Annotated in this window: 48 protein-coding genes; 18 read left to right on the top strand and 30 right to left on the bottom strand. The window is 60.6% G+C overall.

The window, feature by feature from the left end:
• Nucleotides 1-48 precede the first annotated feature (48 nt).
• On the top strand, nt 49-966 hold the full coding sequence (gene yegS, locus AC1RL4_RS26775) for a lipid kinase YegS (protein WP_019582510.1): 918 nt from the start codon (nt 49-51) through the stop codon (nt 964-966).
• Here yegS and AC1RL4_RS26770 read toward each other — a convergent pair.
• The 3 genes from AC1RL4_RS26770 to AC1RL4_RS26760 all read right to left on the bottom strand — a co-directional run bounded on the left by AC1RL4_RS26770 (nt 950) and on the right by AC1RL4_RS26760 (nt 3,462).
• Nucleotides 950-1,609 (bottom strand): response regulator, encoded by a 660-nt coding sequence (locus tag AC1RL4_RS26770; RefSeq protein WP_019582509.1) that lies wholly within the window; start codon nt 1,607-1,609, stop codon nt 950-952. The two genes, yegS and AC1RL4_RS26770, sit on opposite strands and share 17 nt — an antisense overlap.
• The gene (locus tag AC1RL4_RS26765; RefSeq protein ID WP_204124621.1) at nt 1,606-2,499 is read right to left on the bottom strand and encodes a sensor histidine kinase; all 894 of its coding nucleotides are present in this window, start codon (nt 2,497-2,499) and stop codon (nt 1,606-1,608) included. The genes AC1RL4_RS26770 and AC1RL4_RS26765 overlap by 4 nt, the downstream gene beginning before the upstream one ends.
• A gap of 492 nt (nt 2,500-2,991) precedes the next feature.
• The gene (locus AC1RL4_RS26760; RefSeq protein WP_019582507.1) at nt 2,992-3,462 is read right to left on the bottom strand and encodes a hypothetical protein; all 471 of its coding nucleotides are present in this window, start codon (nt 3,460-3,462) and stop codon (nt 2,992-2,994) included.
• 462 nt (nt 3,463-3,924) lie between these two features.
• On the opposite strand from AC1RL4_RS26760, the gene AC1RL4_RS26755 reads away from it, so the two are divergent.
• Both AC1RL4_RS26755 and AC1RL4_RS26750 read left to right on the top strand, forming a co-directional pair.
• Nucleotides 3,925-4,860 carry a chemotaxis protein CheV gene (locus tag AC1RL4_RS26755; RefSeq protein WP_018929995.1) on the top strand — a complete coding sequence of 312 codons (936 nt, stop codon included), beginning with the start codon at nt 3,925-3,927 and terminating at the stop codon, nt 4,858-4,860.
• Nucleotides 4,861-5,000: 140 nt separating this feature from the next.
• Nucleotides 5,001-5,804 (top strand): MOSC domain-containing protein, encoded by an 804-nt coding sequence (locus tag AC1RL4_RS26750; protein ID WP_019582506.1) that lies wholly within the window; start codon nt 5,001-5,003, stop codon nt 5,802-5,804.
• 70 nt (nt 5,805-5,874) lie between these two features.
• On the opposite strand, the gene ppnP is transcribed toward AC1RL4_RS26750, so the two are convergent.
• The 8 genes from ppnP to AC1RL4_RS26710 all read right to left on the bottom strand — a co-directional run bounded on the left by ppnP (nt 5,875) and on the right by AC1RL4_RS26710 (nt 15,200).
• A complete protein-coding gene (gene ppnP / locus AC1RL4_RS26745) occupies nt 5,875-6,159 on the bottom strand; it encodes a pyrimidine/purine nucleoside phosphorylase (protein ID WP_018929993.1) in 285 nt (94 codons plus the stop codon).
• Nucleotides 6,160-6,233: 74 nt separating this feature from the next.
• The gene (locus tag AC1RL4_RS26740) at nt 6,234-6,782 is read right to left on the bottom strand and encodes a 3'-5' exonuclease (RefSeq protein WP_019582505.1); all 549 of its coding nucleotides are present in this window, start codon (nt 6,780-6,782) and stop codon (nt 6,234-6,236) included.
• Nucleotides 6,783-6,853: 71 nt separating this feature from the next.
• Nucleotides 6,854-8,815, bottom strand: coding sequence for an acetyl/propionyl/methylcrotonyl-CoA carboxylase subunit alpha (locus tag AC1RL4_RS26735; RefSeq protein WP_028939026.1), 1,962 nt, complete (start codon nt 8,813-8,815; stop codon nt 6,854-6,856).
• A gap of 54 nt (nt 8,816-8,869) precedes the next feature.
• Entirely contained in the window at nt 8,870-9,667 is a 798-nt protein-coding gene (locus AC1RL4_RS26730; protein ID WP_230174387.1) for an enoyl-CoA hydratase/isomerase family protein, read from the bottom strand.
• Nucleotides 9,664-10,821: a citronellyl-CoA dehydrogenase gene (gene atuD, locus AC1RL4_RS26725; protein WP_007940059.1), complete on the bottom strand. Its 1,158-nt coding sequence runs from the start codon at nt 10,819-10,821 to the stop codon at nt 9,664-9,666. The genes AC1RL4_RS26730 and atuD overlap by 4 nt, the downstream gene beginning before the upstream one ends.
• A 57-nt stretch (nt 10,822-10,878) precedes the next feature.
• Entirely contained in the window at nt 10,879-12,495 is a 1,617-nt protein-coding gene (gene atuC, locus AC1RL4_RS26720) for a geranyl-CoA carboxylase subunit beta (protein WP_019582502.1), read from the bottom strand.
• Between the two features lie 2 nt (nt 12,496-12,497).
• Nucleotides 12,498-13,397 carry an SDR family oxidoreductase gene (locus tag AC1RL4_RS26715; RefSeq protein WP_019582501.1) on the bottom strand — a complete coding sequence of 300 codons (900 nt, stop codon included), beginning with the start codon at nt 13,395-13,397 and terminating at the stop codon, nt 12,498-12,500.
• A gap of 12 nt (nt 13,398-13,409) precedes the next feature.
• Nucleotides 13,410-15,200, bottom strand: coding sequence for an acyclic terpene utilization AtuA family protein (locus tag AC1RL4_RS26710; protein ID WP_019582500.1), 1,791 nt, complete (start codon nt 15,198-15,200; stop codon nt 13,410-13,412).
• Between the two features lie 190 nt (nt 15,201-15,390).
• Between AC1RL4_RS26710 and AC1RL4_RS26705 the strand changes: the two genes are divergently transcribed.
• From AC1RL4_RS26705 to AC1RL4_RS26690, 4 genes are all read left to right on the top strand, one after another.
• A complete protein-coding gene (locus tag AC1RL4_RS26705) occupies nt 15,391-16,014 on the top strand; it encodes a TetR/AcrR family transcriptional regulator (protein WP_019582499.1) in 624 nt (207 codons plus the stop codon).
• A gap of 94 nt (nt 16,015-16,108) precedes the next feature.
• Nucleotides 16,109-16,903: a substrate-binding periplasmic protein gene (locus AC1RL4_RS26700; RefSeq protein WP_026331946.1), complete on the top strand. Its 795-nt coding sequence runs from the start codon at nt 16,109-16,111 to the stop codon at nt 16,901-16,903.
• Nucleotides 16,904-17,074: 171 nt separating this feature from the next.
• Nucleotides 17,075-17,914 (top strand): hypothetical protein, encoded by an 840-nt coding sequence (locus AC1RL4_RS26695; protein ID WP_028939030.1) that lies wholly within the window; start codon nt 17,075-17,077, stop codon nt 17,912-17,914.
• Nucleotides 17,915-18,063: 149 nt separating this feature from the next.
• Nucleotides 18,064-19,077: a GNAT family N-acetyltransferase gene (locus AC1RL4_RS26690; protein WP_019582496.1), complete on the top strand. Its 1,014-nt coding sequence runs from the start codon at nt 18,064-18,066 to the stop codon at nt 19,075-19,077.
• A gap of 93 nt (nt 19,078-19,170) precedes the next feature.
• Here AC1RL4_RS26690 and AC1RL4_RS26685 read toward each other — a convergent pair whose 3' ends face one another.
• Entirely contained in the window at nt 19,171-19,719 is a 549-nt protein-coding gene (locus tag AC1RL4_RS26685) for an RNA polymerase factor sigma-70 (protein WP_019582495.1), read from the bottom strand.
• Nucleotides 19,720-20,099: 380 nt separating this feature from the next.
• Here AC1RL4_RS26685 and AC1RL4_RS26680 point away from each other — a divergent pair, with 380 nt between their 5' ends.
• Both AC1RL4_RS26680 and AC1RL4_RS26675 read left to right on the top strand, forming a co-directional pair.
• Nucleotides 20,100-33,083 (top strand): non-ribosomal peptide synthetase, encoded by a 12,984-nt coding sequence (locus tag AC1RL4_RS26680; protein WP_493120516.1) that lies wholly within the window; start codon nt 20,100-20,102, stop codon nt 33,081-33,083.
• Nucleotides 33,084-33,164: 81 nt separating this feature from the next.
• On the top strand, nt 33,165-33,989 hold the full coding sequence (locus AC1RL4_RS26675; RefSeq protein ID WP_028939033.1) for an alpha/beta fold hydrolase: 825 nt from the start codon (nt 33,165-33,167) through the stop codon (nt 33,987-33,989).
• Nucleotides 33,990-34,040: 51 nt separating this feature from the next.
• Here the strand turns inward: AC1RL4_RS26675 and dsbG are convergent, their stop codons facing one another.
• The 4 genes from dsbG to AC1RL4_RS26655 all read right to left on the bottom strand — a co-directional run bounded on the left by dsbG (nt 34,041) and on the right by AC1RL4_RS26655 (nt 38,163).
• Nucleotides 34,041-34,808, bottom strand: coding sequence for a thiol:disulfide interchange protein DsbG (gene dsbG / locus AC1RL4_RS26670; RefSeq protein ID WP_018929978.1), 768 nt, complete (start codon nt 34,806-34,808; stop codon nt 34,041-34,043).
• A complete protein-coding gene (locus AC1RL4_RS26665) occupies nt 34,784-35,650 on the bottom strand; it encodes a TlpA disulfide reductase family protein (protein WP_019582492.1) in 867 nt (288 codons plus the stop codon). The genes dsbG and AC1RL4_RS26665 overlap by 25 nt, the downstream gene beginning before the upstream one ends.
• Nucleotides 35,650-37,383, bottom strand: coding sequence for a protein-disulfide reductase DsbD (dsbD, locus tag AC1RL4_RS26660; RefSeq protein ID WP_028939034.1), 1,734 nt, complete (start codon nt 37,381-37,383; stop codon nt 35,650-35,652). The genes AC1RL4_RS26665 and dsbD overlap by 1 nt, the downstream gene beginning before the upstream one ends.
• Before the next feature lie 84 nt (nt 37,384-37,467).
• The gene (locus AC1RL4_RS26655; RefSeq protein WP_019582490.1) at nt 37,468-38,163 is read right to left on the bottom strand and encodes a hypothetical protein; all 696 of its coding nucleotides are present in this window, start codon (nt 38,161-38,163) and stop codon (nt 37,468-37,470) included.
• Between the two features lie 325 nt (nt 38,164-38,488).
• On the opposite strand from AC1RL4_RS26655, the gene AC1RL4_RS26650 reads away from it, so the two are divergent.
• From AC1RL4_RS26650 to AC1RL4_RS26630, 5 genes are all read left to right on the top strand, one after another.
• Complete coding sequence (locus AC1RL4_RS26650) at nt 38,489-39,169, top strand: response regulator (RefSeq protein WP_019582489.1); 681 nt, start codon at nt 38,489-38,491, stop codon at nt 39,167-39,169.
• A complete protein-coding gene (locus AC1RL4_RS26645) occupies nt 39,166-40,491 on the top strand; it encodes an ATP-binding protein (protein WP_019582488.1) in 1,326 nt (441 codons plus the stop codon). Before AC1RL4_RS26650 ends, AC1RL4_RS26645 begins: the two co-directional genes overlap by 4 nt.
• 125 nt (nt 40,492-40,616) lie before the next feature.
• Entirely contained in the window at nt 40,617-41,102 is a 486-nt protein-coding gene (locus AC1RL4_RS26640) for a GNAT family N-acetyltransferase (protein WP_230174382.1), read from the top strand.
• A 134-nt stretch (nt 41,103-41,236) separates the two neighbouring features.
• A complete protein-coding gene (locus AC1RL4_RS26635) occupies nt 41,237-42,649 on the top strand; it encodes an aspartate aminotransferase family protein (RefSeq protein ID WP_230174380.1) in 1,413 nt (470 codons plus the stop codon).
• A gap of 81 nt (nt 42,650-42,730) precedes the next feature.
• Nucleotides 42,731-42,958: an MbtH family protein gene (locus AC1RL4_RS26630; RefSeq protein ID WP_007934245.1), complete on the top strand. Its 228-nt coding sequence runs from the start codon at nt 42,731-42,733 to the stop codon at nt 42,956-42,958.
• 103 nt (nt 42,959-43,061) lie between these two features.
• Here the strand turns inward: AC1RL4_RS26630 and AC1RL4_RS26625 are convergent, their stop codons facing one another.
• From AC1RL4_RS26625 to AC1RL4_RS26585, 9 genes are all read right to left on the bottom strand, one after another.
• Complete coding sequence (locus tag AC1RL4_RS26625) at nt 43,062-43,964, bottom strand: metal ABC transporter substrate-binding protein (RefSeq protein WP_230174371.1); 903 nt, start codon at nt 43,962-43,964, stop codon at nt 43,062-43,064.
• Nucleotides 43,965-44,864: a metal ABC transporter permease gene (locus tag AC1RL4_RS26620; RefSeq protein WP_007906536.1), complete on the bottom strand. Its 900-nt coding sequence runs from the start codon at nt 44,862-44,864 to the stop codon at nt 43,965-43,967.
• The gene (locus AC1RL4_RS26615) at nt 44,864-45,607 is read right to left on the bottom strand and encodes a metal ABC transporter ATP-binding protein (RefSeq protein ID WP_230174370.1); all 744 of its coding nucleotides are present in this window, start codon (nt 45,605-45,607) and stop codon (nt 44,864-44,866) included. Before AC1RL4_RS26615 ends, AC1RL4_RS26620 begins: the two co-directional genes overlap by 1 nt.
• A complete protein-coding gene (locus AC1RL4_RS26610; protein WP_019582483.1) occupies nt 45,604-46,530 on the bottom strand; it encodes a metal ABC transporter substrate-binding protein in 927 nt (308 codons plus the stop codon). Before AC1RL4_RS26610 ends, AC1RL4_RS26615 begins: the two co-directional genes overlap by 4 nt.
• Before the next feature lie 35 nt (nt 46,531-46,565).
• Nucleotides 46,566-47,138, bottom strand: coding sequence for a DUF6162 family protein (locus tag AC1RL4_RS26605; protein ID WP_028939037.1), 573 nt, complete (start codon nt 47,136-47,138; stop codon nt 46,566-46,568).
• Nucleotides 47,139-47,140: 2 nt separating this feature from the next.
• Nucleotides 47,141-47,461 (bottom strand): hypothetical protein, encoded by a 321-nt coding sequence (locus AC1RL4_RS26600; RefSeq protein ID WP_019650596.1) that lies wholly within the window; start codon nt 47,459-47,461, stop codon nt 47,141-47,143.
• Entirely contained in the window at nt 47,458-48,000 is a 543-nt protein-coding gene (locus AC1RL4_RS26595; RefSeq protein ID WP_018929964.1) for a PA2404 family protein, read from the bottom strand. The genes AC1RL4_RS26600 and AC1RL4_RS26595 overlap by 4 nt, the downstream gene beginning before the upstream one ends.
• Entirely contained in the window at nt 47,997-49,208 is a 1,212-nt protein-coding gene (locus tag AC1RL4_RS26590; RefSeq protein ID WP_230174368.1) for a PepSY-associated TM helix domain-containing protein, read from the bottom strand. The genes AC1RL4_RS26595 and AC1RL4_RS26590 overlap by 4 nt, the downstream gene beginning before the upstream one ends.
• A gap of 263 nt (nt 49,209-49,471) precedes the next feature.
• Nucleotides 49,472-49,930 carry a VOC family protein gene (locus AC1RL4_RS26585; RefSeq protein ID WP_019582478.1) on the bottom strand — a complete coding sequence of 153 codons (459 nt, stop codon included), beginning with the start codon at nt 49,928-49,930 and terminating at the stop codon, nt 49,472-49,474.
• 311 nt (nt 49,931-50,241) lie between these two features.
• Here AC1RL4_RS26585 and AC1RL4_RS26580 point away from each other — a divergent pair, with 311 nt between their 5' ends.
• The 4 genes from AC1RL4_RS26580 to AC1RL4_RS26565 all read left to right on the top strand — a co-directional run bounded on the left by AC1RL4_RS26580 (nt 50,242) and on the right by AC1RL4_RS26565 (nt 54,463).
• A complete protein-coding gene (locus AC1RL4_RS26580; protein ID WP_028939039.1) occupies nt 50,242-50,511 on the top strand; it encodes a hypothetical protein in 270 nt (89 codons plus the stop codon).
• A gap of 103 nt (nt 50,512-50,614) precedes the next feature.
• Nucleotides 50,615-51,226, top strand: coding sequence for a LysE family translocator (locus tag AC1RL4_RS26575; protein ID WP_493120506.1), 612 nt, complete (start codon nt 50,615-50,617; stop codon nt 51,224-51,226).
• A 205-nt stretch (nt 51,227-51,431) separates the two neighbouring features.
• Entirely contained in the window at nt 51,432-52,598 is a 1,167-nt protein-coding gene (locus tag AC1RL4_RS26570) for a cysteine desulfurase family protein (protein ID WP_028939040.1), read from the top strand.
• A 56-nt stretch (nt 52,599-52,654) separates the two neighbouring features.
• Nucleotides 52,655-54,463, top strand: a complete 1,809-nt coding sequence (locus tag AC1RL4_RS26565) for an aminopeptidase P family protein (RefSeq protein WP_230174364.1) — start codon at nt 52,655-52,657, stop codon at nt 54,461-54,463.
• Nucleotides 54,464-54,509: 46 nt separating this feature from the next.
• Here the strand turns inward: AC1RL4_RS26565 and AC1RL4_RS26560 are convergent, their stop codons facing one another.
• The 5 genes from AC1RL4_RS26560 to AC1RL4_RS26540 all read right to left on the bottom strand — a co-directional run.
• Nucleotides 54,510-55,106 carry a 2-hydroxychromene-2-carboxylate isomerase gene (locus AC1RL4_RS26560; protein WP_230174362.1) on the bottom strand — a complete coding sequence of 199 codons (597 nt, stop codon included), beginning with the start codon at nt 55,104-55,106 and terminating at the stop codon, nt 54,510-54,512.
• Between the two features lie 36 nt (nt 55,107-55,142).
• A complete protein-coding gene (locus tag AC1RL4_RS26555) occupies nt 55,143-55,883 on the bottom strand; it encodes an SDR family oxidoreductase (RefSeq protein ID WP_019582472.1) in 741 nt (246 codons plus the stop codon).
• 99 nt (nt 55,884-55,982) lie between these two features.
• Complete coding sequence (locus tag AC1RL4_RS26550; RefSeq protein WP_018929955.1) at nt 55,983-56,264, bottom strand: hypothetical protein; 282 nt, start codon at nt 56,262-56,264, stop codon at nt 55,983-55,985.
• Between the two features lie 170 nt (nt 56,265-56,434).
• Complete coding sequence (gene rhtA / locus AC1RL4_RS26545) at nt 56,435-57,322, bottom strand: threonine/homoserine exporter RhtA (RefSeq protein WP_096480810.1); 888 nt, start codon at nt 57,320-57,322, stop codon at nt 56,435-56,437.
• Nucleotides 57,319-57,671 (bottom strand): hypothetical protein (locus AC1RL4_RS26540; protein WP_493120502.1); only part of this gene is annotated, 353 nt, incomplete at its 5' end. The genes AC1RL4_RS26540 and rhtA, both read right to left, overlap by 4 nt.

Below are 57,671 nucleotides of genomic sequence, written 5' to 3'. Positions count from 1 at the left end.
TGCGAGGTCAACATCTCCCATACGGATTCGGAAAGTGGGGTGATCACAATGAGCGAGCGCAAGGCGCTGTTGATTCTGCACGGCAAGCAGGCACTCAATGAGCAGGTCCGTTCAGCTGTCGAAGGCAAGCGCCAACAAGGCTGGGAACTGGCTGTTCGATTGACCTGGGAGGCCGGTGATGCGCAGCGGCTGGTGGGGGAAGCATTGGCGGCGGGCTATACGCAGCTGATTGCCGGCGGCGGCGATGGCACCTTGCGTGATATCGCCGAAGCCATGGCGGCGCATTCGACGCAGGCCAGCCTGGTGCTTTTGCCCTTGGGCACCGCCAACGATTTTGCACGCGCCGCGGGTGCGCCCCTGGAGCCCGCTCAAGCGCTGGAGCTTTTGGAGGCCGCCCCGCATGCCATTGATCTGGGGGAGGTCGGCGGGCAGGTTTTTCTGAACATGGCCACGGGCGGCTTTGGCAGTCAGGTCACGGCCAATACTTCCGAGGATCTGAAAAAAATTCTTGGCGGCGCGGCTTATCTCTTCACCGGTTTATCGCGCTTCAGTGAGTTGCATGCGGCCTATGGCGAGTTGCAGGGGCCGGATTTTCACTGGGCCGGTGAGTTGTTGGCATTAGGCATCGGCAATGGCCGACAGGCTGGTGGTGGTCATATGTTGTGCCCGCAGGCGCTGGCTGACGATGGTCTGCTGGATATCAGCATTTTGCCCGCGCCCCAGGAAGTGGTCGGTACCTTGAAAGACCTGCTGACCGATGGTTTCGGAATCGACAGCATGTTTGTGCGAGCCCGCTTGCCGTGGGTCGAGATCAAAGTATCGGAGGGCCTTTATATCAACCTTGATGGTGAGCCTCTGGAGGGCGATAGCCTGCGTTTTTCGGCACGGCCGGCGGCATTGCGGGTGCATTTGCCCGAGGGCTCGCCGCTGCTGAGCGGCTCGAATCCGGCTAATCGTCCAGACTGATGATTTGCTCGCGTACGGCGAACAACACCAGGCCGGCCACATCGTAGATCTGCAAGCGTTTCATGATCTGCGAGCGGTGGGTTTCGACAGTCTTGATGCTCAGGCCCAAGCCATTGGCAATTTCCCGGGTGGATTTTCCGCGAACAATCAATCGCAGGATTTCCAGCTGGCGTGCCGTCAGGTTGTGCGAGTCCTGGGTTGGCGCCTGATTTTTCTGGGTTCGGGTCAGCGCCTGGTTGATGACGGTGTGGGCAATGGCCGGGCTCAGGTAGCGTTCGTTATTGCGCAAGGCATCCAGGGCATGTTCGAGCTCGGTGGCCGTGGTGTCTTTGAGCAGGTAGCCATGAGCCCCGGATTCGAGTGCTTGCATGATGAGCGCCGGGTCGGTGTGCATCGACAGGATGAGCACTTTGCACTGCGGACGTACTCGTTTGAGTCGCTGCAAGGCTTCAAGGCCACCGGTTTTCCTCATGGAGATATCCAGCAGGATGATGTCCGGCGACAGTTGCTCGACCATCTCGAGTAACTGCGAGCCGTCACTGGCCTCCCCAATGACCGCATAGCCAGGAATATCCAGCACCAGAGCGCGCACGCCAGCCCTGATAAGCGAGTGGTCGTCCACCAGAAGTAAGTTACAAGTCAACGCATAACCTTATTCGTGCTGGCCCGTTCCAGCGCACGGGGCGCCCAGGGGAAGAGTGCTTCGATTTGAGTGCCTTTGCCTGGCTCGCTGGTCACGGTCAGCGTGCCGCCCAACTGATCGATCCGTTCCGACATTCCAGCCATTCCGCGTTGCCCCTCGCGAGCAGGGTCTGCCGCTGGCTCGAACCCCAGGCCGTCGTCACTGATTAACAACGTCAGGCCTTGGGGCAGACGTTGCAGGCGGACCAACAGATTCCTGGCTTCGGCATGGCGCAGCATATTGGTAACCGCTTCTTGAGTGATGCGAAAGGCCGCCACCGCCATTTCTTCCGGTATGCCAGTCAAACGTTGATGGCATTCCAGGCTCCAGTTCACAGACGTATTGGCCAGGGTTCTGAGTAAATGCGCACGCAGACTGGCTTCCAGCCCGAGACTGGTCAACTGTCGTGGGTTCAGGATGGCTGATACATCACGAACTTTGGTCAGGGTTTCGTCCAGCGTATCGCAGAGGACCGAACATTGACCCTGCAGTTCTTCAGGCAATCGACGTTTGAGCCATTCACTCTGAAGTTTTGCGGCGGTCAGCAATTGGCCAATATCATCATGCAGTTCCCGACTGAGCCGGTGACGTTCATTTTCCTGAACTTCCAGCAGACGGTCGGCCAATTCTTGAGGCTGAAACTTTATCGATTTGAGCGAGAGGCGATGCCCCACCCAGACGCAGGCCAGCGCCGCAGTATTGAGCACCAGCAGACTCACCGGCAGAGGCATCGACAAGCTGTAGACCAACAGGCTGCCAAGCGCCGAGCAGGTGCACACGAAAAGCGTGAACCGGCGCGCGCTTTTTCGGGAGGGTGGCCACAGGGCGATTGACTTGAGGCTGGCGTACATAGCGGATGGAGCCAATGGATGTTCGCTGCGGGCAGACCGGTCATAAGGGCTGACGGGTCTCTGTTTGAAAATAGGTTGTATGAGTCGCCTTTAATGACGGCAGTGCAATGCTCGAAATAAAGCCTTCAATGTTATGAGCTTGTTCGCGCCAAGGGTCACTCTGTCATTAATTGACGTCAACGAATGGGCGGCATAATACCACTTAAGATACCGTTGGTCGCGTTCGGCATATAGGTAGGCATCTTCAGGAAATAACGTTTTTGGACGATAGTTCCATAATGGAAAAACTTTTTGATTTTTATCTTCGAAAGATATCGAGTGTGCCAGGCGTTTAGATTTTATTGGCAGGCACTATCTGAAGTCGGGGCCGGGGTATCTATTTGTTTCGAGCTGCCATCGACGGGTATGAAATATTCAAATGCGGTATGCGCACACTCAAGTTACAGGGCGACATCATTACAATAAAAAATGTGCAACACAGGGTTGATGAATTTAAGCCTGTCGTTCAGAGAACGAAACGAGCCTGAACTGCTTGGAGTGGCTGGGCGGCTGAAACTGACTTTGTCCCACTTGAAATGCAAACGCTTCGATCAGGGACGTCTGTTCACTGTCATCGAGGCCGAGTTGGCCGGTGGTCTGGTCGATGAGTTCGAGTTGCCAGGCCATTAACGTGAAGCAATCCTTGAGTGCATCCAGGGCCTGATCGTGCAGGTCCATGTGATTCTGGGCGTGGCTCAGCAATCCATGAATGTGCAGCGAGAATTCCGAAACCGTTGCCAGTGCCAGGGCATCGGCCTTGCTCGCCAGCTTGAGAAGGGTGCTGAGCATGCAATCGATGGCGTCCTTGTCATTGCTGATCAACTGCAAATGACTCAGGCACTCCTCGGACTTGGCCAGGAGTGTTTCAGCCTCGACGAGAAACTCCGGAATTCGCTGGGCCCACTCTTTAGGGTTGTTCGCCATGCTTATCTCCACAACGTCATGTCAGATGAGGGAATGTCGTGTGTGTCGACGAGAACCTTACGTGTCCCGGCGCTGCCATGCCTTGGTGAGATCGCGCTCTGGCAGGCTTGGGCACTGACTGGGGAACTCGAAAGAGTGGATGGCCACTGACCTGCGATCGCACACAAAAGCCTGACTCCGTTCATGCAATGAGAATGGCGTCACATTAATGGCTATTGGATATTGCGAATATCAGGTTGGGCCTGATTGTGCCTAGGGGAATCCCTTACACAGGGGAACCTAACGTGCAAACCGAGGTCGCGCCGCAAGGGATGAAGCAGATGAATTCACGGGGTCAGTAAAGCATGATGTTAATGTGACATCAATGCTTGGGCATGGCATTTTGTCCGGGGGTCAAGATTCGGCAAAAACTGCCGATAACTCTCTTTAGTGAATTCATCAGAACAAGCCCAGGAGTCATTAATGGCCGGCATTCTCGACACGGTAGACCAACGCACGCAACTGGTGGGTGAGAATCGCCTGGAAATTCTCATGTTCCGGCTGGCCGGACGGCAATTGTTCGCGATCAACGTCTTCAAGGTCCAGGAAGTGCTGCAGCTGCCGAAACTGACCCTGATGCCGCAGCGCCACCCCTTTGTTTGTGGCGTGGTCAACCTGCGTGGCCAGACGCTGCCGGTGATCGACCTGTCCCAGGCCATCGGCATGCGTCCGCTGGTGCCAAGCCCCACCAGTACGATCATCGTCACCGAGTACAACCGCTCGGTGCAGGCATTTCTGGTCGGTGGCGTGGACCGCATCGTCAATATGAACTGGGAAGCCATTCTGCCGCCGCCGACCAGCGCCGGTCGCCAGCATTACCTGACCGCCATCAGCAAGGTCGACGATCAACTGGTGGAAATCATCGACGTCGAAAAAGTCCTGGCCGAAATCGTGCCGTACAACGCCAAGGTCTCTCGCGACAAACTCGACGATCCGGTTCTGGAGCGCGCCCGTGGCCGTGAAGTGCTGCTGGTGGATGACTCGAACGTGGCTCTGTCGCAATTGCGCGACACCTTGGGTCAGTTGGGCGTGAAAATGCACATCGCCAGTGATGGCTTGAAGGCGCTGAACATGCTCAAGGCCTGGGCTGATACCGGTGTGAACATGACCGACAAACTGTTGATGATCTTTACCGATGCGGAAATGCCGGAGATGGACGGCTATCGCCTGACCACCGAGATCCGCAACGACCCCCGTTTGCGCGGCCTTTATGTGGTCCTGCACACCTCGTTGTCGGGTAGCTTCAATGACTCGATGGTCAAGAAGGTCGGCTGCGACAACTTCCTCTCCAAATTCCAGCCCGACAAACTCGTCGACGTGGTGCGTCAGCGCCTGATGCTCGACGAAGTGCCGGCCTGATAACGATCTGGAAAAGCGCGGCGGCAGGGTTTGGGGCTGCTGCGCAGCCCAACGGGGGCAAGCCCCCTCGCCACAGGGGCTTTGATTCGGCGATCAAGCTCGTATAGGGTGGCGTTTTTGCCCACCAGGGAGCTGTGGCCATGCATCTGAGCGCGCTTTATCGTTTTCCGTTGAAATCCGGCAAGGGCGAGACCTTGAATCAGGTCAGCCTGGACAAACTGGGGCTGGACGGCGATCGACGCTGGATGCTGGTGGACGAGGCCAGCGGGCGTTTTCTGACCCAGCGCGCGGAGGCGAAAATGAGTCAGCTGTCGGCGTTGTGGAACGCAAGCGGTGGCTTGACCCTCAGTGCCCAAGGCCATTCACCGATCGATATCGCCTTGCCCGCCAGCGATGCAGAGCTGCGTGGCGTGACCATCTGGCGCGACACCTTGCGCGTGCCCGATGCCGGTATTGCTGCGGCTGCCTGGGTCAGTGAGTTCATCGGCAAGCCGACGCGTCTGGTGCATGTGCCGCTCGATCGTGCGCGGACCACCCAGGCCGGCTACGGCAAGGACGACGATCAGGTGGCTTTTGCCGACGGTTTTCCGTTGTTGCTGATTGGCCAGGCGTCGCTGGAAGACTTGTCGCAACGGGTCGGGCGACCGCTGGAGATGCTGCGCTTTCGGCCCAATCTGGTGATCGAGGGCAGCGAGGCGTTCGCCGAAGATGGCTGGAAGCGCATCCGCATTGGCGATGTCGAGTTCCGCGTGGTCAAGTCCTGCTCACGTTGCATTCTGACCACCATCGACCCGCAGACCGGCGAACGTAGTGACGACCGCGAACCTCTGGCGACCTTGCAGCAATATCGGGCTCAAGAGGACGGCGCGATGTTCGGGCAGAACCTGGTCAATGACGGTAACGGTCGGCTCGAAGTCGGCATGCCGGTGACGATCCTCGAATAGCAGCCCTGATAAAAAATGCCCGTGTTCTTGGACACGGGCATTTTTTTTTTCGCTGTGAAACCCTAGGGGTTTAGCCGCGGTATTCGCACAGGTAAGCGGTGTCGACGGCCACTTTCAGCTGGAACTTGCTGTTGGCGGGCACGTTGAACTGGCTGCCGGCGGCGAAGGTTTGCCAGTCGCTGCTGTCAGGCAGTTTGACGGTCAGGGCGCCGGACACCACGTGCATGATTTCACGCTGGCTGGTGCCGAATTCGTATTCGCCCGGTGCCATGACGCCGATGGTCGCCGGACCTTCAGCGGTGCCAAAGGCGATCGACTTGACGGTGCCGTCGAAGTACTCGTTGACTTTAAACATGGGCGATTCCTCGAAAAGGGCTAAAAAGGGCCGGCCAGTATGCACAAGGTGTCGATAGGCGTCACCTCCTGCACTCAAGGATTGGTGGGGAAAATCAGTGGTAACAGGCGCGCGGTATTGCGCGCATCCTCCAGCGCCCGATGCTGCTGACCGTTGAACTGCAGGCCCGCCAGTTGCAGGGCGCCGTTAAGCCCCAGCGGGCGCTCCAGTCGACAGGCCTTGGCGAAACGTTGCTTGAGATTCATGTGCGGCACCCGGTTCAGGGCGCTGTCGAGTTGCAGCCGCTGCCATTCCTGAAGCAGCTGTTTGCGGTCGTAGTCACCCCAACTGGCCCAGCCTTCCAGATTCGAGAGATGTTGGTCGAGCCAGTGTTCGAACGAAACCCAGACGTCGCTCAGAGGCTGGGCAGCATCGACATTGGCCTGGGTGATGTGGGTCAATTCGCGGCAAAACGGGGTCAACAGGGGCCGACGCAACGGGCGCACGAAGCACTGGAAGTGATCCAGTTCCCGGCCTTTGCGGTCCACGAGGGTGGCGCCGATTTCGATGATTTCCATTTCTGTTACTGGCCAGCCGCCCTCATCGGTGGTGGCTTCCAGATCAATGACCAGCCAGTGAGGCATTGCAGGTTTCCTGGTATCCGCATCCTGATAGGGCTTGAGCGTAGCCAAACCCGGCGGATCCGCCTAGCGGCTTATTCGACCTCCAACAAAATCTGACGATTTTTTACCTGGTCACCGACCCTGACCTGCAAGCGCTTGAGCACGCCGTCGATACCCGATTTGAGTGGATGCTCCATTTTCATCGCTTCAAGCACCACCAGCAGCTGCCCTTTGCTGACCGGGCTGCCCTCACTGACCAATACGTCGACGATCGCCCCGTCCATCGGTGCCTTGAGCGTGCCGGAGCTGACACTGGCCTGGCCGCTGACCAGCGCCCGGGTCCGATCGACCAGCCGCAGGCTGCCGGGGCGCGTGAACAACCAGAGTTGCCCGGCTTCGAGGCGGTAGGCATGGCGTTGGCGGATGCCGTCGATTTGCAGGGTGGCCCAGCGTCCGTCGCACTGGATGACCTTCAGTTCGAGGGTCCGGGCACCGATCTGAACACGGTAGGGTTCGCCAGGTTCAGCGTGCAGTTCGACCGGCCATTCCTGATCCTCCAGGCCGATCCGATAGTGCAGAGGCACGCTGGCATTGTTGCGCCAACCGGCCAGCGGGGCGGGGTGAGCCTGCGCAGATGCTTGATAATAAAGCACCGCGGCGATGGCCAACTCGTCGGCGCTCGGCGCATGAGGGTGCAGGCAGGGATGGTCGGCGAAGTTCGTGGGGATGAACCCGGTGCTGAATTCGCCACTGATGAACTGTGGGTGTTCCAGCAGATTGGCGAGTAAGCGCTGATTGCTCTGCACGCCCAGCAGCACACTGTCCTGTACCGCCCGCAGCAACTTGCGCCGGGCTTCTTCACGGGTGGCACCGTGGGCGATGAGCTTGCCCAGCAGCGGGTCATAGAAGGGGCTGACAGACTGGCCTTCGATCAGGCTATGGTCGATCCGTACGCTGCCCTGGATCGCTGGCTCCCAAGCCTCGACTCGCCCGGTTTGCGGCAGAAATCCCTGGGCCGGATCTTCGGCATAGAGGCGCACTTCCATGGCATGCCCGTTGAGCCGCACCTGTTCCTGTCGTAGCGGCAGCGGTTGCCCTTCGGCAATGTGCAACTGCCAGGCCACCAGATCGAGGCCGGTGATCAGTTCAGTCACCGGGTGTTCCACTTGCAACCGGGTGTTCATCTCCAGAAAGTAAAACCGGCCGTGAGCATCCAGCAGGAATTCCACGGTACCCGCCCCCACGTAATTCACCGTGCGACCCGCCTTGAGTGCCGCCTCGCCCATGGCCTGGCGCAACTCGGTGGTCATCGCCGGGCAGGGCGCTTCTTCGATGATTTTCTGGTGGCGACGCTGGATCGAACAGTCGCGTTCGCCGAGATAAATCAGGTTGCCGTGCTGGTCGCCGAACACCTGAACTTCAACGTGACGCGGATCGATCAAGGCTTGTTCGAGGATCAATTCGTCGCTACCAAACCCGTGCAGCGCTTCGGAGCGTGCGCTGCGGAGCTGTTCCAGCAATTCGGCGGCGCTATGCACCAGGCGCATGCCGCGACCGCCACCACCGGCACTGGCCTTGATCATCAGCGGGTAGCCGATGCGTTCGGCTTCGCGGCGCAGGGTAGCGTCGTCCTGTTCGCTGCCCTGATAGCCTTTGATGCAAGGCACGCCGGCTTTGATCATGGCGAGTTTCGACAGCCGTTTACTGCCCATCAGCTCGATGGCTTCGGGGCTGGGGCCGATGAAGATGATGCCGGCCTGTTGGCAGGCGAGGGCGAAACCCGGGTTTTCCGAGAGGAAGCCGTAACCGGGATGGATTGCATCGGCACCGGTGCGCCGGGCAGCATCGATGATGGCCGGGATGTTCAGATAAGACTGCTGCACCGGTGCCGGGCCGATGTTCACGGCTTCGTCGGCCATCTGCACATGCAGCGCATTGGCGTCGGCGTCGCTGAATACGGCGACGGTGCGGTAGCCCAGGTTTTGCGCGGTGCGTTGGACGCGGCAGGCGATTTCACCGCGGTTGGCGATCAGGATTTTTTTGAGGGCGGGCATCGGTTATTCCCTTGGTTTTTTGCGGTGAATGTAAGGGCTTGCTCGCGAAGCTCTTTAAACGGCCCACCCCGGTTTACGCTTCTGCACAAAAGCCAGCGTCCCCTCGATCCCTTCAGCCCCGGTCACTGCTTCGCTGAACCACTCAGCTGCCTGATCCAGCAGGTCATCCGAGGGTTGTCCGGCACTCGCCAGCAACAGCTTTTTGGTTGCTGCATTCGCCCCCGGTGCGCAACACAACACATGGGCCAGCACCTCATCGAGGCGTTCGGCCAAGGCTTGTGGGTCATGTTCGACAAAATGCACCAGCCCCATGCGCCGCGCCTGGGTGCCATCGAAGCGTGCGGCGGTCAGGGCCAGTCGGCGGGCCTGGGTCAGGCCGATGCGTTGCACCACGTAAGGCGCGATCTGCGCCGGCAACAGGCCGAGGCTGGTTTCCGGCAAGCCGAACTGCGCTTGATGATCGGCCATCGCGATGTCGCTGACGCAGGCCAGGCCGAAGCCGCCGCCAAGCACCGCACCTTGCAGCACCGTAATCACCACTTGCGGCGCGTGTTGCACCTCTTGCAGTAGCGCACCGAACGCACGGTTCAGATCGCGGTAGGCGGACTGGCCTTGAGCGCGGGCGTTGGCCACGTCCTTGATGTCGGCACCGGCACAAAAATGCCCGCCGGCACCGCCGATCACCAGCGCACGAATCTGCCGATCATCGCGAACCGCCGCCAGCACCGCACGCAGTTCGGCGACCATCTGCAAGCTCATGGCATTACGGCTTTCGGGACGATTGAGGGTGATGTGCAGCACGCAGTCATGCAGGTCGAGCAGCAGGGTTTGACAGGTGGGGAGGGTGCTCATTTGTTTTTCCCCGGCAGGATGCCCATGAGTTTGCAGATGATCCCCAGCATGATTTCGTCGGCACCGCCGCCAATCGATACCAGCCGCACATCGCGGTAAGCCCGGGCCACTGGGTTGTCCCACATGAAGCCCATGCCGCCCCAGTATTGCAGGCAACTGTCGCTGACTTCCCGGCCCAGTCGCCCGGCCTTGAGTTTGGCCATCGATGCCAGACGGGTGACATCCTGGCCTTTGATGTATTGCTCGGTGGCCTGATAGACCAGCGCCCGCAGGCATTCGATTTCGGTTTGCAGTTCGGCCAGGCGAAAGTGGATGACCTGGTTGTCGATCAGCGCGTTGCCGAAGGTTTTACGCTCCTTGCAGTACTCGATGGTGCTGTCGACGCAGTACTCCAGGCCTTTGATCATGTTCGCCGCGCCGAACAGCCGTTCTTCCTGGAACTGCAGCATCTGCATCATGAACCCTGCGCCTTCGTGGCCGATGCGGTTGCGCTGCGGCACGCGCACGTTGTCGAAAAACACCTGGGCGGTTTCCGAGCTGCGCATGCCGAGCTTGTCCAGGTGCGAGCTGAGGCTGATGCCGGGGCTGTTCATCGGCACCATGATCAGCGACTTGTTGATGTGCGGTTTGTCGTCCGAGGTGTTGGCCAGCAGGCAAATGAAGTCGGCGCTCGGTGAGTTGGTGATCCACATCTTGCTGCCATTGATCACGTAGTCGTCGCCGTCCTTGCGGGCGGTGGTTTTCAGCCCGGCGACGTCGGAGCCCGCGCCGACTTCGGAAACACCGATGCAGCCGACCTGCTCGCCGGTGATCGCCGGTCGCAGGAACTCTTCGCGCAGTTCATCGGAGCCGAAACGCGCCAGGGCCGGGGTGCACATGTCGGTCTGCACGCCGATGGACATCGGAATGCCGCCGCAATGAATGGTGCCGAACTCTTCGGCCGCCACAATCGAATAGCTGTAGTCGAGGCCCATGCCGCCGAATTTTTCCGGTTTGGAAATCCCCAGCAAACCGAGCTCGCCGGCCTTGCGAAAGATCTCATGGATCGGAAAGCGCCCGGCCTTTTCCCATTCCTCGACATGAGGATTGATCTCGTGATCGACGAATTGGCGGACGGTGCGGCGCAGTGCTTCGTGTTCCTGGGTGAAGATCATTTTTATTGTTCTCCTGTCGAACCCGATCGTTCCCACGCAGAGCGTGGGAACGATCAATCAAAACCTCGCGACACCGAAGCTGTTGGGTTGCAGCGTCCGAACCTCGGCCTCATGGCAGATGTCCAGCAAGTATCCAAGCAACGTGCGGGTATCCCGTGGATCGATCAGCCCGTCATCCCACAGGTTGGCGCTGCCATACAGCGCGGTGGACTGGCTGTCGAGTTTCTGCGCGGTGACGTGTTCCAGCATGTCGAGCATTTTCGGGTCGGGCACCAATCCGTCCTTGAGTTGTTTGGCTTCGGTGACGATCCGCAGCACTTTGCCGGCCTGGGCACCGCCCATCACCGCGGTACGGCTGTTGGGCCAGGCGAAGATGAAGCGCGGATCGAGACCGCGGCCGCACATCGCGTAATTGCCGGCACCGTAGGAACCGCCGACGACGATTGTCAGTTTAGGCACCCGGGCATTGGCCACCGCTTGAATCATTTTCGCGCCGTGCTTGATCACGCCTTGCTGTTCCGACTCGGTGCCGACCATGAAGCCGGTGGTGTTATGGAAAAACAGCAGCGGCGTCTGGCTCTGGTCGCAGAGTTGAATGAACTGCGCGGCCTTGCTCGCGCCTTTGGGGGTGATCGGGCCGTTGTTGCCGATGAAACCGCAGGCTCGACCCTGGATCTGCAAATGCCCGCACACCGTCTGCTGATCGAACTCGCTTTTGAATTCGAGGAAGTTCGAAGCGTCGGCAACCCGCGCGATGATTTCACGCACGTCGTAAGGTTTTTTCGGGTCATCCGGGATCAGCCCCAGCAGTTCGTCGATGGGGTAGCGCGGCTCTTCCCACCGACGTTCCGGTAACCACGGCAACTGATCGTTCCACGGCAACAGACTGACAATCTCGCGCACCTGGCGCACGCCATCGGCATCGTTCTCGGCCAGGTATTCGGCGGTGCCGGCGGTTTGCGCATGCATCTCGGCACCGCCCAGTTCTTCGTCGGTGGCGACTTCACCGGTGGCGGCCTTGAGCAGTGGGGGGCCGGCGAGAAACAGCTTGGCCTTGCCGCGCACCACCACCACGTAATCCGACAACCCCGGCTGATAAGCGCCGCCTGCCGTGGCCGAGCCGTGGACCACGGTGATCTGCGGCAAGCCCATCGCCGACATCCGCGCCTGATTGGCAAAGCTGCGCGCGCCTTCGACGAAAATCTCCGCCGCATAATTGAGGTTGGCGCCACCGCTCTCGGCGAGGGTGATCACCGGCAGTTTGTTTTCCATGGCGATCTGTTGCAGGCGCAGGGACTTTTTCAGGCCGCTGGGGGAAATGGTCCCGCCCTTGATTGCGCTGTTGTTCGCCACCACCAGCACCCGCACGCCGGACACGTAACCGATCCCGGCGATCAAACCGCCGCCGGCCGCGCTGCCGTCCTTGTCGTCATGCAGCTTGTAGCCGGCCAGGCTCGCCAGTTCGAGGAACGGCGCGCCGGGATCAAGCAGCAGGTTCAGCCGCTCCCGGGGCAGCAGTTGCCCGCGCTTGTCGAACCTCGGTTTGGCTTCAGCGGCTTTATTCAACAGGTTCTGTTCGAGCTGGCGGACCTGCTCGATGCCGGCCAGCATGGCCGCACGGTTGCGGGCGAATGGTTCGCTGAACGGGTCTATCTGGGACTGGATGACCGGCATGGTTATTCCTTGTCCTTCGGTTCGTCTGGTTTGGAGGGGGCCGGCCTGAGTACTTCAGGTAAATAGGCGCGGTGAAAGCCGTTGTACGAGTGACTGTTCTGCGCCTTGTGCATTGGCCAGGCCCGCCCGCCGAGGCTGGCGGCACCGTCGATGCGCAACGTGCTGCCGCTGACAAACGCCGCGGCCGGGCTGAGCAGGAACACAATCGCCGCGCTGATTTCCGATTCGGTGCCGATGCGCTTGAGCGGCACGTGTTCGCACAGCGTCGGAATCACCGCCCGGAACGCGCCTTCGTAGGTGTCCATGCCGCTGGACGCGACCCAGCCCGGCGCGACGGCGTTGACCCGCACGCCGGCGTAGCCCCATTCGAACGCGGCGGTCTTGGTAAAGTTGTCCATGCCCGAGCGCGCTGCGCCCGAATGGCCCATGCCGGGCATGCCGCCCCACATGTCGGCGAGCATATTGACGATGGCGCCGCCGTGCTTGCTCATGGACTGATTGAACACCTCGCGAGCCATCAGAAAACCGCCCACCAGGTTGGTGCGCAGGATGGTTTCGAAACCTTTCTGATTGATCGACGCCAGTGGCGACGGGTACTGCCCGCCAGCATTGTTGACCAATCCATGAATCGGCCCGTGTTCGCGGATCAGCTCGCTGACCAGCTGCGTGACAGCGTCTTCGTTGCGGATATCGCAGACCTGCCAACTGGCTTTTCCGCCGTCTTCGGTGATTTCGGCGCTGACCTTTTTCAATTTCTCGGCATTGCGCCCCACCAGCAGCACTTGCGCGCCGAGGGCCGCGAGCTCATGGGCGGTGCAACGACCGATGCCGCTGCCGCCACCGGTGACGATGATGGTTTGGCCGGCGAACAGGTCGGGTTTGAAAATCGAGTCGTAAGCCATGGCGACAGTCCTCTAGTTGAACTGATCGGCGATGCGCTGGGGCACCGGAATCTGGATTTCCAACAGTTGTTGGGCGAACGCCTTGCCTTGCGGATCGATCCGCAGGCTGGCCACGCCACCGCCGCCGAGTGCGTTTTCCAGAAGAAAATTAAAGCTCTGAGTGCCGGGTAAATACCAGCGTTCGACGCGTCCGTGGATCGGGTCGAGGACATGGCTCATCCAGTCGACCATCACCTCGGGTGTCAATGCTTCGGCGATCCACGGCAGGTAGTCGGGGTGGCGGGCCATGACGCCGATGTTGCTGTGGTTACCCTTGTCGCCGGAGCGCGCCACGGCAAGTTTGATCAAGGCCACGCTAGCGTCGGCACGCTCTGTGGTTTTGGGTGGGTCGAACGGCAGCGGCAAGTCAGCCGGATCGAGCGCATCGAGGGCGGGCAGGGCACACGGATGGCGCTCACCGGCAAGGTCGATTTCCAAGGCGCAGGCGGTTTTGTCGATCAGGAACGAAAACAGCCGGATCAACGGATACACCGTCGGCCGCCCGCCGACGATTCCCGTCAGCCCAGGCGCCATACCGGTGGCAGCCTGAGCTATTTCCCGGGAGAACAGAATCAAGGCCTGTTTGCTCGGATGGCGCACGGCGAGTTTGATCACCACTTCGCGGCTGTCCTGGCGCTGGCCGTGGGGGCCGTAAGTGGCCTCGCTGCCCAGCAGTTCGATGTTCACTTCGCTGTAGGGCGCCCAGCCGCGCTGGCTAAACATTTGCGAGGTCTTGTTGATGATCGCCTGGCTGACCCGTCGGGCCTTGGCCACGGCATCGATCCCGGCGATCAGGCAACTGGCGGTGCAGCGGAAACCGTCCGGGTACGTTGCGCTGACCTTGTACTGAGCGGTCGGCGGCAAGCCTTTTGCGCCATGCACCTGAACCGCGTTTTTGCCTTGTTGCACGAGTTTGACCTGGCTGAAATCGCACACTACATCGGGCAGCAAATAGGCCTGTGGGTCGCCGATCTCATAGAGCATCTGCTCGCCAACCGTCAGGGGTGTGACCAGGCCGCCGGAGCCGTCGGGTTTGCTGACGATGAACTGGCTGTCGGCACCGACTTCGACGATCGGAAAACCGATGTGTTCGTAATCGGGCACGTCATGCCAATCGGTGAAATTGCCACCGGTGCACTGGGCGCCGCATTCGATCAGATGCCCGGCCAATGCGGCTTGGGCGAGTTTGTCGTAGTCGTGCCACGACCAGCCGAACTCATGCACCAGCGCGGCGCTGACCACGGCGCTGTCGACCACGCGCCCGGTGATCACAATGTCGGCGCCCAGGCGCAGGGCTTCGACGATGCCCGGTGCGCCGAGGTAGGCGTTGGTCGATACGCACATCGGCGGCAGGGGCGCGCCACTGAACATCTCATGGATGCCCAGACTGCTCAGGCGTTTGAACTGCGGTTGCAGGTCGTCACCCGACAGCACGGCGATTTTCAGCGCCACCCCGGCCTTGTCGCAGGCCGCTTGCAGGGCAGCAGCGCAGGCCTGTGGATTAACCCCGCCGGCGTTGCTGATCACCCGGATCTGTTGTTTCGCGAGCTGCTCGAGGAGGGGGCTGAGGACTTCGATGAAGTCGCTGGCGTAGCCGGTGGCGGGATCTTTCATCCGCGCCCCGGCCATGATCGACATTGTTATTTCGGCCAGATAATCGAACACCAGATAGTCCAGTCGCCCGCCCTCCACCAACTGTGCGGCGGCGGTCGAGGTGTCGCCCCAGAATGCACTGGCACAACCGATGCGAATTGTTTTAGGCACAGTCAACTCCATAGCCATCTGCGACAGAAGCGCTTCGAGACTACCAAGCAAGCGCTTGGTTTGTAAACGCCTTGATTATCTTCTTCCCGAGCGCTTGCTTGGTCGCCCCTGCCAGCTTAAATTGCCCGCGCAACCCTGCTGTTTTAATGGGCAGCGGCGCATTTGATTGATCGACTGTAGGAGAGAACGGGTGGACGAGCAAAAAGCCCTGAGGGTGATGCGCGAGTTGGTCGACAGCGGCCAATTGACCGACCCCGACAGCGCCCGCGGCAAACTGCTGCAAGTGGCCGCTCACCTGTTTCGCAACAAAGGTTATGAACGCACCACCGTGCGTGACCTGGCCAGTGCGGTGGGCATTCAGTCAGGCAGCATTTTTCATCACTTCAAAAGCAAGGACGAGATCCTGCGGGCAGTGATGGAGGAGACCATTCGCTACAACACCGCGTTGATGCGTGCAGCGCTGGCCGAGGCCGGCAATGTGCGCGAGCGGGTGCTGGCGCTGATTCGCTGTGAATTGCAGTCGATCATGGGCGGCAGTGGCGAGGCCATGGCGGTGCTGGTATATGAGTGGCGTTCGCTGTCTGAGGAAGGCCAGGCGCAGGTTCTGGCGCTGCGCGATATTTATGAAGCCATCTGGCTGCAGGTGCTGGGAGAAGCCAAGGACGCCGGTTTTATCCGGGGCGACGTGTTCATCACCCGCCGCTTCCTGACGGGCGCGCTCTCCTGGACCACCACCTGGTTTCGCGCCGGTGGCAGTATGAACCTCGATCAATTGGCCGATGAAGCGCTGATTCTGGTGCTTGAAGAACGGTAAGAGCCGTCTATCTCGGCAAGAAACTGGCTAAGTTGACGAAACCGCCTAGTTTGTATGCATTGGTGAGTATTTTTTTGGGGAGTGTGCTGTTTTGATGTCTTCATCAATTCGAATGGCGTCGCGGCTTTTGCTGGCGGCGCTTGCGGTGTGCTGGGTGTTGCCATCTCAGGCCGCACAACAGGTGCGGGTCGGGGCCGCCCATTTTCCACCCTATACCGTGCGCCCGGAGTCCGGTGCCGACACCGGTCTGCTGCCGCAACTGGTGGAAGCGCTGAATCAGCTGCAAACCGATTATCAGTTTGTGCTGGTGCCCACCTCGATTCCCAGGCGTTTCAATGACTTCAAGGAAGGCCGGGTCGATATGGCCATTTTCGAGAACCCGGAGTGGGGCTGGAAGGACATTCCGCATACCGACGTCGACATGGGCCTGGAAGACGCAGAAATCTTTGTCGCGCAGAAGCAACCCGGTCGCGATGAGAACTACTTCAAGGATCTGGCGAGCAAGCGCCTGGCGCTGTACAGCGGCTATCACTACGAGTTTGCCAATTTCAACGCCGATCCCAAGTACCTGGCCGACACCTACAACGCCACGCTGACCTATTCCCACGACAGCAACCTGCTGATGGTGCTGCGCGGGCGAGCGGACATAGCCCTGGTGACACGCTCTTATCTGAGCGATTACCTGCTGCGCAACGAAAAAGTCGGTGAGCAGTTGCTGGTGTCGCAACGCATCGATCAGGTCTATCACCATTACGCGCTGATTCGTCCAGAGGCGCCGATTACGGGTGAAGCATTCGGCAAGTTGCTGCAAGGCCTGCGAAACAACGGCCAGATGCTGAAGATTTTCGATCCCTACAAAATTGCCCTGGTGCCGGTGGGCAAGCACTGACAGATAGAGTTTCCAGGGGCAGGGGGGGCGGACGACCATTCATCTGGTATTTATGTTCTGCTGTTCGAATGGTCGAATTGACAGTAGACGCTTCGCCTAACGTGGTCTTAGCTCCTTTCCTGTGTCCGACCCCATGGAGGGGTTGGCGCTCATTCAGAAAGGATTTCTGTCATGACAACCCCCTCGTTGGTTTCTCTCTCCTGTGTGCCCGCTCCTGTGGTGCCACAAGCCGTCAACGATGTACTCATTCTGAAAAAACCTGATGATTCGGCCGGTGTCACGGTCGAGGTGGCGCGTTGGCCATTCATGGTGGTTAATCAAAAGACAACGCTGCATGTCTGCGGTCAACAAGCCGACGGCTCGCCAGTGATGCTGCGAGTGGCGGACGCCGAGCCCGTTACGCAACAAGAGTTCCAGGAGGGCTGGCGTCGCAATATTGCCTGGGCGTCTTTGCAGAATCTGAAAGACGGGAGCCATCTCGCGTTTGTTTTTCAGGCAGCGCTGGATGGAGGCAGTTGTGCTGGCCCGGTGCTGTTCCCGACATTGTGTCTTGAGGTCCAGGCGCCTTTTGACGATACAACGACCTTCTCGGCAACAGACGGTACCAATAACTGGAATGGTTGGATGAGGGGCGACGCTGCGACTGATCCACGGGATCTCACCATCACCAAAGATGGAGATATCTACGTATTATTCGACAACACCTACACCAACAACTCTGCCGGGACAGTGTTGAAAAAGACCTTTCAGGGGCTGGAGATGGGTCGATCCTATGAGTTCGGGCTGACCGTGCGCAGGTGGAACAACAGCTATTCGGTTCCGGTGCTGTCACTCAACAGCGGAGCGCAAGTCATTGCCCCCGCGACGGAAATTTCATCAATGGCCTGGGCGCCGCTCAAAGGTACGTTTACCGCGAGTGCATCACAGATGGAGTTGCAGATCGTTAACCATGTCGCCACCGGAAACGGCAACGACTATGCCTTCCGCGAAATCTGGGTCAGGTCGATCTAGCACCTGCGTAACGTCAATCGCCTGGAACTGATCCAGGCTGTGCATGCCACCGCGAACGCTGATTAAGGTTCGCGGTGCTTTTCGTTAAATTTCCCTGCCTGGCTCACGTCACCTCAGTTAACTGTCGACGATTACCGTGAGCCCGATCCATGTCCAATCTGAATGACCTGACCGCCCTGGCCTTGCCGTCAGGCAACCGTCTTGTAGCCGATGAAACCACAAGTCGCCTGAGCCTCAGCCTGGAAGGGCAGCCGCTGATCGAACTGCGGCTGACCCGCGAGCCCGAGTTGCATTTGCGGCTGGAGGAGCGCTTTGGCCGTCCTGACGGTCAAGCATTCTGGGCGGCCTGTTATTGGCTGTTTGCCCGTGATGCGCAGTGTCAGCGTCTGACCTGGCACCTCGATCAAGTGCCCACCGAAGCCTTGCTCAGCGGATTGCTGATCGCGACCGACGTCAACGGTCAATATCGCTGTGAACGCACACTGTTCTGGCAATTGCCTCAGCCTTGGCTGGGTGAGTCGTTGACCGGTAGCTATCCACAGCAGATGGTCATCAGTGACGGCAAGCGCCACCCCCAGCGTGCGGTGAAACCCCGTGGTGAGGTTTATCGACGCTTTGATGCGCGGCTCGGTGCATGGGTTTCCCTGCGTACACTAGAAATCGAGCAGGATCTGGTGCGTTTCAACCGCTGGCAGAACAGCCCGCGGGTCGCGAGTTTCTGGCAGGAGGAGGGCAGCCTCGAGAAGCATCGGGAATACCTGAGCAAGCTCGAAGCCGACCCGCACACCTTGACCCTGATCGGTTGCTTCGATGATCAGCCGTTTGCCTACTTTGAAGCCTACTGGGCCAAGGAAGATCGCATTGCGCCGTTCTATGATGTCGCCGATTACGACCGTGGCATTCATATGCTGGTGGGTGAGGAAAATCACCGTGGCCCGCACAAAGTGGCGAGTTGGTTATCGGCGCTGGTGCACTACCTGTTTCTCGATGATCCGCGCACTCAAAGGGTGGTCGCCGAACCTCGCGCCGACAACGCGAAGATGATCGGGCATCTGCATAATCAGTGTTTTCACTGCGAGAAAGAGTTCGACTTCCCGCACAAGCGCGCGGCGCTGATGATGCTGGGGCGTGAGCGGTTTTTTGATCGGTGTTCGTTGGCTTGAGTCAGTCTTCGCGGGCAAGTCGGATCGCCGCACCGCTCGCTCCTACAGTGACAGGCAATATTCCCTGTGGAGCGAGGCTTGCCCGCGAAGCTTTTAGCGACGTGCGAAGGTGTCCGCACGATTGGCCGACACTTTGCGGCAATGCACCAGCGCATCACGAATCATGAAGTTCACCAGGGTCGGCGAGACGCCCAGTTCCTTGGCGATGTCTTTTTGCGGCACGCCGTGCAGGCGGTACATCTCGAAGGCGTAACGGGTGCGGCTGGGCAGCTCCGTCAGTGCATCGGCAATGTTTTCCAGGGTCGAGAAATTCATATGCGAGGTTTCCGGCGAAGCGCCCTGGATCACCACGTTCAGGCCTTCTTCTTCCGGGCCCGAATACTTCTGCTCCAGCGCCTGCTTGCGGTAGTGATCGATCGCCAGGTTGCGCACGATCTGGAACAGGTAACTGAGCTGTGCCTTGATGGACGAGGTGATCTGCGGTGCCGATTGCAACCGGAAGAACGCATCCTGCACCACGTCTTCGGCGCGGGATCGGCAGCCGGTAATACGGGCGGCAATCTTGACCAGAATCATTCGGTTGTCGACGAAGGCCTGAAGTAGCGGTGAATCGCACCTGCTTGTGGATACTTGTTCCGTCATTGGAAATCACCTTGCTGCAAATAGGGTTGTGGGACGACAAGGGGGTCGGAGCCGTCCTACATATCGAGCGACAAATTATGTTGAATGATAATGATTGTCAATTGAGAAAGAGAATTAATGCTTCATGAAGGTGCGCAGTGAGAACGGCAACACGCTGACTCACCCACCGGCCACAAGCCTGCCGGCGCTCAAGCCCGGCGACTAATTATTCCAAGACCTCATCCGTTCTCATTGGTGAATGGCTGCGGGCGCAAACCCCGGCCAAAACAGCATTCCCAAGCCTTGCGCGGTCGGCGAAGACCGCGTCCTGCATGCCCGTGAACGGGCGTGAAATATGAAAACCGATTCCACTTGCAAGCCGAATTCAGGCAGGAAACCTCATGACCGACGCGTTCGAACTCCCCAGCACACTGGTCCAAGCCCTCCAGCGCCGCGCGGCCCTGACGCCGGACCGGGTGGCCTTGCGTTTTCTCGCCGAAACCCAGGATCAGGCTGTGGTGCTCAGTTATCGTGAGCTGGACCAACGGGCGCGAACCATTGCCGGCGCTTTGCAGGCCCAGGCGTCGTTCGGTGATCGCGCGGTGCTGTTGTTTCCCAGCGGCCCGGATTACGTCGCGGCGTTCTTTGGTTGCCTGTACGCCGGGGTGATCGCGGTGCCGGCCTATCCGCCGGAATCGACCCGTCGTCATCATCAAGAGCGCCTGCTGTCGATCATCAGCGATGCCGAGCCGCGCCTGCTGTTGACCAGCGCCGACCTGCGCGACGCCTTGCTGCAAATCAACGGGGCGCCGCCGCTGCTATGTGTCGACACCCTCGACAGCGCCCTGGCTGAACACTGGGTTGCGCCGGACCTGCAAGGCGAGCACATCGCTTTCCTGCAATACACCTCTGGCTCCACCGCGTTGCCTAAAGGTGTGCAAGTCAGCCACGGCAACCTGGTGGCCAACGAACGATTGATTCGTCACGGCTTTGGCATCGACCTCAATCCTGATGACGTGATTGTCAGCTGGCTGCCGCTGTACCACGACATGGGCCTGATCGGTGGTCTGCTGCAGCCGATTTTCAGTGGTGTGCCGTGCGTGTTGATGTCGCCGGCGTACTTCCTCGGTCGCCCGTTGCGCTGGCTGGAAGCGATCAGCGAATACGGCGGCACCATCAGCGGCGGGCCGGACTTCGCCTATCGACTGTGCAGCGAGCGCGTCAGCGAATCGGCTCTGGAGCGCCTTGATTTGAGCGGCTGGCGCGTGGCGTATTCCGGTTCTGAACCGATTCGCCTCGACACCCTGGAACGCTTCGCCGAGAAGTTCTCGGCCTGTGGTTTTACGTCGGACAGCTTCATGGCTTCTTACGGCCTCGCGGAGGCGACACTGTTCGTTGCCGGCACTCCGCGCGGTCAGGGTATTCCGACATTGCGGGTGGACGATCAGGCGTTGGCGCAAAACCGCGCCGAACCGGGCGACGGCAGTCCGGTCATGAGTTGCGGCATCAGCCAGCCGGATCATGCGGTGCTGATTGTCGATTCGGTATCGCTCGAAGAACTCGCCGACAACACGGTCGGTGAAGTCTGGGCCGCCGGGCCGAGCATCGCCCATGGCTACTGGCGCAACCCTGAAGCCACGGCCAAGACCTTCGTCCAGCACGCAGGCCGCACCTGGCTGCGCACCGGCGACCTGGGCTTTTTACGTGGCGGTGAACTGTTCATCACCGGGCGCCTGAAAGACATGCTGATCGTTCGTGGCCATAACCTCTATCCGCAGGACATCGAGCAGACCGTCGAGCGTGAAGTGGAGATGGTGCGCAAAGGTCGCGTGGCTGCGTTCGCGGTCAACCTCGAGGGACAGGAAGGTATCGGCATCGCCGCAGAAATCAGCCGCAGCGTGCAGAAAATCCTGCCGCCCGAGGCGCTGATCAAAGCCATCCGCCAGGCAGTGGCCGAGGCGTATCAGGAAGCGCCGAGCGTAGTGGTATTGCTTAATCCGGGGGCGCTGCCCAAGACTTCCAGCGGCAAGTTGCAACGTTCGGCCTGCCGCAATCACCTGGCCGATGGCAGCCTCGACAGCTATGCGGTTTTCCCGTCGGCAGCGAACGAAAGTGAAGGCAGCAGCGAGTCGAGTTCAGAACTGCAAACCCTGATCGGCCAGATCTGGTGCGAGCAATTGCAGGTCAAGCAGGTCAACGCCGACGATCACTTCTTCCTGCTCGGCGGTAACTCCATCGCCGCCACCCAAGTGGTTGCTCGCCTGCGTGAAACGTTGGGTCTGGAGCTGAGTCTGCGTCTGTTATTCGAAGCGCCGACCCTCGGCGCGTTCGCCGCCGCCGTCGCCCGGCAACAACAGGATGGCGGCCTCGCCCAAGGCGCGATCACTCAGCTGTCGCGCAACGACGCCATGCCGCAATCCCTGGCGCAAAACCGTTTGTGGATCACCTGGCAACTCGACCCGCAGAGCAGCGCCTACAACATTCCCGGCGCCTTGCGCCTGCGCGGCGAACTGAACGAAGACGCCTTGCGCGCCAGTTTCCAGCAACTGATCGAGCGTCACGAATCCCTGCGCACGCGGTTTTTCGAGCGCGACGGTGTGGCCCTGCAACAGGTCGATACTGGCGCTGCATTCAATCTTCAAGTGATCGACATCAGCGACGTGCCTGCCGCCGGGCGTGAAGCCCGCGCGCAACAAATCCGCGAGGACGAAGCCCGCACCCGGTTCGACCTGGAGAACGGCCCGCTGCTGTGGGTGACCCTGGTGCGCCTCGACGATGAGGATCATCAACTGCTGGTGACGATGCATCACATCATCGCGGATGGCTGGTCGCTGAACATTCTGATCGATGAATTCTCGCGCCTGTATGCGGCGGCCTCTCAAGGCCAGACCACCAGCCTCCCGGCCTTGTCGACCCAATACGCTGACTATGGCAGTTGGCAGCGCCAGTGGCTGGCGCAAGGGGAGGGCGAACGGCAACTCGCTTACTGGAAAGAGCAGTTGGGTGATGAGCATCCGACCCTGAGCCTGGCCACCGACCACCCACGTTCGGCACAACACACCCATAGCGCCGCCCGCCACACCCTGCGGTTGGACGCGAGCCTGAGCAACGCGATTCGCCAGACCGCCCAGGCCCATGAATCGACACCGTTCATGCTGTTGCTCGCAGCGTTCCAGAGCCTGCTGCATCGCTACAGCGGCCAGCGCGACATCCGCATCGGCGTGCCGAATGCCAACCGTCCACGCTTGGAAACCCAGGGGTTGATCGGCTTCTTTATCAACACTCAGGTGCTGCGCGCCGAGGTGGATTCGCGTCTGCCGTTCATTGAGTTGCTGGCGCAAACCCGGCAAGCCGCATTGGGCGCGCAAGCGCATCAGGACCTGCCGTTCGAACAGCTGCTCGAAGCCTTCCCCCAGGCTCGCGAACAAGGTTTGTTCCAGGTCATGTTCAACCACCAGCAACGGGATCTCAGTGCACTGCGCCGCTTGCCGGGGCTACTCGCCGAAGAGCTGCCGTGGCACAGCCGCGAAGCCAAATTCGACCTGCAACTGCACAGCGAAGAAGACCGCAACGGGCGCTTGAGTCTGTCGTTCGACTACGCCACTGAACTGTTCGACGCGGCGACCATCGAGCGTCTGGCCGAGCATTTCAGCAACCTGCTGCTCGCCGTCTGTGAGCGTCCGCAACAAGCGATCGGCGATCTGCAACTGCTGACCGCCGCCGAACAGGCTCAGCAAAATGACTGGAGCGTTGCTCCGTGCAAACCGGCGCAGCAGTGGTTGCCGGAACTGCTCAGCGAACAAGCACGCCAGATCCCGGAGCGCACCGCGTTGCTGTGGGACGGCGGCAGCCTGGACTTCGCTGAACTGCATACTCAGGCCAACCGCTTGGCGCATTACCTGCGCGACAAAGGCGTCGGCCCGGATGTGTGCGTGGCCATCGCCGCCGAACGTTCACCGCAGTTGTTGATCGGCTTGCTGGCGATCATCAAGGCCGGCGGCGCTTATGTGCCGCTGGACCCGGATTACCCGGCTGAGCGCCTGGCCTACATGCTCAGCGACAGTGGCGTCGAGTTGTTGCTGACCCAAACCGAATTGCTCGACCGCTTGCCGGCCACTGATGGCGTCTGCGTGATTGCCATGGATGCCCTGCACCTGGAGAACTGGCCAAGCCATGCACCGGGTCTGCACCTGCACGGCGACAACCTGGCCTACGTGATTTATACCTCTGGTTCCACCGGCCAGCCCAAGGGCGTTGGCAACACTCACGCAGCGCTCGCTGAACGTCTGCAATGGATGCAGAACACTTATCGCCTGAACGATACCGACGTGCTGATGCAAAAAGCCCCGATCAGTTTTGACGTGTCGGTATGGGAGTGTTTCTGGCCGTTGATCACCGGGTGCCGCTTGCTGATCGCCGGTCCCGGCGAACATCGCGATACACACCGCATCGCACAACTGGTTCAGCAATACGGCGTGACCACGCTGCACTTTGTGCCGCCGCTGCTTTCGCTGTTCATCGACGAACCGCTGACCGCCGAATGCACCAGCCTGCGCCGGGTGTTTTCCGGCGGCGAAGCCTTGCCCACCGAACTGCGCAACCGCGTGCTGACGCAACTGCCGGCGGTGCAACTGCACAACCGCTACGGCCCGACCGAAACCGCGATCAACGTCACCCACTGGCACTGCACAACCGCCGATGGCGAGCGCTCGCCGATTGGCCGGCCATTGGGCAACGTGCTGTGCCGGGTGCTCGACAGTGACCTCAACCCGGTGCCGGCCGGCGTGCCGGGTGAACTGTGCATCAGCGGTATCGGTTTGGCCCGGGGCTATCTGGGCCGTCCGGGGCTGACCGCTGAGCGTTTCGTGGTCGATCCACTGGGCGAGCAGGGCGCGCGTCTGTACCGCACCGGCGACCGTGCGCGCTGGACCGCTGATGGCGTAATCGAATACCTCGGTCGTCTCGATCAGCAGGTCAAACTGCGTGGCTTTCGTGTCGAGCCGCAAGAGATCGAAGCGCGGCTGTTGGCACAATCCGGCGTCGCCCAAGCGGTGGTGCTGGTGCGCGAAACGGCGGTCGGCGGGCAGTTGATCGGTTACTACACCGCCGCTGATTCCACTGAAGACCTCGACACTCAAGCCGCACGCCTGAAAGCCGTGCTGGCCGCCGAGTTGCCGGAATACATGGTGCCGGCGCAACTGATGCGTCTGGACCAAATGCCCTTGAGCCCGAGCGGCAAACTCGATCGCCGCGCCTTGCCGGAACCTCAGTGGCACGTCCGCGAGCACGTTGAACCGGTCACGGCGCTTGAGCAACAAATCGTCGGCATCTGGCGTGAAGTGCTGGGCCAGACGCAGATCGGTCTGCGCGACGACTTCTTCGCCCTTGGCGGCCACTCGCTGCTGGCCACGCAAATCATCTCCCGTACCCGTCAGGCCTGCGACGTCGAGTTGCCGTTGCGAGCGCTGTTCGAGGCCAGTGAGCTGGGCGCGTTTGCCGAACAGGTTCGCTTGATCCAGGCCAGCGGCAAAACCAACCGGCAGCCACCGATCGAGAAGGTCGACCGCCGCCAACCGGTGCCGTTGTCCTATTCCCAGCAACGCATGTGGTTCTTGTGGCAGATGGAACCGGACAGCCCGGCCTACAACGTCGGCGGCATGGCGCGCTTGCGCGGCGTGCTGGATGTCGGGCGTTTCGAAGCGGCGCTGCAAGCGCTGATCTTGCGTCACGAAACCCTGCGCACGACATTCCCGAGCGTCGACGGCGTGGCCCGGCAACAGGTGCATCCGGACACCGGCCTGCGCATGGACTGGAAGGATTTCTCCGCGCTGGCGGCCGATACCCGTGAGCAGCGAGTCCAGCAACTGGCCGACAGCGAGGCGCACACGCCTTTCGATCTGGAAACCGGACCGTTGCTGCGCGCCTGCCTGGTCAAGACCGCCGAGCACGAACATTACCTGGTGCTGACCCTGCACCACATCGTCACCGAAGGCTGGGCGATGGACATCTTCGCCCGGGAACTCAGCGCGCTCTACGAAGCGTTCGTCGATGACCGCGAATCACCACTGCAACCCTTGCCGGTGCAGTACCTGGATTACAGCGTGTGGCAGCGTCAGTGGCTGGAATCCGGCGAACGTCAGCGCCAGCTCGATTACTGGACCGCGCAACTGGGCCGTGAACATCCGCTGCTGGAATTGCCGGCTGATCGTCCGCGTCCGCCGGTGCAAAGTCATCAGGGCGAACTGTTCCGCTTCGACCTCAGCGATGACCTCGCGGCGCGGGTTCGTGCCTTCAACGCAGACAACGGCCTGACCCTGTTCATGACCATGACTGCCGCCCTGGCCGTGCTGCTTTACCGCTACAGCGGCCAGACCGACCTGCGCATCGGTGCGCCGGTGGCCAACCGCATTCGCCCGGAAAGCGAAGGGCTGATCGGCGCGTTCCTCAACACCCAAGTGCTGCGTTGCCAGCTCGACGGGCAGATGTCCGTGGGCGAGTTGTTCGAGCAGGTTCGCCACACGGTGATCGAAGGCCAGTCCCATCAGGACCTGCCGTTCGATCACTTGGTCGAAGCCCTGCAGCCACCGCGCAGCGCCGCGTACAACCCGCTGTTCCAGGTGATGTGCAACGTGCAGCGCTGGGAATTCCAGCAGCGCCGCACCCTGGCCGGGATGACCGTCGAGTACCTGGCCAACGATGCGCGCGCGACCAAGTTCGACCTCAACCTGGAAGTCACCGACCTCGACCATCGCCTCGGTTGCTGCCTGACTTACAGCACCGATCTGTTCGATGAGCCGCGCATTGCACGCATGGCCGGGCACTGGCGCAATCTGCTGGAAGCGTTGCTGGCCGATCCGCAACAGCGCTTGAGTGAGCTGCCGTTGCTCGACGCCACTGAACAGCAAAACCTGCTCGGCAGCCTCGGCATCGAGCCGGGTGAGCATCGCCTCGATCAATGCATTCATCAGCTGTTCGCTGAGCAGGCGCTGGTGCGCATGGGCGCGCCGGCGCTGACGTTCGCCGGGCAAACCTTGAGCTACGCCGAGCTCGACAGCCGCGCCAATCGTCTGGCCTGGATGCTCCGTGAGCGCGGTGTCGGGCCGCAAGTGCGGGTCGGCTTGGCGTTGGAACGTTCGCTGGAGATGGTCATCGGCTTGCTGGCAATCCTCAAGGCGGGCGGCGCCTATGTGCCGCTGGACCCGGAATACCCGCTGGATCGCCTGCGCTACATGATCGAAGACAGCGGCATCGGTTTGTTGCTCAGCGATGCGGCGATGTTCGCAGCACTCGGTGAATTGCCGGCCAGCGTCGGTCGTTGGTGCCTGGAAGACGATGCCGCGGACCTGGCCAATTACCCAGCCAGCGAGCTGCCGTTTATCAGTATGCCGCAGCATCAGGCGTACCTGATTTACACCTCGGGCTCGACCGGAAAACCGAAAGGCGTGGTGGTGTCCCACGGTGAAATCGCCATGCATTGCCGCGCGGTGATCGAGCGTTTCGGCATGCGCCCGGATGATTGCGAGCTGCATTTTTATTCAATCAACTTCGATGCTGCGACCGAGCGTCTGCTGGTGCCGCTATTGAGCGGTGCGCAGGTGGTCCTTCGCGCTCAAGGCCAGTGGGACGCGCAGGAAATCTGCGGGCTGATTCGTCGCCACAACATCAACATCCTCGGCTTCACCCCAAGCTACGGCAGTCAGTTGGCGCAATGGCTGGCGACCCAGGGCGAAACCCTGCCGGTGCGCATGTGCATCACCGGTGGCGAAGCCCTGACTGGCGAACACTTGCAGCGGATTCGCGCGGCGTTCAAGCCGAGCCTGTTTTTCAACGCTTACGGCCCGACCGAAACCGTGGTCATGCCGCTCGCCAGCCTGGCGCCCGAGCAGTTGGAGGAAGGGCTGGGCAGCGTGCCGATTGGCAGCGTGATCGGCGCTCGGGTGGCGTACATTCTCGACGCCGATCTGGCGTTGCTGCCGCAAGGCGCGACCGGCGAGTTGTATGTCGGCGGCGCCGGTCTGGCGCAGGGTTATCACCAACGTCCGGGGATGACCGCCGAACGCTTTGTCGCTGATCCTTTTGCCGCGAACGGCGGACGCTTGTACCGCACCGGCGACCTTGTCCGTCAGCGCGCCGATGGCCTGGTCGAGTACCTCGGCCGTATCGACCATCAAGTGAAGATCCGTGGTTTTCGCATCGAACTGGGCGAGATCGAAACCCGTCTGCTGGAACATGAGTCGATCCGTGAAGCGGTCGTGCTGGCGCTCGATGCGCCGAGCGGCAAGCAAATGGTGGGCTATCTGGTTACAAACGTGGCCGAGCAGGATGAAGCGCAACAAACTGCACTGCGCGAAGCGTTGAAGGCGCACCTCAAATCTCAGTTGCCGGATTACATGGTGCCGACGCACTTGATCCTGCTGGCCAGGATGCCGCTGACCGCCAACGGCAAACTCGACCGCCGCGCACTGCCGGCACCGGACCCGGAGTTGAATCGTCAGCAATACGTGGCGCCGAGCAACGAACTTGAGCTGACCCTGGCCGGCATCTGGTGCGAAGTGTTGAACGTGCGGCAGGTCGGCCTTAACGACAACTTCTTCGAACTGGGCGGCGATTCGATCCTGTCGATCCAGGTGGTCAGCCGGGCGCGGCAGCAGGGTATTCACTTCAGCCCGCGCGACCTGTTCCAGCACCAGACCGTACAGACGTTGGCTGCGGTGGCGACCCGCACCGAGCAGTTCACCGCCGAGCAAGGTTTGCTCACGGGTGAATCGCGTATGACGCCCATTCAGCATTGGTTCTTCGACACCGAAATCCCGCAGCGTCAACACTGGAACCAGGCGTTGCTGCTGGCGCCGACCGTGGCGCTGGAGCCGCATCGCCTGGAGCAAGCGCTGCTGGCAGTGATCGAACAGCACGATGCCTTGCGCCTGCGCTTCACCGAAGTCGCCGGTCATTGGCAGGCCGAGCATCAGGCAGTTTCCGACGCTGCCGTGCTGTGGCAAGTGCAGGTGCCGACGATGGACACATGCGCGGCGCTGTTCGCCGAAGCCCAGCGCAGCCTCGACCTTGAACAAGGGCCGCTGCTGCGGGCGCTGCTGGTCGATGATCCCGAGGGGCAACAACGGTTGTTCATTGCCATTCACCACTTGGTGGTGGACGGGGTGTCGTGGCGGGTGCTGCTGGACGATCTGCAAACGGTTTATCGCCAACTGGACGCAGAGCAGTCAGTAAAACTGCCAGCGAAAACCAGTGCCTTCAGGGACTGGGCCGCACGGTTGCAGGCTTATGCCGGCAGCGAATCCTTGCGGGAAGAATTGAGCTGGTGGCAGGCGCAACTGGCCGGCCCAAGCGCTGAATTGCCGTGTGATCGGCCTCGGGGCGGGCAGCAGAATCGTCACGCACAAACCGTCAGCGTGCGCCTCGACAGCGAGCACACCCGCCAACTGTTGCAACAGGCGCCGGCGGCTTATCGCACCCAAGTCAACGATTTACTGCTGACTGCGTTGGCCCGTGTGCTGTGCCGCTGGAGCGGTCATGCGTCGGCGTTGATTCAACTCGAAGGCCACGGTCGCGAAACCCTATTCGACGAAATCGACCTGACCCGCACTGTCGGCTGGTTCACCAGCGCGTATCCGCTGCGCCTCACACCTGCGAACGGGCAGGGTGCATCGATCAAGGCGATCAAGGAGCAACTGCGCGCGGTGCCGCATAAAGGCCTGGGGTATGGCGTGCTGCGCTACCTGGCCGATGGCCTGTGCCGACAGACCATGGCCGCGCTGCCGGTGGCGCCGATCACCTTCAACTACCTTGGCCAGTTCGACCAGAGCTTCGGCAGCGATGCGCTGTTCCGTCCGCTCGATGAGCCGGTGGGTGCGGCCCATGATCCGCATGCGCCGTTGCCCAACGAACTGAGCATCGACAGTCAGGTGTACGGTGGTGAACTGGTGCTGCGCTGGACCTTCAGCGCCGAACGCCACGACCGGCAAACCATCGCCGACTTGGCGCAGGCGTATCTGGATGAATTGCACAGCCTGATCCAGCACTGCCTGAGCGACCACGCGGGCGGCCTGACACCGTCGGACTTCCCGCTGGCCAGATTGACTCAGCCGCAACTCGACGCACTGCCGGTTCCAGCGTCGATGATCGAAGACGTCTACCCGCTGACTCCGATGCAGGAAGGCATGCTGCTGCACACCTTGCTCGAGCCGGGCACCGGCCTCTATTACATGCAGGACCGCTACCGCATCAACAGCGAGCTCGACCCCGAGCGTTTCGCTCTGGCCTGGCAAGCGGTGATCGCCCGCCACGAAGCCTTGCGCGCGTCGTTCTGCTGGAACGTCGGCGAAGACATGCTGCAAGTGATCCATAAACCGGGCAGCACGCCGATCGAGTATCTGGACTGGAGCGCGGTTGCCGAAACCGAGCAAGAACCGAAGCTGCAGGCGCTGCTGAAAAGCGAGCGCGAGGCCGGGTTCGATCTGCTCAATCAGGCGCCGTTTCACTTGCGCTTGATCCGTGTGGGCGCGGCGCGCTACTGGTTCATGATGAGCAACCACCACATCCTCATCGATGCCTGGTGCCGTTCGCTGCTCATGAACGATTTCTTCGAGATCTACACCGCCCTCGGCGAAGGCCGGCAAGCGCAACTGGCCGTGCCGCCGCGTTATCGCGATTACATCGGCTGGCTGCAACGCCAGAGCCTGGCCGAGGCGCGGCAGTGGTGGCGGCAGAGCCTGCAAGGTTTCGAGCGCACCACGCCGATTCCGAGCGACCGGCCGTTCCTGCGTGAACATGCCGGCGACAGCGGCGGCATGATCGTCGGCGACCGTTACACGAGGCTTGATGCCCGGGACGGCGCGCAATTGCGCGAACTGGCCCAGGCCCATCAGTTGACCGTCAACACCTTCGCCCAGGCGGCGTGGGCGCTGGTGCTGCGTCGCTTGAGCGGCGATCGCGACGTGTTGTTCGGCGTCACGGTGGCCGGGCGTCCGGTGGAGATGCCAGAGATGCAGCGCACCGTTGGGCTGTTCATCAACAGCATCGCCCTGCGGGTGAAAATGCCCGAGGACGATCAGCGCTGCAGCGTTCGTCAGTGGCTCAGCGGTTTGCTCGACAGCAACATGCAACTGCGCGAATACGAGTACCTGCCGCTGGTGAGCATTCAGGAAAACAGCGAGTTGCCTAAAGGCCAGCCACTGTTCGACAGCCTGTTCGTGTTCGAAAACGCCCCGGTGGAAGTCTCGGTGCTGGACCGTGCGCAAAGCCTCAATGCCACTTCGGATTCGGGCCGCACCCACACCAACTTCCCGTTGACGGCGGTCTGCTATCCGGGGGATGACCTGGGCTTGCACTTGTCCTACGACCAGCGTTACTTCGACGAATCCACCGTCGAGCGCATGCTCGGTGAGTTCAAGCGCCTGTTGCTGGCGCTGGTCGAGGGCTTCCACGGTGACATGGCCGATTTGCCGCTGTTGGGCGCCGAGGAACAGGACTTCCTGATCCATGGCTGCAACCAGAGCCAACACGACTATCCGCTGGAGCAGAGCTATGTCTCACTGTTCGAAGCGCAGGTTGCCCGGCATCCGCAGCGAATTGCCGCCAGTTGTCTCGATCAGCAACACAGCTATGTTGAGCTGAACCAGCGCAGCAACCGTCTCGGCCATGCCTTGATCGCTGCAGGCGTCGGCCTCGATCAACCGGTGGCGCTGCTCGCCGAGCGTAACCTCGATCTGCTGGGCATGATCATCGGCAGCTTCAAGGCCGGTGCCGGTTACTTGCCGCTGGACCCGGGCCTGCCGAGTCAGCGCCTGAGCCGGATCATTGACCTGAGCCGCACGCCGTTACTGGTCTGTACTCAGGCGTGCCGTGAACAAGCCGTCGCGCTGCTGGAGGAATTCGGTTGTGCCAACCGGCCTCGATTGCTGGTTTGGGAAGACGTGCAGGCGAGCGACGTTTCGGTGGCCAATCCAGGTATTTACAGTGGCCCGGACAACCTCGCCTACGTGATCTACACCTCGGGCTCCACCGGCCTGCCGAAGGGCGTGATGGTCGAGCAGCGCGGCATGCTCAATAACCAGTTGAGCAAGGTGCCGTACTTGAAACTGAGTGACGCCGATGTGATCGCCCAGACTGCCTCGCAAAGCTTCGATATTTCGGTCTGGCAATTCCTCGCGGCGCCGTTGTTCGGCGCTCGGGTGGACATCGTGCCGAACAGCATCGCCCATGATCCGCAAGGCTTGCTGGCTCACGTCCAGAGCCAGGGCATTAGCGTGCTGGAAAGCGTGCCGTCGCTGATTCAGGGCATGCTCGCCCAGGACTGCATGAGCCTCGATGGCCTGCGCTGGATGTTGCCCACCGGTGAAGCGATGCCGCCGGAACTGGCGCATCAATGGTTGCTGCGTTACCCGCAGATGGGACTGGTGAACGCATATGGCCCGGCGGAATGCTCGGACGATGTGGCGTTCTTCCGGGTCGACCTGGCCTCGACGCGTGGCAGTTATCTGCCGATTGGTACGCCGACCGACAACAACCGTTTGTACCTGCTCGATGGCGCGCAGGAGCTGGTGCCGTTGGGGGCGGTGGGTGAGTTGTGCGTGGCCGGCACTGGGGTGGGGCGCGGTTATGTGAACGATCCGTTGCGCACCGCGCAGGTGTTTGTGCCGAACCCGTTCGGCGCACCGGGTGATCGTTTGTATCGCACCGGCGACCTGGCCCGTCGGCGCAGTGATGGCGTGCTGGAATACGTCGGACGCATCGACCATCAGGTGAAGATCCGCGGTTACCGCATCGAACTGGGTGAAATCGAGGCGCGTCTGCATGAGCAGCCGGAAGTCCGCGACGCGGCGGTCGGGGTGCAGGAGGGCGTCAACGGCAAGCATCTGGTCGGCTATCTGGTGGCAGCGGATTCGGCGCTCAATCCGAACGAACGACTGGAGCGGATCAAGCAGCGCCTGCGTGCCGAGTTGCCGGAATACATGGTGCCGCTGCACTGGTTGTGGCTCGACAAGCTGCCGCTCAACGCCAACGGCAAACTCGATCGCAAGGCCTTGCCGGCACTGGAGATCGGCCAGTTGCAGAGCCAGGACTATCTGGCGCCGGGCAATGAGCTGGAGCAAACCCTGGCGGATATCTGGGCTGAGGTGTTGAAGGTTGAGAAGGTCGGTGTGCGTGACAACTTCTTCGAGCTGGGTGGGCATTCGCTGTTGGCCACGCAAATTGCCTCGCGGGTACAAAAAGCCCTGCAACGCAACGTGCCGCTGCGGGCGATGTTCGAGTGCAGCACGGTGGCGGAGTTGGCCGAGTACATCGACGGGTTGGCGGCGAGCGACATTACCGAGGAGAAGGTGGATCGGTTGAATGACCTGATGGCGGAGCTGGAGGGCCTTTAATCCGGGTTGACTGCCGAGCCCACGCGGCTCAGGCTTCCCGTGGCTTTTTTTATGGATCCTACTTCACCAGGGAGACAGTCGATGCCCTTCGTAACGGTTGATGGACAAGCGCTTCACTACATAGATCAAGGCACAGGTCCGGCGGTATTGCTGGCCGGGAGCTACCTGTGGGACCAGGCCATGTGGGCGCCGCAGATTGCGGTGCTGTCGCAGCACTATCGGGTCATTGCCCTGGACCTCTGGGGCCATGGCGAGTCCGGGCGGATGCCCGAGGGCATGACGTCGCTGGATGACGTGGCGCGTCAGGCACTGGCATTGCTCGATCATCTGGACATCGATCGCGTCACGCTGGTCGGTCTTTCGGTCGGTGGCATGTGGGGCGTTCGCCTGGCACTGTCGGCGCCGCAGCGGCTCAACGGGCTGGTGCTGATGGATACTTACGTTGGTGTCGAACCGGAACCGACTCGTCAGTATTACTTCTCGCTGTTCAAACAGATCGAAGACAGCGGTGAGATCTCGTCGCAACTGCTCGACATTATTGTGCCGATCTTCTTCCGTCCGGGCATCGATCCGCAGTCGGCTTTGTATCAGGATTTCCGCGCCAGGCTGGCTGCATTGCCAGTCAACCGGCTGCGTGAAAGCATCGTGCCGATGGGGCGGATCACGTTTAGTCGTGATGATTTGTTGCCGCGCCTGGCTCAGCTGAACCCTGAAACCACGCTGTTGATGTGTGGCGACCAGGACAAACCTCGGCCGCCATCGGAAACCCAAGAGATGGCCGAGTTGATCGGTTGCCCGTATGTGCTGGTGCCGGAGGCGGGGCATATTTCCAGTCTGGAGAATCCGCAGTTTGTTACAGATGCGCTGCTGAAATTTCTGGCCGACAGAAATCCGTGTAGCGCTTGATTAAAAAGATCGTCCGAACGCGGCCCGAGCCTTCGGACGATCTTTTGATCTTTATTTGGGCCCGAGAATCTTCAGCAACTTGTCCGGCGACGGCGCGCCTTGCTGTTGTTGCAACTGGCCCTTTTCATCCATGTAGAAAATCGCCGGAGTGGCGGCCAGTTCCAGGTCTTCCATCAACTTCATGTTCGCCGCCAGTTTCGCCTGAACCGCCGGTGGTACGTCCTTCAAGGCCTTGAGCGAGCTGCCCTTGCCGGATTTCTCGTGTTCTTCCAGGGCTTTCTGCGGATCCTTGGCGGCCAGCAGCGCGGCGGATTTGCCCGGGCTGTCTTCGCGAATGATGCCGACCATGATGTGTCGCAACTGCACCTTGCCGGCCTGGACCCACGGCCGTGCCTGTTCCCAGAACATGTTGCAGTACGGGCAGTTCGGGTCGCTGAACAGGTAGACGACCCGTGGTGCGTCCTTATTGCCGTCACCGATCCAACTGCTTGCTTCCATCTTGCCCCAGACTTCCTTGGCCATCGGCGCGTAGACCAGTTTCTGCAACGGTGCGCTGCTCAGGTCATTGCCGTCGGCGTCGTATAGATTGCCGAGCAGCACATGTTTGCCGTCCGGGGTCAGGTACAGCGTCATGCCGCGGTTCTGGTACTGCGCCGCGTAACCGCGCAGGCCGTCGGGCGCGTCGAAGGTACCGACGATTTTGGCGCCCTTGGCTTCGATCTTCTTGATTGCTTCAGGCAGTTCTTCGGCCTGTACCGACGGCAGGTGCAGCAGGGCAGCACCCAGGGTCAGTGTCAGCAGGTGGCGGAGGCGGAGCATGGCAATTTCCTTGAAGGCGTGGCCGAGGTGGCCGGGTTCGGGGTGTCGAAGTGTTCCAGGGCGCGGGCCAGGCTGGCTTCCGACAACTCACCCAGGTGACTGCCCAACAGATACCCGTTGGGGCTATAGAACAGCGTAGTCGGCAATGCCATGGAACCCACGGCCTGGCTCAATCGACCGCTGCCATCGAACAGCACGTTGGTCAGGCTCAGGCCCTGGGTTTCGAGGAAAGTGGCGACGCTCTGCATGCTTTCGCTCTGGTTGACGAACAGGAAGGTCAGGTCCGGGCGCTGTTGCTGGGCGTTCTCCAGCACCGGCATTTCCCGGCGGCACGGCGGGCACCAGGTGGCCCAGAGGTTGATGACCAATGGGCCGCCCTGGTAGTCGCTGAGTTGTAGGGTCTGGCCAGCGGCATTGCGCAAGGTGATCTGCGGCAGGCGCGTGCCTTGTTCGTAAATACTCAGGGAGAAACTCGCCAGCAGCCAGAACACCAGACCGCTGGCCACGCCAAAGCCCAACGGCCGACGCAGGCCCGGTTGACGCCAGCCTCGGTACAACGTCGCCAGCAGGAGCACGACCACCCCTGGCCAGGCAAGAAAACCACCGTCGCGCAGGTCGATGATCTGCCACGGGTCGTTGCGATAATGTGCCCAGTAGGCAATCACGAAGCCGACCCGGGCCGCCAACATGCCCAACAGGAACAGGCTGAACAGTACCGATTCCGGGTTCTCGCCGCCACGCTTGGCCACCCGCCAGCCGACAAACGTCGCCAGCGCCAGGGCACTGATCAGCAGCAAATGGTTAAGCGCGATGGCAAAGGTGCCGAGGGTAAAGGTCAGCATTAACGAGCGTCTCGGGTGGTGGTCCAGCGTTGCAGGAAAGTGCCAGCATCGACCTCGCCGGTGATGCGCTGGCTGCGACGCTCTTCGCCGTCGGTGCCGATCCACAACAGGCTCGGCGGCCCCGGCACTTTATAACGGCCGAGCAGTTCGCGGCTGGCGGCATTGTCGGCGGTGACGTCCAGCCGTAGCAAGCGCACATCGCTCAGCGCATCCAGCACCTGGGGTTTGCCGAAGACCTGTTTTTCCATGACTTTGCACGACACACACCAGTCGGCGTAGTAGTCCAGCAGCACCCATTGGCCCTGGGCCTTGGCGGCGTCGAGCTCACGTTGCAGGGACGCGGGCTCCTTGATCGTAGTGAATGCATCGTGAGCGCTCGGCGAGACAGCGCCGGTACGACCGGCGCTGTACACCTGCAACGGCTGATACGGATCGTCACTGCCGCCCGCCGCACCGACCACCAGCAGGCTGCCCCATAACCCCAACAGCAGCGAACTGGCGCCGAACAGGTGGGCCACGCGGCCAAATCCCTGGGACTGCTTCCAGGCGCTGTAGGCGGTGATCAGCAGCAAACCGCCACACAAACCGAGCCACAGCGATTCATCCAGCACCGGACGCAGCATCAGCAAAGCCGTGGCGAGAAACAGGAAACCGAACACACCCTTGAGCAGGTTCATCCATGCGCCAGGTTTAGGCAGGAAGCGATTGCCGACGGTGACCAGCAGTAACAGCGGCACACCGATGCCGATGCCCAGGGCGAACAGAATCAACCCGCCGTGCAGCGCATTGCCGCTCTGGGCGATATAGAGCAGGGCGCCGGCCAATGGGGCAGTCATGCACGGTCCCACCAACAGACCGGACAAGGCCCCCAGCACACCGGCGCCCATCAGGTTGCCACCGCGCTGGCTGCGTGAAACATGTTCCAGCCGATCCCGCACGGCCACCGGCAATTGCAGTTCAAAAAAACCGAACATCGGCAAGGCCAGCAGTACGAACACCGCCGCAAAGCTGCCCAACAGCCATGGATTCTGCAGCAGCGCTTGAAGGTTCGCGCCGAGCGATGCCGCCAGAACACCCATCGCCGCATACACCAGCGCCATGCTGATCACATAACTGCCGGCGAGGGCAAAACCGCGTTTGGGCGTGGCACCACTGCCAACGATCAACCCCGCCAGAATCGGCAGCATCGGCAACGAGCAAGGGGTGAAGGCCAGCAACAGGCCCAGACCAAAGAACACCAACAAGCTCCAGCCCAGCGCACGTTGTTGCAGGTCACTGGCCAGGGCTTGATCCGGTGCTTCGTTGACCACTGCAGTGGCAACATTGCCGCCCAGGTCCACGACCTGAGTCTGCGGTGGATAACACAAGCCGGCATCGGCACAACCCTGGAAACCTACCTTGATCTGACCGGTGGCACCGGCCGGAATCTTCAGTTCCAGACCCTGACGATATACCGGCTGCTCTCCGAAGAACTCGTCACTGTGCGTTTCACCTTCGGGTAACACAGGACGCTGCTCCCCAAGCAAGCCATCGAATTTCAGACGCTTCTGATAGAGGTAATAACCGTCGGTAATCTGCCAATAGAGCTGTGTTTCACCTGAATCAAGGCGTTCGGAGGTGAAGACGAATGCCTTTTCCACCGGCAGAAATTCGGGTTTGGCTTCGAACGGATTGGTCCCTGCCTGGGCTACACCCGAGATCAAGAGAACGAAAAATAGAAACAGTCGACGCATGGGTAAGCCTTATCCCTGTGCAAGTGAGGTGCACAATGGGTGGCGGCGATTAACCGATGATTAACCGCCGCCTGGCCTTGAACCTCAGCCCCGCAAGAGTCCGGGCCAATTGCCGTCATTGATTTTCACAGGGCCGGTCTCTGCCTTGTTGTTCTTGAGGTTGTACCTGATGTATTCGTTGTTCGTGAGGAAAATATAGTAGTAGGTGTCGATAAGGGGCGCGTCGTTTTGCACCGCCGTTATAATTCGATCTTTATAGTGTGACAGTCCTGGCCAGGAGTCGGGCGTTATCGGCAGTCGTGTGGTTGTTTTTGTGATGTAGTTAAAGGTGATGTAGTGCCCATCATTCATCAGGAATCGAAATACATTTTTTGGCGCAAAGGTATCCCACCACGTGCCGGCAACTATGTTGTCAAAGTAAGGAAGTAGGGAGTGCCATGGGGAGTTTTCAAGGCGATAGTTTGCGACTGGCTTGTCAAGGTCCTGATCGTACTTGCAGACCATCGGCGTATCGCCGCCGTAATAAAATAGCCACAGAATATCATCGCCTCCGCCCCAGGAACCGCCCAGTGCAGGAGCTGTGAATCCGAAACGCAGGTTTTTGAGTTGAGCATGAACGGCCCCCCAATTACCGGATGTAATATTGGCAGGAAAACCCGCTTCTACCGTGTTCGAGGCAATATCAAATCGTGAATATTGATTGGTGTCTTTGAAGAAGAAATAGATTTTATCTTTTCCGGCGCGCCAGTCGACGGCAACAAAGTTGTTGAGTTTTGGCATGAACTGAATCCTTTCAGTTAAGTGAGGTTTTGTTTGTGTGGTGTTTTTAAATGAGTGGTTGGTTGTGGTTTGTGTCGGGTTTAGATTATCGCGATGTAATGCTATTCAGTATGGTTTTTTAGAGGGAGGTTGTTTCGGTTTGAAACCGGTCTGTGTACTGCCAACTAACTGACGCACTGAAATGATCAGGCGATTATCAAATACCCCTCTGATACGCTGGTGCGACGGCTGAACGGCAGCGATGCTTCTCGTCGGCAGTGGGCCTTGCCATAATTGCGGCTTAATCCTCAGCTGCTTCACTCGCTTTTTTGTCCTGGGGGCTCCCATGCATGTACTGGTTTGCGAAGACGATGAGCTGATCGCCAGCGGTATTGTTGCCGGCCTGACCGCACAAGGCCTGACCGTCGAGCACGTCGCCACCGCGTCGACTGCCCGGGCGATGCTCAAGGTGGCTGAGTTCGATGTCATGGTGCTCGACCTTGGCCTTCCCGATGAGGATGGCCTGAAGCTGTTGCAGCAGTTGCGTCACAGCGGCCTGGAGATTCCGGTGTTGATTCTCACGGCGCGGGATTCGGTCACCGATCGCGTTGACGGCTTGCAGGCCGGGGCCGACGATTACTTGCTCAAGCCTTTTGACCTGCGCGAACTGGCAGCGCGCCTGCACACGTTGCTGCGGCGAGTGGCGGGGCGCAGCGTTAACCTGATCGAGCACGGTCGTTTGACCTACGATCCGAGCAGCCGCGAAACCATGCTGGGCGGCCAGCCGGTGGACCTTTCCCGTCGCGAGCAATCGCTGTTGCAAGCCTTGCTGCACAACCGTGGTCGCGTACTCTCAACCGAGCAACTGAAAGACAGCGTCTACGGTTTCAACGATGAGCTGGAAAGCAACGCCCTTAACGTCCATATCCATCACCTGCGGCGTAAACTCGGCAATGGCATTGTCGAGACGGTGCGTGGCCTGGGCTATCGCCTGGGGCCGGCCGATGGCGGAGAAGAATCGAAGTGATGAGCCTGCGTTTGCGTCTGAGCCTGACCCTCGGCGCCGCATTTGCGCTGATCTGGGCCCTGGCCGCCGCCTGGATGCTCAGCGATCTGCGCAACCAGATGATGTTTTCCCTCGACCAGCGGCTGGTCGCCTCGGCGCGGATGGTCGCCGGGCTACTGGAGCAACTGCCGGCGTTGCCGAGCAAGGGCGAGGGCACCCATTTCAGCGCTGAACAACTGAATATCCCCGGCGGCATGGCCTGTCAGGTCAGCTCGTTGCGCGGCGAGATTCTGGCCCGCAGCCACAGCAACCCCGAGCAAGCGCTGGAAGCCGAGAAAATGGGCTTCCACGATCAGATTATCGACGGCGCGCCATGGCGCAGTTTCACCCTGGCGCGGGGCGATGTGCGCATCACTACCGCCGACCGGCAGATCGAGCGTGAAGCGCTGAACATGTCCATTCTGCTGGCGGCTTCGGTGCCGGTCGGCGTGGCGCTGCTTGGCTGCCTGTGCCTGTTGTGGCTCGGCATCGGTCAGGGGCTGGCACCGCTCAATCGTATGCGCGATGCGTTGATGCGGCGTAGCGCCGATTCTCTGGAGCCATTGCAGATCCAGCCGTTGCCCAGCGAATTGCAGCCGTTGCTGGAAACCCAGAATCAGTTGTTCCAGCGCATCGGCAAGACCATCGAGCGTGAACGGCGCCTGACCGGTGATGCGGCGCACGAATTGCGTAGCCCGCTGACTGCGATCAAAACCCATCTGCAAGTGGCGCGCATGACCGACGGTGCCGCGCGGGATCAGTCCCTGGCCCGGGCTGAAGAGGGCGCCGACCGCCTGCACCGTACCCTTGAACAATTGCTGTTGCTGGCGCGTGTCGAGGGCAGCCTGTCGTTCGATGATGGCGTGCAGTGCAGCGCTGAGCAGGTGGCGAAACTGGCGATTCAGGATGCGGCCAGCGGCGATCGTCAGCGGATCAAGTTTCAGGTGCCGGCCAGATTCTCCGATGCGCCGCTGCAAATGCCCGCAGTGCTGTCGATTGCTGCATTGCGCAACTTGCTCGACAACGCCCTGCGCCATACGCCGGGCGATGGGGCGGTGGAGCTGAGCCTGGAAACCAATGGCAATCGTGTGCACTTTTTGGTGCGCGACCACGGCCCGGGAATTGCCGAAGACGACTTGCAACACCTGACTCAACGCTTCTGGCGCAACGGCCAGAGCACCGGTTGCGGCCTCGGCCTGGCGATTGTCCAGGCCATCGTCCAGCGCTGCGGCTGTACCCTGCATTTCGACAGCCGGCCGGATGGCTTGCGGGTTGAATTGACGATGCCGTTGCAACCTGTCTAACAGACACCGCTCCCAAAGGGTGTCTATGTCGCACACCAAATGTAACGTCTCTCCGTTGGCCACCCGGCCCCCACGGCGTTATCGTCCCCGGCAGCTTTGACTCAATGGATTGAGGTAACAGCGCCATGACTGCATCGATACACATCTGCAAGGCAACGTCTGCCGACGCCGGCATCATCAGCCGGATCGTCGAGCGCTCCATTCGCGTTGGCTGCGCGCTCGACCACCGCAATGATCCACGAACGGTTGCCACCTGGACCCACAACAAAACCATCGAACACGTGCAGCCCTGGCTGAACGACCCGCGGTTGTACCTGAACATCGCCCTGTTGCAAGACAAACCGGTCGGTGTCGCCATGGCCGCAGTCAGCGGTAAGGTCGCGTTTTGTTACGTGCAACCGGAATGGTTTCGACGAGGCGCCGGACAAGCACTGGTGCACGATCTCGAGATTTGGTTGATCGCTCAGGGATTGCCTCAGGCGCGGCTCAACAGCACCCGAACCGGCGAAGCGTTCTATCGCCGTTTGGGTTACCGGGCTTGCGCTGAAGCCTTCACGGTGGCGGGGCTTCATGCCATTCCCATGCACAAGGCGCTGGCGCCACCTTCATAGAAAGCTGATCGAGGGGCTAAATCCTCGAGCCCTTGATGCGTTTCCAGAACAGGAAAACCTGCAAGTGCGCCCCATGAACGGAATGCGCACCTGCCCGGTGTGCAGTTTTGGTCACTATCAACAGGGGTCGAGAGATGTCAGTCGCTACCAGCCTTATCGAAGATCAGCCGGCCCGGATTGCCCCGACGCCTGCCGAGACGCTTTATCAGTTCAACGAATCGCCGCTGTTGGCCCGTCAGAGCCAACAGGAATCGAACGCCCGCAGCTACCCGCGACGCATACCCCTGGCACTCAAACGTGCCAAGGGCATTTATGTCGAAGACGTCGAAGGCCGCTGTTTCATCGATTGCCTGGCCGGTGCCGGAACCCTGGCCCTGGGGCACAACCATCCGGTGGTGATCGAAGCGATCCAGCAAGTGCTGAGCGATGAACTGCCGCTGCACACCCTCGACCTGACCACGCCGGTCAAGGACCGGTTTGTCCAGGACCTGTTCGGCCTGCTGCCGCCGGCATTGGCCGCTGAAGCGAAGATTCAGTTCTGTGGCCCCACTGGCACCGATGCCGTGGAAGCCGCGCTGAAACTGGTGCGCACAGCCACCGGGCGCAGCACCGTCTTGTCGTTCCAGGGCGGTTACCACGGCATGAGTCAAGGCGCGCTGAGCCTGATGGGCAGTCTGGGACCGAAAAAGCCGTTGGGTGCCTTGCTCGGCAATGGCGTGCAGTTCATGCCGTATCCCTACGATTACCGTTGCCCGTTCGGGCTCGGTGGCGCGCAGGGAGTGCAGGTCAACCTGAATTACCTGGAGAACCTGCTGAACGATCCAGAGGCTGGCGTGCAACTGCCGGCTGCGGTGATCGTCGAAGTGGTGCAGGGCGAGGGCGGGGTGATTCCGGCCGATCTCGACTGGCTGCGCGGTTTGCGGCGCATCACCGAGCAGGCCGGCGTGGCGCTGATCGTCGATGAGATTCAGAGCGGCTTCGCCCGCACCGGCAAGATGTTCGCCTTCGAGCACGCCGGAATCATTCCGGACGTGGTGGTGATGTCCAAGGCCATCGGCGGCAGCCTGCCGCTGGCGGTGGTGGTCTATCGCGACTGGCTCGACACCTGGCTGCCGGGCGCCCATGCCGGAACCTTCCGCGGCAATCAGATGGCCATGGCCGCAGGCTCTGCGGTGATGCGCTACCTGACCGAACACAAGGTTTGCGAGCACGTCGCCACCATGGGTGAGCGCTTGAGCGAACACCTGCACATCCTGCAGCGGGACTTCCCGCAGCTGGGCGATATTCGCGGACGTGGCTTGATGCTGGGCGTTGAACTGGTCGACCCAGCTGGTGCGCCGGACGCTCAAGGCCATCCACCGGTATTCGGTCGTCTGGCGTCGTTGGTGCAGCGCGAATGCCTCAAGCGCGGATTAATCCTCGAGCTGGGCGGGCGTCACGGCGGTGTCGTGCGTTTTCTGCCGCCGTTGGTGATCACCGCCGCCGAAATCGATCGAGTGGCCGACATTTTCGGCAGGGCCATGGCTGCAGCCACCGCCAGCCTCTAAATTTTCCGGCGCCTCGAACGTTCTTTTTACATAACGGCTGCGCACGGTGTGCAGCCCACCCTATAGCGATGGAGAGACAGCATGACGTCAGTATTCGACCGCGAGGACATCCTCTTTCAAGTCGTGGTCAACCACGAAGAGCAATACTCGATCTGGCCCGACTACAAAGCCGTGCCACAAGGCTGGCGCACCGTGGGCAAGAGCGGCCTGAAAAAGGAATGCCTGGCCTACATCGAAGAGGTCTGGACTGACATGCGTCCACTGAGCCTGCGCCAGAAAATGGAAGAGCAGGCGGCCGTGGCTCACTGAGTCGCCGCGCAAAAAGAACCCGCTGAACCGGTGACGGTCAGCGGGTTTTTCACGTTTGAAATCTCTGTTGTCTGCGCGGCCGTCATCGCGGGTTTAACTGACGTTACGCCCCGCTCAACCCCTTGATCAGCTGATCCACATTCCCTTCCAGCTCGGCCACCGGATCCGCCGCATCGACACTCAACACCACCAACCGACTGCCCGCCTGCGAGATCGCCGTTTTCACCGCCTCCGACGGTTGTCGATGATGCAACACCACCGCCACGTCATGGTCCTTGAGCGTCGCACTTAACTGCTTGAGCGCTTCAGGCGTCCACTCAGCATCCGGCCGTGGATCGAGGCCGATCAGCTCCAGGTTGAGGCCGCCGATCAGGTAGCCGAAATGATCGCTCAGGCTCATCACGCTCAGGTTATCGGCACTGGCCAGCCGCGCTTCGCTGTCGGCACTGAGCTTGAGCAGGCGCTGCTTGAGCGCTGCCAGATTGGCCTCGATGGTCGGTTTGGCCGCCGGCGCCAGGCGCACGAGGTCCGCCGCTATCACGTCTGCCATGCGCCCCATGTTGTTGCTGGAAAGCCACGGCTGGCTGTTCAACCCGTCGACCTTGCTGCCGGGCTGCACGGCGATGCCGGGAAGGGCGCCGTCCACCGGGCGGGCGGCGTCGACTTCGACGATACGAATATTGCTGCGCCGGGATATCGGGTACAGCGGATCATCCGCCCACAGGGAACGCAGACCAATCACGGCATCAGCGTCGGTCGCCAGCTTGGCCAGCGCCGGAGCGCCACGACCGGTGAAATAGGCGGTCTGTCGGCTGCCGGGCAGATTGTCTGGAGCGGCCCGTTGCAGTTTGACTTCGGTGCCTTTGAGCAACACTTCGCCCAGACCATAGGTGATCGGCAAGGACGCCAGCACGTGCAGCGGTTTGGCGCTGTCCGCCGCAAAGCCAGTATTGGCCAGGCCACACAGGGCTATGGCAAGGGTCAGTTGACGCAGAGAAAAACACATTTATCCGAGGTTCCCTTTCAGACTTGGGACGATGCCGCGAGCGATCGCGGCCAGGGCGAAGGCGATACCGGCCACCAGAATGATCGCGGCACCGGACGGGATGGGCAGGTCAAACACAATCGGTGCGAGGATTCCGCACAGGGTGCTCACCGTGGCAATCAGCACCGAACACCAGAAGAAACCCTTCAGCGATTGACTGAGCAAGCGCGCGGCCGCCGCCGGAATCACCAGCAGGGCGCCGACCAGAATCGCGCCGATGACTTTCACCGCTGCCACCGTGATCAGCGTCACCAGGATCACGAACAGGTAGTCCAGGGTTTTCACCGCCACGCCACGTACCGCCGCCAGTTGCGGGTTGAAGCTGGCAAGCATGATGCGGTTGTACAGCGGCAGGGCCAGTGCCATCACCAGTGAGCCGACGATCGCCAATACCAGCAGGTCGTTGCCGTTGACCGTCAGTACCGAGCCGAACAGCACGTTTTCCAGTATGTGCACATTGATCTTGCCCGCCAGGATCAACAGCAGGCTTGCGCCCAGTGCCAACGACACCGACAGAAACACGCCGATCAACGTATCCGGCGCCAGACCCGTGCGGTTGCGCAGGTAGTTCAGCAAGATCCCGAACAGCAGGCAGTAACCGAACAGGCTGCCATAAGGCCCGGTGTAAGGTTCACCGAGCAGAATGCCGATGGCCACGCCAGTCAACGCCGCGTGACCCACCGCTTCTGAGAAAAATGCGAAGCGCTTGACCACCACCAGCGTGCCCAAACCGCCCAGCACCGGGCCGATCAGCAATCCAGCGAGCAGGGCGTTGACCACAAATCCATAGGCCAGCGCTTCCGGCAGGTAACCCGACGAGGCCCAACCCTGGACCATCAAACGAAAGGCTTCGTAACTCATCAGGCAGCGCTCCGGGGATGGGTCGAGAACAAGGTCAGCAGTCGCTCCGGGGTCAGCGCCTGTTTCGGCGTGGCGTCGAACAGCACCCGGCGATTGAGCCCGGTGACCCGGTCCGCCAGACGCCCGACCGCTTCCAGATCATGTTCGATCCACAGCACGGTGATGCCGCTCTGGCGCCAATCGCCCAGCAGCCGTTCGAACACTTGGATACCGGCCTCATCGAGCGCCGACATCGGTTCATCGAGCACCAGCAACTGTGGCGCCGGAATCAGCCCTTGGGCCAGCAAAACCCGCTGGCGCTCGCCGCCGGACAGCGCGCCCATGCGCCGTTTGCGTTTGTCCTGCATGCCGACCCGTTCCAGCGCCTCGCCAATGGCCGTTGCGTAATGCGTGCTCAAGCCGAGAAACGCCGGGCGCCGCTGACACATGGCCGCCATGAAGTCGTCGACAGTCATTGGCAAACCGCGATCAAACTCCAGCGCTTGCGGCACGTAGCCGATCGTCCCGGGTTCGCCGGGCCATTGCAGGCTCAAACGGCCCTGATGCGGCATCTGCCCGAGCAGGGTCTTGATCAGCGAACTCTTGCCGCCACCGTTGGGGCCGACCAGGGCATGCACGCTGCCGGGCCGGACCTGAAAGGTCACGTTGTCGAGGATCGTCGTGCGACCGAGGGTCAGGCTGACTTCGGCGAAGTCGAGGGTCGGGCCGGCGCTTTGTACGGTCAGGGTTTCTTGAGCGGTCATGCGCCGGACTCCTGAATCGCCCGAACCACGGTGTTGAGGTTGCCGGTCATTTCCTTTTCGTACTTGTCGGCGGTGTATTCGCCATAGGAAATGTGCGACAGCGGATACAGCTTCACCCCGGACTCACGCTGGATGGTCTCGACGTAGGTGGAAGGGAAATCCATCTCCGAGAAGATCACTTTCACGTCCAGCTCCCGCAGTTGATCGATGGTCTTTTTCAGTTGGCTGGGGCTGGGTTCGATGCCGTGGGCCGGCTCGACCACGGCGGTGACTTCCAGGCCGAACTCGCGAAGCAGATAGTCGTAGGCGGCATGGACCGTGGCCACGCGTAGTTCGGCGTTCGGCGCCTGGGTCAGTTTGGCCAGGGCATCGGCGCGCATCTGCCGCAGGCGCTTACCGTAGGCGCGGGCATTCTGGGTGTAGGTTTTAGCGTTGGCCGGGTCGAGCTTGCCCAACTCGCGGGCAATGTTGTTGACCTGGGCAATCGAAGCGCTGATCGACAAGAACGTGTGCGGGTTCACCACTTTACCGGCACCGCGAGCGGCGACACCGGTGGCGGCCAGCAGCGGCACGTTTTCGTTGGCTTCGATCACTTTGATATTCGGGGTTTCGCTGGCGGCGATCATGCGGTCGGCGAAGTCGTCATGGCCCACGCCGTTGAGTACGATCACGTCGAGCCCGCTGATGCGTTTGATGTCCTCGGCGCGGGGCTCATAGGCGTGCGGGTTGAAACCGGCCGGAATCAACGGCACCACTTCGGCCTTGTCGCCGACGATATTGGCCACGTAGCTGTAATAAGGGTGCAGGGTGATGCCGATGCGCAGACGCTTGGCTTCGTCGGCACTGGCCAGAGGCGTCAGCAAACAGGCAAGCAGGCCGACCAGCAGCAGGCGCAAAAAACGACGTTGAGATGAACTAGGCATGGGAAAGCGGTCTTCTCTCGGGTGAGGGCGAGGGTTCAGTGCCGATGCTGGCGGGTGACCCCTGCATCGAATTGCGCGACGATCTGCTGCCAGCCGGCGCTTTCGAGTGCGGCGTCAGTCAGATCAGCCGGGGTAGTGAGGGCTTTGCCGCGATTGAGCCAGACGTCTGGCGCATCGTCGTCAGCGGTCAAACGCATCAGAAACGAGCCGGCCACGGTGGGTGTCTGGCTCTGGCCGAAATACGCCTTGGCGTCCAGCAATTGCCAGGCATGACCGCCTCGACTGACAGAACTGGCGTCTTGGGCAAACGGCGCGAAACCTTCCTCGGCGAGGGTGGCGGGCGTGGGCAGTGCTTGTTGTTCCTCGCGCAACAGGTGGATTTCATCCAGCGTGACCCGCAGGTCTGCGTAAATACCTTGCTCGGATGCGCTCAGGTCGCGGCGGGCATCCAGTTGATGGCTGCCGACGCTGCTCACTTCCCGGGACTCGCCGCGCCAGGCGACCACCGAACCGGCCACCGCCAGAATCATCAGGCACAACAGCAACACATAGAGGGTTTCATGGCCGGCTCCGGCCGGGCGCACCAATTGGGTGGTTGGCGTGATCATGCTCAGGGCGCCTCGATGTCGGCTTGGTCGATCTCGACCACGTGGCCGGGACCGGCGTCAAACAGCACGTAGAATTCGGCGCCGGGTTTCTTGAAGGTCAGGGTCGAATCGGCGCCGAGCTTGCCTGGCACCAGAATGGTTTCGTCGTAGCCGATCACATCCAGGGTCACGCCCGGCGCGCCGCTGCCGTCGGAGAAACCACCGGTGCAACGGATCTGTTCGGCGTCGATGGCCTTGCATTCGCACATCGGGTTGTGGGCCAGGACGCTGGCGCTGAAGACGGTGCAGAGCACCAGTAAAACGGGGCGAAAAACGCTGGTCATGGTTTGCCTCCTTGTCTGTTCAGCCATGCGACGGTGGCCGGGGACGCCTGGCTCAGGGGGATGGAGGCTTGATGCATGGCGCCGTCCCAGCCTTCCATGGTGATCCACAGCTCAGCATCGTTTTTGGTCTTTTCGGGTACCGGCAGCGCGGCGCCCATGTGGTAGGGCGTGCCGAAGAAAATCACCCCGGCTGCGCGCAGGCTGCGCGGTTTGCCAATGCGCAGGTAAGTCGCCTTGACCTGATCGCGACAGCTGTCGCAGAGCGCAGCATTGAAGGACTTCAAGTAGCCGGCCGGGCCATCGGATACCGGGGCTGCGTTGCGCAATTCAGCCAGTCGCAGGCTCCAGGGGCCGACCTGAATTTCACCGACTTCACGCTCACCCAGGCCGGTGTCTCCGCGAAACAGCGCTGCGTCGGCGAAGTATTTGGGCATGAACCCCAGCGGCACCAGCAACAGCAGCACGTTGATGTGGAAGCGCCATGTGTGCCAGAAGCGGCTTAGCGGCGAGCGTGGTTTTTCTGCTGCGACCTGGCTCATCGGCTGCCCTCCGTGGCTTCGCGGCTCATGGCCGGGGCGGGCTGGCCGGTCAGCGCAGCCCGTGGACGCTTGTTGCTGCGCTTGAGCGCATTGGCTGTAGCCAGGGCGGTGCGTTTGGTCCAGATCAACAAGCCGCTGAGGACCATCATGCTCAGGATCAGGCCGAAGAAGAACCAGATCAGCTTGATCCAGATACCGCCGAAATCGCCGGTGTGCAGCGGACGCATGGATTCGGTCACCAGCTCCAGACCCGAACGATCCGACAGCAGGCGCGTGGTGGAAATGTCACCGGTGTAAGGGTTGACTTCGGCGCTCTGGTAGATCAACGGGTACCAACTGCGCCCGCTCACCAAAAGATGGCTATAGGCATTGGCGGGCAGGCTGACAGAGCTGTCTTCCAGGCCGGGAATGCGTTCCTTGGCCTCGCGGATCGCGCTTTCCAGGCTGATCATCGGCGCTGGTGCGCCATCGGCGGTGAGCGGCACGCTCTCACGCGGGACGACGGGGGCGACCGGCGCGGTGGAAATCGAAATATGGTTATCGAACAGGATCGCTTCAATCATGAACCAGGTGCTGGTGACGGAAATCACCGCAATGAACCAGATTGACCAGATGCCGCTGAGCCGGTGAAAGTCGCCCCAGAAAATCCGCGCGCCATGACGAATGCGCAGGGTCGGTCGCAAGAAGCCTTTCCAGAACCGTTTGTAGACCACAAGCCCCGTCACCAGTGAAGCCAGCATCGGCAAGCCGAGGAACGACACCAGATACCAGCCCCAGCTGTAGCCGTTGGTGAATGGCACCAGCCACCAGCCATGCAGCGCGCGAGTGAAGGCCTGGAAGTTGAAGGGTGGAGCGGTGCCCTGAATCGCTCCGCTGTAGGGATTCACATAGACCGTCACCGAGCGTCCGTCCGGGTAGCTGACCTTCACGTCCAGGGCGAAATGCGACTCGTCGGGACGGTTGATACTTTCGACCAGCGTTTGGGGCTCGGCCGTTTTGATGGCGGCGATGATCTGGTCATAGCTGAGCAGCGGCGCGTCGTCCGAAGGCGGGCTGGCGCGCATTTGCGGGTTGGCCAGCCAGACGATTTCCTGACTGACCACCGCCAATGTGCCGGTCACACAGACGATCAATACAAAGAACCAGATGGGCAGGGCCAGCCAGCTATGGACCAGAAACCAGAGTTTTGAGCGGGATTTCTTCGACATGATTAAAGGTCTTGTTTCGATGAGAGGACCTCTGCTGCGGGCTTCCCAGCGTTGAGGTCCATGAAAGGCCCGGTCGTGGCTTTTGCCTACGCGACCGGCTGCATCTAAATAAGACGTATGAGCATCGGAAATCCCGAAAGGGGATATGAAAGTAAATGTTTCGTGTTTCTGCGCTGTGTGGGAACGGCCAATATTGATGTTGAATGTGATCAGGCCCCATCGCGAGCCTGCTCGCGATGGGGCCTGATCACGTACCGAAGCTATCAACCCTGCTTGAACATCTCCTTCGCCCGCTGTTCGATCTGTTCCTGCGTCAGATCCTCCTTGCGCGTGGCCAGAAACCACACATGCCCATAGGGATCCTTCAAGGTCCCCGTGCGGTCGCCATAAAACTGATCCTTGACCTCGGACACCACCGTGGCACCGGCATCGATGGCCTGTTTATAGGACTTGTCCACATCGTTCACATACAAATGCAGGCCCACGGACGGCGATTTGTCCGGGTTGCTCAAGGGCCCCTGGTCACAGGGTGTGCCCAGCATGATCGGGCTATCGCCGATACGCAGTTCGGCGTGCCCGATGCCGCCGTCGGGCATGGCCAGGCGCATGACTTCGGTGGCGCCAAAGGCTTTCTTGTAGAAGTCGATGGCTTCGGCAGCTTTCTGAATGCCCAGATAAGGGGTGATGCTGTGATAACCCTCTGGAATAGGTTTGACGCTCATGACGGTTCTCCCTTTATTGTTGTGGAATTAAGGTGTTCCTTCGCCGTTTTCCGGTCGGATAACTATAGGTCAACCCCTTCGCCACAACCGAGTGCCCGACGAGTAGCCGCAGTCACGACAACGCGCTGCACTGTAATTTTGGTGCATCAGCGGTAAGAACCTGGATCGACAGTTTCTCTGTGGCGCGACGCTTGTTTACTGCCTGTTCACCAATTCCCAATACCCACTATCGAGAGCATTGATTTCTGCCCGTCGGGGCGCGTCGGTAGCCTGTGTTCATTGCCCCGAACCCAGCTATCCGGACGCTCGAAATGAAAACTCTACTCGCCACTTTCCTGTTGCTCGCCGTTTCCGTCCTCGCCGGATGCGCCAGTCATGTTTCACCGGAACTACGCCCCTATACCGCTGAAGAAACCCGGGAACTGGCGCTGGAAGCCTTGAATCGTCGCGGCTTGTCCTTCGAGGAGTACCACGCGAAGAAAGCCGAATTGCTTGGCCAGCCAACCAAATCGATCAGTTTTGACAAGCAAGGCGAGATGAACGCCGAGCGCACAGTACAGCTGCACGGTCGCCAAAGCTGAGCGACAACTGTACTGCTCGAACTTTCACGCAACTGTCCATGGGTTTCCCTCAAGGCGTGCGATAGGGTCAACACCTGACTGACTCTGATGGACTGCCCCCCCCATGCTCTCGCTCGACCTGCTGCTGGGCTTTGCCCTGTTCGCCCTTGTCACCTCGATCACCCCCGGCCCGAACAACGCCATGTTGCTGGCCTCGGGCGTGAATTTCGGCTTTAGCCGCACCATCCCTCACATGCTGGGCATTACCTGCGGCTTCTTCGTGTTGGTGGTGGCCGTCGGTTTCGGCCTGGGCACGGTGTTTCAAACCTATCCACTGCTTTACACCGTGCTGCGTTATGTCGGCGCGGCGTATTTGCTGTACCTGGCCTGGAAGATTGCGCATTCCGGGCCGGTCGCCGAGGGTGAGCAGGGCGAGGGCAAGCCGATCAGTTATTTGGGCGCGGCGGCGTTTCAATGGGTCAACCCCAAGGCCTGGATCATGGCCATCGGTGCCATCAGCACCTACACGCCGATGCAGGGCTATTTCACCAATGTGATTGTGATTGCCGCGGTCTTCGCTCTGATCAACCTGCCGAGCGTCGGTGTGTGGGCTGGTTGTGGCACGCTGTTGCGCAATGTGCTGCGCGATCGCCGCTGGCTGCGCCTGTTCAACTGGGGCATGGCCTTGTTGCTGGTGGCTTCCATGTATCCGTTGTTGCTTGAAAGTTTTAGCTGACGCATTGTTTCAACCGGTTGCCCGATGCCTGTTAAGCTCGACTTCAGGAGCGTTCCTACGCACTTTTAAATGAAGTTGTTCTTCTTTAACGGCCTCCGATCAGGTATTGCTATCGTTCTGCAAATTCGGCGCCGCTCATAAGGCGGCGCTTTGATATTTCCAGTGACGAGCTTCCTGATCCCGGAACACGCTCTGCGAGTCTTCTATGAATAAACGTCCGTTGTATTTCGACTACGCCGCCACCACGCCGGTGGATGAGCGGGTCATCAAGGTGATGGTTGAGTGTCTGGGTTTCACGGGTAACTTCGGCAATCCAGCGTCCAGCTCCCACGCCTTCGGTCAACAGGCCCGGCAATCGGTCGAGCACGCACGGCGCCAGGTCGCCGAACTGGTGGGCGCCCAGGCCGAGCAGATCGTCTGGACCTCCGGCGCCACCGAATCCAACAACCTGGCACTCAAGGGCGTTACCCAGGCCCGCGGTGTGTCCGGCGGCCATATCATCACCAGCCAGATTGAACACAAGGCAATTCTCGACACCGCCAAACAATTGCAGGATGCCGGCGTTGCCGTGACGTATCTGGTGCCCGATGCCGAAGGCCTGATAACTGCGCAAGCAGTCAGCGAGGCGATGCGCGAAGACACCTTTCTGGTGTCGCTGATGCTGGTCAATAACGAACTGGGCACCGTCAACGACATCCCGGCCATCGGCCAGGTGGTGCGTGATCGTGATGCGTTGTTCCACGTTGACGCGGCTCAGGGCGTGGGCAAAGTGGCGATCGACCTGGCCCAATGGCCGGTGGATTTGATGTCATTCTCGGCGCACAAGGTCTATGGCCCCAAAGGCATCGGCGCGCTGTACGTCGGGCCTCGCGCGCAACAGCGCCTGCAAGCGCAGATCCACGGCGGCGGTCATGAGGGCGGGTTGCGTTCCGGTACTCTGGCGACGCACCAGATCGCAGCCATGGGCGCCGCTTTCGCGCTGGCGGCCGCTTTGTTCGATGAAGAAAAAGCCACCATCGTGCGCCTGCGTGAACGCTTGCTCGATCAGCTGCTGAGCATTCCCGGTATTCGCGTCAATGGCAGTCCGACCCAGCGCATTCCCCATACCTTGAGTCTGACTTTCAACGAAGGCGAGTTCAATTCCGCGGCGTTGAGCACCTCGATCGCGTTTTCCGCGACGTCGGCCTGCAACTCCGCCAGTAATGCGCCATCTCATGTGCTGCTGGCGCTGGGGCATGACGCGCGCTCGGCCAGTCGCACCATTCGCCTGAGCCTGGGGCGTTTCACCACCGAGCAAGATATCGACCAGGCTGCGCACCTGATCAAAACGGCCACCGCCAGTGCTCCGGCATTCTGGGCGACAGGTCCTTAAGCGCCGACTCTGATCGGCACCAAACAATAATGATGAAGTGGTAAGCAGGAGACACGATGAGTACGCAGCCTTCGATCAATGGATTGGTACCCCGGCGCCTGGCGCAAACCCGCGAGCTGATGAGCCGGGAGGGCATTCATGCTCTGTTGGTGCCGTCGGCCGACCCGCACCTGTCGGAATACCTGCCGGGCTATTGGCAGGGGCGGCAGTGGCTGTCGGGTTTCCATGGCTCGGTCGGCACGCTGATCGTCACACCGAATTTCGCCGGCGTCTGGGCCGACAGCCGCTATTGGGAACAAGCGAGCAAGGAACTCAAGGGCAGCGGTATCGAGCTGGTCAAGCTGCAACCGGGTCAACCCGGCCCGCTTGATTGGCTGGCCGAGCAAACGCCTGAAGGCGGTGTCGTTGCAGTCGATGGCGCGGTGATGGCCATGGCGTCGGCGCGTACCCTGAGCAGCAAACTCCAAGAACGCGGCGCACGTCTGCGCACTGACATCGATTTGCTGAGCGAAGTCTGGAGTGATCGCCCGAGCTTGCCGAACGAGCCGATTTATCAACACTTACCGCCTCAGGCGACCGTCAGCCGTGGCGAAAAACTCGCCCAGCTGCGTGACGTGTTGAAAGAGCGCGGTGCCGACTGGCATTTCATTGCCACCCTCGATGACATCGCCTGGCTGTTCAACTTGCGCGGCGGCGATGTGTCGTTCAACCCGGTGTTTGTGTCCTTCGCGCTCATTAGCCAGCAACAGGCCACCTTGTTCGTCGCCCTGAGTAAAGTCAGCGCCGAGCTGCGTGCCATCCTTGAACAGGACGGCGTGACCCTGCGCGATTACAGCGAAGTGGCCGCCGCCTTGCGCGCCATACCAAGCGGCGCGAGCCTGCAAGTCGATCCGGCGCGGGTCACGGCGGGTCTGCTGGATAACTTGAACAGTGATGTGAAACTGGTCGAAGGCCTGAACCCGACCACCCTGGCCAAGTCACAAAAAAGCCTGGCCGATGCCGAGCACATCCGTCGGGCCATGGAGCAGGATGGCGCGGCGCTGTGCGAATTCTTCGCCTGGCTGGAGGCGGCATGGGGGCGTGAGCGCATCACCGAGCTGACCATCGACGAACACCTGACCGCGGCCCGCACCCGGCGCCCGGATTATGTGTCGCTGAGCTTCAACACCATTGCTGCGTTTAACGCCAACGGTGCGATGCCGCATTACCACGCCACCGAAGAAGAGCACGCGGTCATCGAGGGTGACGGCCTGTTGCTGATCGACTCCGGCGGCCAATACCTGGGCGGTACTACCGACATTACGCGAATGGTGCCGGTGGGGACGCCGACTGACGAGCAGAAGCGCGATTGCACCCGCGTACTCAAAGGCGTGATTGCACTCTCCCGCGCGCAGTTCCCGCGGGGCATTCTGTCGCCGTTGCTGGACGCCATTGCCCGCGCACCGATCTGGGCCGAAAGTGTCGACTACGGTCATGGCACCGGTCACGGCGTCGGCTACTTCCTCAACGTTCACGAAGGCCCGCAAGTCATCGCCTATCAGGCGGCAGCCGCGCCGCAAACTGCAATGCAGCCAGGGATGATCACTTCCATCGAACCGGGCACCTATCGTCCGGGCCGCTGGGGCGTGCGGATCGAGAACCTGGTGTTGAACCGCGAGGCGGGCAAGAGCGAGTTCGGTGAATTCCTGAAGTTCGAAACCCTGACCCTGTGCCCGATCGACACCCGCTGCCTGGAACCGTCGTTGCTGACCGAAGACGAAAAGCAGTGGTTCAACGGCTACCATGCCGAAGTGCGCGAGCGCCTGAGCCCGTTGCTCGATGGCGCGGCCCTTGAGTGGTTGAACACCCGGACCGCGGCTATTTGATCGGCTTGAGTTCAGGCGCTGGAAACAGTGCCTGGCTCATGCCTGGCTATTGTGCCCGCAGGGCTTCAAGGACGAAGTCCAGCCGATCCTGGCCAAAGAACAGCTGATTCCCGACAAACATGCTCGGTGCGCCGAATACACCGCGTTGTACTGCTTCCTCGGTGTTCTGCTTGAGGGCGGCTTTGACGTTCTCATCGGCGGTCAGTGCCAGCACTTCATTCGGATCGAAACCGTTTTGCGTCAGCACGGCGGCAACGGTCGCGGGATCATCGAGGCTGCGCCCTTCCACCCACAGGGCGTGAAACAGGCAATCGATAAACGCCTGAAAGCGTTCGGGATGACGTAATTGCATACCCGTGACCGCGCGCATCAACATCAGGGTATTGATGGGGAAGTGCGGGTTGAACTTCAGCGGCACACCGTAACGCTTGGCATAGCGGTCCAGATCCTGAAACATGTAGCGACCCTTGGCTGGAATGGTCACCGGGGAGGCGTTGCCGGTGGCTTTGAAAACTCCGCCCAGCAGCATCGGTTTGTAGATCAGCTGACTATCGGTCTGCGCACAGATTTTCGGCAGTTGGGTGTAGGCCAGGTAGGTGGCGGGGCTGCCGAGGTCGAAAAAGAACTCCACGGTTTTGCTCATGGTCGATGTGCTCTTCTTTTTGTCGAAGGGGAAGGCTTACCAGCGTTCGTTCCAGGGGCGCAGATCCAGCTCGAACGTCCAGGCGTCCCGTGGCTGGCTGTGTAAGTACCAATAGTTTTCGGCGATGTGCTCGGGATTGAGGATGCCGTCCTGATCCTTGGTCGCGTATTTTTCCGGAAATCTGTCGCGGATAAAGTCGGTGTCGATGGCACCATCGACCACCACATGGGCGACGTGGATGTTCATCGGCCCCAGTTCGCGGGCCATGCTTTGGGCCAGGGCGCGAATCCCGTGCTTGGCGCCAGCGAAGGCTGCAAACCCTGCGGCACCGCGCAAGCCGGCGGTGGCCCCGGTGAACAGGATCGTGCCCCGTTGGCGGGTGACCATGCGCTTGGCCACTTCGCGAGCGTTGAGAAACCCTGAGAAACAGGCCATTTCCCAGATCTTGAAATACTTGCGAGCGGTTTCTTCGAGAATACTGCACGGCACATTGGCGCCGATATTGAAGACGAACGCTTCGATGGGGCCGATCTCGGTTTCGATCTGCTCGATGAGCGCAATCACGTCCTCTTCTTTGCGCGCATCGCAGGCAAAGCCATGAGCCTCGCCGCCGCTGATCGTGATGGCATCTACCAGTGGCTGAAGTTTGTCTGCGCTGCGACGTGTGACGCAGGCGACGTAGCCTTCCCGGGCAAAACGCTTGGCGATGGCGCCGCCGGTGGCATCGCCTGCGCCGACGACCAATACGATTTTCTTGTTATTGATAGCGGTGGTCATGGATGTCGCCCTTTGCTGAACGGTCAGTGACTGACGAACGTTAGCAGCATCCCGGGCGAGGCGCCTATCGGGCTAGGCAAGCCCAACAGGGTTGGAGGATTACTTGCAGATGACGATCATACTGCGGCTGGTATACCCGGCCGGGTTAAGGCCAAACGGATAATCCCCGGGTTCTTCGACCGCATCCCCTGACTTGGCAATCACCTTGTAACCCTTGGGCGCGCACGAGTTGGCAGCGCTGGTGTAGCACTGGTCCCAGGAGGACGACAGCCCGGAACAGTTGATATGCAGCCCTTTCTTGCCGTGTTTGATCTGGGTTTTCGAGGTCGCCGCGCAGCCCGCAACTGCAAGCACGGCGATCAGTATCAAAATTCGTTTCATTGCTGTCCTTATTGAGGCTCCGGATCTTTGTGCCCGGGTCTGCCTGCATTCGCTTTTGCTTGAAGCGTTCTGATATCCCTATCTGAAAAAGTCCATGTCTGACACTGAGTTACGTGGCCTAAACATGGCCTAATTGAGCGGTAAATACCAGACCTTCGTCAAATCTCGTATCAATCCGCCGCAACTGCGGGCTTGGCGGCGCTCCCCATGGTCATGGTTGCGCCGACGGACGCCAGAATGATGCACAGGATTGCCATCCACTGTGACAGGGAAAGGTATTCATGGAGGAACAACAGGCCGGACAGTGCACCGAACGCGGGCTCGATACTCATCAATGTGCCGAAGGTCCGGGCCGGCAGCCGTGTGAGGGCGACCATCTCCAGGGTGTAGGGCAGGGCAGTGGACAGAATCGCGACCCCTATGGCCACGGGAATCAGTGAGGGTGTCAGCAGTGCAGCACCAGCATGGACGATACCGATGGGGGCTACGAACAGTGCAGCAATCATCACGCCCAATGCGGCGGTCTGCACGCCATTGTCGGCACCAGCCTTCTGGCCGAACAGAATGTACAACGCCCAGCAGACACCGGCGCCAAGGGCATAACCTGCGCCAACCAGATCAATACCTGCACTCGTGGCGCCAGTCGGAATCAACAGCAGTAAACCCACGGCTGCCAGAGCGATCCACAGAAAGTCGATCGCCCGACGTGAGGCATAAATAGCGACCGCTAATGGGCCAGTGAACTCCAGGGCTACCGCGATACCCAGAGGGACAGTGTTCAAGGACATATAGAAGAGGAAGTTCATGCCGCCCAGCGCCATCCCATAGACAATTACCGTGCGCAGGGACTTTGCGGTGAGCTTCGCTCGCCATGGGCGTAATAGCAGCAGCATGATCACGCTGGCGAAGATCAGCCGCAGGGTGGTGGTCCCTTGAGCGCCGATAACCGGGAACATGCTTTTGGCCAGGGAGGCTCCGGACTGGATCGATGCCATAGCTATCAAGAGCAGGCCTACCGAGAACAGGATAGAGGCAAGGCTGCGGGGGTGGTCATTCATTGTGTGGCATCGTCCGAGGTGAGAAACGAGAGTAGTGCGTAATGTGTTGGGCAATATACTGCGCATTCGTTGCGGTTGCGTCTATATATAAGCAGGGATTTTGAACATCCTGATAGAAAAGCGTAATCAGGGGTTGACGGCAGATCCTGGACGTCTATAATTCGCCCCACTTCCGGCGCAGTCGAAACGGAAAACTCCTTGGTAAACAACGAGTTACGCAGTTTTCGACAGCGGTTACGCTTCAGTTCATCGAGGCCAGAAGGAGTTGGTAGGGCAGGGTATTGTCGCCTTATTGACGGTTCGATCTTCTCGGTCGAAAGCGGAGAAAAAGAGGTGTTGACAGCAGCGA

Source organism: Pseudomonas sp. GW822-FHT07A10 (assembly GCF_058798795.1).
Note: the sequence above shows the minus strand (reverse complement) of the source record. Positions and strands in the feature narration are given on the sequence as shown.

Excerpts from the sequence above, each read along its gene's own strand:
- AC1RL4_RS26755 (WP_018929995.1), top strand. The coding sequence starts at position 3,925 with ATGGCCGGCATTCTCGACACGGTAGACCAACGCACGCAACTGGTGGGT.
- AC1RL4_RS26615 (WP_230174370.1), bottom strand. The coding sequence starts at position 45,607 with ATGACCGCTCAAGAAACCCTGACCGTACAAAGCGCCGGCCCGACCCTC.
- dsbD (WP_028939034.1), bottom strand. The coding sequence starts at position 37,383 with ATGCGTCGACTGTTTCTATTTTTCGTTCTCTTGATCTCGGGTGTAGCC.
- AC1RL4_RS26680 (WP_493120516.1), top strand. The coding sequence starts at position 20,100 with ATGACCGACGCGTTCGAACTCCCCAGCACACTGGTCCAAGCCCTCCAG.
- AC1RL4_RS26575 (WP_493120506.1), top strand. The coding sequence starts at position 50,615 with ATGCTCTCGCTCGACCTGCTGCTGGGCTTTGCCCTGTTCGCCCTTGTC.
- AC1RL4_RS26620 (WP_007906536.1), bottom strand. The coding sequence starts at position 44,864 with ATGAGTTACGAAGCCTTTCGTTTGATGGTCCAGGGTTGGGCCTCGTCG.
- AC1RL4_RS26570 (WP_028939040.1), top strand. The coding sequence starts at position 51,432 with ATGAATAAACGTCCGTTGTATTTCGACTACGCCGCCACCACGCCGGTG.
- AC1RL4_RS26675 (WP_028939033.1), top strand. The coding sequence starts at position 33,165 with ATGCCCTTCGTAACGGTTGATGGACAAGCGCTTCACTACATAGATCAA.
- rhtA (WP_096480810.1), bottom strand. The coding sequence starts at position 57,322 with ATGAATGACCACCCCCGCAGCCTTGCCTCTATCCTGTTCTCGGTAGGC.
- AC1RL4_RS26565 (WP_230174364.1), top strand. The coding sequence starts at position 52,655 with ATGAGTACGCAGCCTTCGATCAATGGATTGGTACCCCGGCGCCTGGCG.
- AC1RL4_RS26600 (WP_019650596.1), bottom strand. The coding sequence starts at position 47,461 with ATGACCAGCGTTTTTCGCCCCGTTTTACTGGTGCTCTGCACCGTCTTC.
- AC1RL4_RS26700 (WP_026331946.1), top strand. The coding sequence starts at position 16,109 with ATGTCTTCATCAATTCGAATGGCGTCGCGGCTTTTGCTGGCGGCGCTT.
- AC1RL4_RS26760 (WP_019582507.1), bottom strand. The coding sequence starts at position 3,462 with ATGGCGAACAACCCTAAAGAGTGGGCCCAGCGAATTCCGGAGTTTCTC.
- AC1RL4_RS26750 (WP_019582506.1), top strand. The coding sequence starts at position 5,001 with ATGCATCTGAGCGCGCTTTATCGTTTTCCGTTGAAATCCGGCAAGGGC.
- AC1RL4_RS26555 (WP_019582472.1), bottom strand. The coding sequence starts at position 55,883 with ATGACCACCGCTATCAATAACAAGAAAATCGTATTGGTCGTCGGCGCA.
- AC1RL4_RS26655 (WP_019582490.1), bottom strand. The coding sequence starts at position 38,163 with ATGCCAAAACTCAACAACTTTGTTGCCGTCGACTGGCGCGCCGGAAAA.
- AC1RL4_RS26590 (WP_230174368.1), bottom strand. The coding sequence starts at position 49,208 with ATGTCGAAGAAATCCCGCTCAAAACTCTGGTTTCTGGTCCATAGCTGG.
- AC1RL4_RS26630 (WP_007934245.1), top strand. The coding sequence starts at position 42,731 with ATGACGTCAGTATTCGACCGCGAGGACATCCTCTTTCAAGTCGTGGTC.
- dsbG (WP_018929978.1), bottom strand. The coding sequence starts at position 34,808 with ATGCTCCGCCTCCGCCACCTGCTGACACTGACCCTGGGTGCTGCCCTG.
- AC1RL4_RS26560 (WP_230174362.1), bottom strand. The coding sequence starts at position 55,106 with ATGAGCAAAACCGTGGAGTTCTTTTTCGACCTCGGCAGCCCCGCCACC.
- AC1RL4_RS26580 (WP_028939039.1), top strand. The coding sequence starts at position 50,242 with ATGAAAACTCTACTCGCCACTTTCCTGTTGCTCGCCGTTTCCGTCCTC.
- ppnP (WP_018929993.1), bottom strand. The coding sequence starts at position 6,159 with ATGTTTAAAGTCAACGAGTACTTCGACGGCACCGTCAAGTCGATCGCC.
- AC1RL4_RS26715 (WP_019582501.1), bottom strand. The coding sequence starts at position 13,397 with ATGGCTTACGACTCGATTTTCAAACCCGACCTGTTCGCCGGCCAAACC.
- AC1RL4_RS26690 (WP_019582496.1), top strand. The coding sequence starts at position 18,064 with ATGTCCAATCTGAATGACCTGACCGCCCTGGCCTTGCCGTCAGGCAAC.
- AC1RL4_RS26735 (WP_028939026.1), bottom strand. The coding sequence starts at position 8,815 with ATGCCCGCCCTCAAAAAAATCCTGATCGCCAACCGCGGTGAAATCGCC.
- AC1RL4_RS26685 (WP_019582495.1), bottom strand. The coding sequence starts at position 19,719 with ATGACGGAACAAGTATCCACAAGCAGGTGCGATTCACCGCTACTTCAG.
- yegS (WP_019582510.1), top strand. The coding sequence starts at position 49 with ATGAGCGAGCGCAAGGCGCTGTTGATTCTGCACGGCAAGCAGGCACTC.
- AC1RL4_RS26610 (WP_019582483.1), bottom strand. The coding sequence starts at position 46,530 with ATGCCTAGTTCATCTCAACGTCGTTTTTTGCGCCTGCTGCTGGTCGGC.
- AC1RL4_RS26595 (WP_018929964.1), bottom strand. The coding sequence starts at position 48,000 with ATGAGCCAGGTCGCAGCAGAAAAACCACGCTCGCCGCTAAGCCGCTTC.
- AC1RL4_RS26635 (WP_230174380.1), top strand. The coding sequence starts at position 41,237 with ATGTCAGTCGCTACCAGCCTTATCGAAGATCAGCCGGCCCGGATTGCC.
- AC1RL4_RS26585 (WP_019582478.1), bottom strand. The coding sequence starts at position 49,930 with ATGAGCGTCAAACCTATTCCAGAGGGTTATCACAGCATCACCCCTTAT.
- AC1RL4_RS26695 (WP_028939030.1), top strand. The coding sequence starts at position 17,075 with ATGACAACCCCCTCGTTGGTTTCTCTCTCCTGTGTGCCCGCTCCTGTG.
- AC1RL4_RS26730 (WP_230174387.1), bottom strand. The coding sequence starts at position 9,667 with ATGAGCACCCTCCCCACCTGTCAAACCCTGCTGCTCGACCTGCATGAC.
- AC1RL4_RS26650 (WP_019582489.1), top strand. The coding sequence starts at position 38,489 with ATGCATGTACTGGTTTGCGAAGACGATGAGCTGATCGCCAGCGGTATT.
- AC1RL4_RS26765 (WP_204124621.1), bottom strand. The coding sequence starts at position 2,499 with ATGTACGCCAGCCTCAAGTCAATCGCCCTGTGGCCACCCTCCCGAAAA.
- atuD (WP_007940059.1), bottom strand. The coding sequence starts at position 10,821 with ATGATCTTCACCCAGGAACACGAAGCACTGCGCCGCACCGTCCGCCAA.
- AC1RL4_RS26605 (WP_028939037.1), bottom strand. The coding sequence starts at position 47,138 with ATGATCACGCCAACCACCCAATTGGTGCGCCCGGCCGGAGCCGGCCAT.
- AC1RL4_RS26740 (WP_019582505.1), bottom strand. The coding sequence starts at position 6,782 with ATGCCTCACTGGCTGGTCATTGATCTGGAAGCCACCACCGATGAGGGC.
- AC1RL4_RS26665 (WP_019582492.1), bottom strand. The coding sequence starts at position 35,650 with ATGCTGACCTTTACCCTCGGCACCTTTGCCATCGCGCTTAACCATTTG.
- AC1RL4_RS26625 (WP_230174371.1), bottom strand. The coding sequence starts at position 43,964 with ATGTGTTTTTCTCTGCGTCAACTGACCCTTGCCATAGCCCTGTGTGGC.
- AC1RL4_RS26550 (WP_018929955.1), bottom strand. The coding sequence starts at position 56,264 with ATGAAACGAATTTTGATACTGATCGCCGTGCTTGCAGTTGCGGGCTGC.
- AC1RL4_RS26640 (WP_230174382.1), top strand. The coding sequence starts at position 40,617 with ATGACTGCATCGATACACATCTGCAAGGCAACGTCTGCCGACGCCGGC.
- atuC (WP_019582502.1), bottom strand. The coding sequence starts at position 12,495 with ATGCCGGTCATCCAGTCCCAGATAGACCCGTTCAGCGAACCATTCGCC.